Annotated in this window: 46 protein-coding genes, 3 tRNA genes and 1 pseudogene (2 of these 50 only partly in view); 11 read left to right on the plus strand and 39 right to left on the minus strand. The window is 58.8% G+C overall.

Annotated elements, in window-relative coordinates; all coding sequences use genetic code 11:
- Positions 1-378: the 5' end (the start) of a tetratricopeptide repeat protein gene (locus ACP7BN_RS06590; RefSeq protein ID WP_426202604.1), read on the minus strand. The gene continues 396 nt to the left of window position 1, outside the view; 378 of the gene's 774 nt are visible here — the first part of the coding sequence; its start codon is at positions 376-378; its stop codon lies off the left edge, out of view.
- Positions 375-1,055 carry a Fe2+-dependent dioxygenase gene (locus ACP7BN_RS06595; protein WP_426202605.1) on the minus strand — a complete coding sequence of 227 codons (681 nt, stop codon included), beginning with the start codon at positions 1,053-1,055 and terminating at the stop codon, positions 375-377. Before ACP7BN_RS06595 ends, ACP7BN_RS06590 begins: the two co-directional genes overlap by 4 nt.
- A gap of 207 nt (positions 1,056-1,262) precedes the next feature.
- On the opposite strand from ACP7BN_RS06595, the gene ACP7BN_RS06600 reads away from it, so the two are divergent.
- From ACP7BN_RS06600 to ACP7BN_RS06610, 3 genes are all read left to right on the plus strand, one after another.
- Entirely contained in the window at positions 1,263-3,584 is a 2,322-nt protein-coding gene (locus ACP7BN_RS06600) for a TonB-dependent receptor (RefSeq protein WP_426202606.1), read from the plus strand.
- A gap of 130 nt (positions 3,585-3,714) precedes the next feature.
- On the plus strand, positions 3,715-6,243 hold the full coding sequence (locus ACP7BN_RS06605) for a PepSY domain-containing protein (protein ID WP_426202607.1): 2,529 nt from the start codon (positions 3,715-3,717) through the stop codon (positions 6,241-6,243).
- A 262-nt stretch (positions 6,244-6,505) separates the two neighbouring features.
- Positions 6,506-6,871, plus strand: coding sequence for an endonuclease domain-containing protein (locus tag ACP7BN_RS06610; RefSeq protein WP_426202609.1), 366 nt, complete (start codon positions 6,506-6,508; stop codon positions 6,869-6,871).
- Between the two features lie 242 nt (positions 6,872-7,113).
- On the opposite strand, the gene ACP7BN_RS06615 is transcribed toward ACP7BN_RS06610, so the two are convergent.
- The 4 genes from ACP7BN_RS06615 to ptsP form a co-directional block, all read right to left on the minus strand.
- Positions 7,114-8,655 carry an alkaline phosphatase D family protein gene (locus ACP7BN_RS06615; protein ID WP_426202610.1) on the minus strand — a complete coding sequence of 514 codons (1,542 nt, stop codon included), beginning with the start codon at positions 8,653-8,655 and terminating at the stop codon, positions 7,114-7,116.
- Between the two features lie 599 nt (positions 8,656-9,254).
- The gene (locus ACP7BN_RS06620; protein ID WP_426202612.1) at positions 9,255-10,988 is read right to left on the minus strand and encodes a PTS fructose-like transporter subunit IIB; all 1,734 of its coding nucleotides are present in this window, start codon (positions 10,986-10,988) and stop codon (positions 9,255-9,257) included.
- Between the two features lie 11 nt (positions 10,989-10,999).
- Positions 11,000-11,941, minus strand: a complete 942-nt coding sequence (gene pfkB / locus ACP7BN_RS06625) for a 1-phosphofructokinase (RefSeq protein ID WP_426202614.1) — start codon at positions 11,939-11,941, stop codon at positions 11,000-11,002.
- A complete protein-coding gene (gene ptsP / locus ACP7BN_RS06630) occupies positions 11,941-14,802 on the minus strand; it encodes a phosphoenolpyruvate--protein phosphotransferase (RefSeq protein ID WP_426202616.1) in 2,862 nt (953 codons plus the stop codon). The genes pfkB and ptsP overlap by 1 nt, the downstream gene beginning before the upstream one ends.
- A 180-nt stretch (positions 14,803-14,982) precedes the next feature.
- Here ptsP and cra point away from each other — a divergent pair.
- A pseudogene (gene cra / locus ACP7BN_RS06635) lies at positions 14,983-16,097 on the plus strand (catabolite repressor/activator).
- A 3-nt stretch (positions 16,098-16,100) separates the two neighbouring features.
- On the plus strand, positions 16,101-16,877 hold the full coding sequence (locus tag ACP7BN_RS06640) for a TatD family hydrolase (protein WP_420647570.1): 777 nt from the start codon (positions 16,101-16,103) through the stop codon (positions 16,875-16,877).
- A gap of 8 nt (positions 16,878-16,885) precedes the next feature.
- On the opposite strand, the gene ACP7BN_RS06645 is transcribed toward ACP7BN_RS06640, so the two are convergent.
- From ACP7BN_RS06645 to ACP7BN_RS06660, 4 genes are all read right to left on the minus strand, one after another.
- On the minus strand, positions 16,886-18,916 hold the full coding sequence (locus ACP7BN_RS06645) for a methyl-accepting chemotaxis protein (RefSeq protein ID WP_426202618.1): 2,031 nt from the start codon (positions 18,914-18,916) through the stop codon (positions 16,886-16,888).
- A 156-nt stretch (positions 18,917-19,072) separates the two neighbouring features.
- Positions 19,073-19,906, minus strand: a complete 834-nt coding sequence (gene ampE, locus ACP7BN_RS06650; protein ID WP_420651498.1) for a regulatory signaling modulator protein AmpE — start codon at positions 19,904-19,906, stop codon at positions 19,073-19,075.
- Positions 19,903-20,463, minus strand: a complete 561-nt coding sequence (ampD, locus tag ACP7BN_RS06655; RefSeq protein WP_426202619.1) for a 1,6-anhydro-N-acetylmuramyl-L-alanine amidase AmpD — start codon at positions 20,461-20,463, stop codon at positions 19,903-19,905. The genes ampE and ampD overlap by 4 nt, the downstream gene beginning before the upstream one ends.
- 65 nt (positions 20,464-20,528) lie before the next feature.
- The gene (locus tag ACP7BN_RS06660) at positions 20,529-22,718 is read right to left on the minus strand and encodes a DUF1631 domain-containing protein (protein ID WP_426202620.1); all 2,190 of its coding nucleotides are present in this window, start codon (positions 22,716-22,718) and stop codon (positions 20,529-20,531) included.
- Between the two features lie 295 nt (positions 22,719-23,013).
- Here ACP7BN_RS06660 and nadC point away from each other — a divergent pair, with 295 nt between their 5' ends.
- Positions 23,014-23,862: a carboxylating nicotinate-nucleotide diphosphorylase gene (gene nadC, locus ACP7BN_RS06665; protein ID WP_420647565.1), complete on the plus strand. Its 849-nt coding sequence runs from the start codon at positions 23,014-23,016 to the stop codon at positions 23,860-23,862.
- A 51-nt stretch (positions 23,863-23,913) separates the two neighbouring features.
- Here the strand turns inward: nadC and ACP7BN_RS06670 are convergent, their stop codons facing one another.
- Positions 23,914-24,213 (minus strand): DUF6388 family protein, encoded by a 300-nt coding sequence (locus ACP7BN_RS06670; protein ID WP_426202623.1) that lies wholly within the window; start codon positions 24,211-24,213, stop codon positions 23,914-23,916.
- A 276-nt stretch (positions 24,214-24,489) separates the two neighbouring features.
- Here ACP7BN_RS06670 and ACP7BN_RS06675 point away from each other — a divergent pair, with 276 nt between their 5' ends.
- Positions 24,490-24,984, plus strand: a complete 495-nt coding sequence (locus ACP7BN_RS06675; RefSeq protein ID WP_426202624.1) for a hypothetical protein — start codon at positions 24,490-24,492, stop codon at positions 24,982-24,984.
- A 4-nt stretch (positions 24,985-24,988) separates the two neighbouring features.
- On the opposite strand, the gene ACP7BN_RS06680 is transcribed toward ACP7BN_RS06675, so the two are convergent.
- From ACP7BN_RS06680 to rlmE, 16 genes are all read right to left on the minus strand, one after another.
- Positions 24,989-25,061: transfer RNA gene (locus tag ACP7BN_RS06680), tRNA-Thr, on the minus strand.
- Between the two features lie 159 nt (positions 25,062-25,220).
- Positions 25,221-27,326, minus strand: coding sequence for a polyribonucleotide nucleotidyltransferase (gene pnp / locus ACP7BN_RS06685; RefSeq protein WP_420647562.1), 2,106 nt, complete (start codon positions 27,324-27,326; stop codon positions 25,221-25,223).
- A 193-nt stretch (positions 27,327-27,519) separates the two neighbouring features.
- Positions 27,520-27,789, minus strand: coding sequence for a 30S ribosomal protein S15 (gene rpsO / locus ACP7BN_RS06690; protein WP_003177875.1), 270 nt, complete (start codon positions 27,787-27,789; stop codon positions 27,520-27,522).
- Positions 27,790-27,932: 143 nt separating this feature from the next.
- Positions 27,933-28,850 (minus strand): tRNA pseudouridine(55) synthase TruB, encoded by a 918-nt coding sequence (truB, locus tag ACP7BN_RS06695; protein WP_420647561.1) that lies wholly within the window; start codon positions 28,848-28,850, stop codon positions 27,933-27,935.
- A gap of 4 nt (positions 28,851-28,854) precedes the next feature.
- A complete protein-coding gene (rbfA, locus tag ACP7BN_RS06700) occupies positions 28,855-29,256 on the minus strand; it encodes a 30S ribosome-binding factor RbfA (protein ID WP_008088344.1) in 402 nt (133 codons plus the stop codon).
- 160 nt (positions 29,257-29,416) lie between these two features.
- The gene (gene infB / locus ACP7BN_RS06705) at positions 29,417-31,942 is read right to left on the minus strand and encodes a translation initiation factor IF-2 (protein ID WP_426202627.1); all 2,526 of its coding nucleotides are present in this window, start codon (positions 31,940-31,942) and stop codon (positions 29,417-29,419) included.
- Between the two features lie 27 nt (positions 31,943-31,969).
- Positions 31,970-33,451 (minus strand): transcription termination factor NusA, encoded by a 1,482-nt coding sequence (gene nusA / locus ACP7BN_RS06710; RefSeq protein WP_426202628.1) that lies wholly within the window; start codon positions 33,449-33,451, stop codon positions 31,970-31,972.
- Positions 33,452-33,510: 59 nt separating this feature from the next.
- Complete coding sequence (rimP, locus tag ACP7BN_RS06715; RefSeq protein ID WP_426202630.1) at positions 33,511-33,969, minus strand: ribosome maturation factor RimP; 459 nt, start codon at positions 33,967-33,969, stop codon at positions 33,511-33,513.
- A gap of 139 nt (positions 33,970-34,108) precedes the next feature.
- A tRNA-Met gene (locus ACP7BN_RS06720) sits at positions 34,109-34,185 on the minus strand.
- 97 nt (positions 34,186-34,282) lie between these two features.
- Positions 34,283-34,368, minus strand: a tRNA-Leu gene (locus ACP7BN_RS06725).
- A 22-nt stretch (positions 34,369-34,390) separates the two neighbouring features.
- A complete protein-coding gene (secG, locus tag ACP7BN_RS06730) occupies positions 34,391-34,774 on the minus strand; it encodes a preprotein translocase subunit SecG (RefSeq protein WP_011332406.1) in 384 nt (127 codons plus the stop codon).
- Positions 34,775-34,778: 4 nt separating this feature from the next.
- Positions 34,779-35,534, minus strand: a complete 756-nt coding sequence (tpiA, locus tag ACP7BN_RS06735) for a triose-phosphate isomerase (protein WP_420647557.1) — start codon at positions 35,532-35,534, stop codon at positions 34,779-34,781.
- A 65-nt stretch (positions 35,535-35,599) separates the two neighbouring features.
- Complete coding sequence (gene glmM, locus ACP7BN_RS06740; protein WP_426202632.1) at positions 35,600-36,937, minus strand: phosphoglucosamine mutase; 1,338 nt, start codon at positions 36,935-36,937, stop codon at positions 35,600-35,602.
- Between the two features lie 16 nt (positions 36,938-36,953).
- The gene (gene folP / locus ACP7BN_RS06745; protein ID WP_426202634.1) at positions 36,954-37,805 is read right to left on the minus strand and encodes a dihydropteroate synthase; all 852 of its coding nucleotides are present in this window, start codon (positions 37,803-37,805) and stop codon (positions 36,954-36,956) included.
- A gap of 8 nt (positions 37,806-37,813) precedes the next feature.
- Positions 37,814-39,721 (minus strand): ATP-dependent zinc metalloprotease FtsH, encoded by a 1,908-nt coding sequence (gene ftsH, locus ACP7BN_RS06750; protein ID WP_420647812.1) that lies wholly within the window; start codon positions 39,719-39,721, stop codon positions 37,814-37,816.
- A 202-nt stretch (positions 39,722-39,923) separates the two neighbouring features.
- Positions 39,924-40,553: a 23S rRNA (uridine(2552)-2'-O)-methyltransferase RlmE gene (rlmE, locus tag ACP7BN_RS06755; RefSeq protein WP_201228023.1), complete on the minus strand. Its 630-nt coding sequence runs from the start codon at positions 40,551-40,553 to the stop codon at positions 39,924-39,926.
- Positions 40,554-40,654: 101 nt separating this feature from the next.
- On the opposite strand from rlmE, the gene ACP7BN_RS06760 reads away from it, so the two are divergent.
- Positions 40,655-40,963 carry a YhbY family RNA-binding protein gene (locus ACP7BN_RS06760; RefSeq protein ID WP_426202637.1) on the plus strand — a complete coding sequence of 103 codons (309 nt, stop codon included), beginning with the start codon at positions 40,655-40,657 and terminating at the stop codon, positions 40,961-40,963.
- Between the two features lie 205 nt (positions 40,964-41,168).
- On the opposite strand, the gene greA is transcribed toward ACP7BN_RS06760, so the two are convergent.
- The 7 genes from greA to grpE all read right to left on the minus strand — a co-directional run bounded on the left by greA (position 41,169) and on the right by grpE (position 51,202).
- On the minus strand, positions 41,169-41,645 hold the full coding sequence (greA, locus tag ACP7BN_RS06765) for a transcription elongation factor GreA (RefSeq protein WP_420647552.1): 477 nt from the start codon (positions 41,643-41,645) through the stop codon (positions 41,169-41,171).
- A complete protein-coding gene (carB, locus tag ACP7BN_RS06770) occupies positions 41,642-44,863 on the minus strand; it encodes a carbamoyl-phosphate synthase large subunit (RefSeq protein ID WP_426202640.1) in 3,222 nt (1,073 codons plus the stop codon). The genes greA and carB overlap by 4 nt, the downstream gene beginning before the upstream one ends.
- A 122-nt stretch (positions 44,864-44,985) precedes the next feature.
- On the minus strand, positions 44,986-46,122 hold the full coding sequence (gene carA, locus ACP7BN_RS06775; RefSeq protein WP_420647550.1) for a glutamine-hydrolyzing carbamoyl-phosphate synthase small subunit: 1,137 nt from the start codon (positions 46,120-46,122) through the stop codon (positions 44,986-44,988).
- 258 nt (positions 46,123-46,380) lie between these two features.
- On the minus strand, positions 46,381-47,187 hold the full coding sequence (dapB, locus tag ACP7BN_RS06780; RefSeq protein WP_426202642.1) for a 4-hydroxy-tetrahydrodipicolinate reductase: 807 nt from the start codon (positions 47,185-47,187) through the stop codon (positions 46,381-46,383).
- A gap of 9 nt (positions 47,188-47,196) precedes the next feature.
- Entirely contained in the window at positions 47,197-48,321 is a 1,125-nt protein-coding gene (gene dnaJ / locus ACP7BN_RS06785) for a molecular chaperone DnaJ (protein ID WP_426202644.1), read from the minus strand.
- A gap of 295 nt (positions 48,322-48,616) precedes the next feature.
- The gene (dnaK, locus tag ACP7BN_RS06790; RefSeq protein WP_426202646.1) at positions 48,617-50,533 is read right to left on the minus strand and encodes a molecular chaperone DnaK; all 1,917 of its coding nucleotides are present in this window, start codon (positions 50,531-50,533) and stop codon (positions 48,617-48,619) included.
- 102 nt (positions 50,534-50,635) lie between these two features.
- The gene (gene grpE / locus ACP7BN_RS06795; RefSeq protein WP_426202647.1) at positions 50,636-51,202 is read right to left on the minus strand and encodes a nucleotide exchange factor GrpE; all 567 of its coding nucleotides are present in this window, start codon (positions 51,200-51,202) and stop codon (positions 50,636-50,638) included.
- A 240-nt stretch (positions 51,203-51,442) separates the two neighbouring features.
- On the opposite strand from grpE, the gene recN reads away from it, so the two are divergent.
- Positions 51,443-53,116, plus strand: a complete 1,674-nt coding sequence (recN, locus tag ACP7BN_RS06800) for a DNA repair protein RecN (protein ID WP_426202650.1) — start codon at positions 51,443-51,445, stop codon at positions 53,114-53,116.
- A 75-nt stretch (positions 53,117-53,191) separates the two neighbouring features.
- On the opposite strand, the gene fur is transcribed toward recN, so the two are convergent.
- On the minus strand, positions 53,192-53,596 hold the full coding sequence (fur, locus tag ACP7BN_RS06805) for a ferric iron uptake transcriptional regulator (protein WP_016771770.1): 405 nt from the start codon (positions 53,594-53,596) through the stop codon (positions 53,192-53,194).
- Positions 53,597-53,693: 97 nt separating this feature from the next.
- On the opposite strand from fur, the gene ACP7BN_RS06810 reads away from it, so the two are divergent.
- On the plus strand, positions 53,694-54,221 hold the full coding sequence (locus ACP7BN_RS06810) for an outer membrane protein assembly factor BamE (protein ID WP_420647544.1): 528 nt from the start codon (positions 53,694-53,696) through the stop codon (positions 54,219-54,221).
- 60 nt (positions 54,222-54,281) lie between these two features.
- On the opposite strand, the gene ACP7BN_RS06815 is transcribed toward ACP7BN_RS06810, so the two are convergent.
- From ACP7BN_RS06815 to ACP7BN_RS06825, 3 genes are read right to left on the minus strand one after another with little or no spacing between them, the layout of a single operon-like run.
- Positions 54,282-54,596 (minus strand): RnfH family protein, encoded by a 315-nt coding sequence (locus tag ACP7BN_RS06815; RefSeq protein ID WP_426202652.1) that lies wholly within the window; start codon positions 54,594-54,596, stop codon positions 54,282-54,284.
- The gene (locus ACP7BN_RS06820) at positions 54,589-55,023 is read right to left on the minus strand and encodes a type II toxin-antitoxin system RatA family toxin (protein ID WP_420647542.1); all 435 of its coding nucleotides are present in this window, start codon (positions 55,021-55,023) and stop codon (positions 54,589-54,591) included. Before ACP7BN_RS06820 ends, ACP7BN_RS06815 begins: the two co-directional genes overlap by 8 nt.
- Positions 55,024-55,030: 7 nt before the next feature.
- Positions 55,031-56,434 (minus strand): sodium-dependent transporter, encoded by a 1,404-nt coding sequence (locus ACP7BN_RS06825; RefSeq protein WP_420647541.1) that lies wholly within the window; start codon positions 56,432-56,434, stop codon positions 55,031-55,033.
- Between the two features lie 119 nt (positions 56,435-56,553).
- On the opposite strand from ACP7BN_RS06825, the gene smpB reads away from it, so the two are divergent.
- Complete coding sequence (gene smpB / locus ACP7BN_RS06830) at positions 56,554-57,036, plus strand: SsrA-binding protein SmpB (RefSeq protein WP_008088297.1); 483 nt, start codon at positions 56,554-56,556, stop codon at positions 57,034-57,036.
- 150 nt (positions 57,037-57,186) lie between these two features.
- Here smpB and ACP7BN_RS06835 read toward each other — a convergent pair whose 3' ends face one another.
- Positions 57,187-57,671, minus strand: the 3' portion of a protein-coding gene (locus ACP7BN_RS06835) for an FCD domain-containing protein (RefSeq protein WP_420647540.1). 283 nt of this gene lie beyond the right edge of the window; 485 of the gene's 768 nt are visible here — the last part of the coding sequence; its start codon lies beyond the right edge, outside the window — the gene reads right to left on this strand; it ends in the stop codon at positions 57,187-57,189.

Consider the following 57,671-nt stretch of genomic DNA (forward strand, 5'->3'; position numbering starts at 1 on the left):
ACGACCAGTGGCCAAGAGATTGGCATAGTTATACATCGCCCAATCCAGTCCCGCTTCAGCAGCTTGACGATAATGCCTTGCAGCTATTGAAGCATCAGAGACGCAACCCCAGCCCTGCTCATGGCAACGAGCGAGCATGTTGCGCGCCATCAAGTGCCCACGCTTGGCGGCAATCTCGAACCAACGCACGGCCAGCGGTTGATCCTGCGCGATGCCTTGCCCGTCCAGCAGGATCTGCCCTAGCAGCGCCTGAGCATCCAGCACACCTTCTGTGGAGGCGATCAAAATCGCCTGAGCCGCACGTGCCGGGCTTTCTTCGAGCATGGCTTTGAGCTGTTCGCCGTCGAGGATTTCCTCGCGGCGCAGTTGAAAACTCATACCTCGACCCAGCGGCGCAACAGGTTGTGATAAGTCCCGGTGAGGCGGATCAGTGACGGATGATCTGGCATGTCCTGCGTCAGTTGCTGGATTGCCCCATCCATCTCGAACAGCAAGGCCCGCTGGCTGTCCTCGCGTACCAGACTTTGCGTCCAGAAGAACGAGGCAAACCGCGCGCCACGGGTGACGGCGTTGACCTTGTGCAGGCTGGTGCCGGGGTACAACACCATGTCACCGGCGGGCAGTTTCACCTGTTGAGTGCCGAAGGTGTCCTGAATCTCCAGCTCACCGCCGTCGTAATCCTCAGGCTCGCTGAAGAACAGCGTGGCTGACAGATCGGTGCGCACGCGCTCGGGGCTGCCCTTGGGCTGGCGCACCGCATTGTCGATGTGAAAATCGAAACTGCCCCCCGCCGTGTAGCAGTTGAGTAACGGCGGGAATACTTTGTGCGGCAGTGCGGCGGACATGAACAGCGGATTTTTCCACAGACGTTCAAGCATCGCCGCGCCGATTTCCTTGGCCAGCGGATGGCCTTCAGGCAGTTGCAGATTGTGCTTGGCCTTGGCCGATTGATAGCCGGCGGTGATCTTGCCGTCGGCCCAATCCGCTTGCTGCAAAGCCTCGCGAATACGCTGCACTTCGTCTTTTTCGAACAGACCGGGAATGTGCAGCAGCATGGCGATGACCCCTGATGGCAAAGAGGCGGCAATGGTATTGATTCTTATTGTCTGTGTAAAACCCGGCTGACGGATGAACTGGCAAAAACCGTAAGGTTAAATTGTAAAGAATGTAAATTTGTCGCGAATAGTAATATTTCGCAATTGATACGAATACTTGTTTGACCTATATTCCGCCGCCTCAAATCCTTGGGGAGGGGAATAAAAATGGCACGTCTACACGCACAATTACCGGTCAGTTCACCACGTCTGCTCGCCTCTGCAATCGGTGTGGCAATCACCGCCGGCTCCGCAGGCCAGATGGTGTTCGCCGCTGAAAAGACCGACAGCAAAACCTCCGGCAATGCCATCGCCCTGGACGCCACCGCCATCACCGGCGAAGCCCAGGACGCGACGTCCTACCAGGTCGAAAAAGCCTCCTCGCCCAAGTACACCGCGCCGTTGATCGACACGCCGCGCTCGGTCACCGTGATTCCGCAACAAGTTTTGAAAGACACCGGCGCCCTGAACATGCAGGACGCGCTGCGTACCGTGCCGGGCATTACCTTCGGCGCTGGTGAAGGCGGCAACCCACAGGGCGACCGTCCGTTCATTCGTGGTTTCGACGCTCAGGGCGACACCTACCTTGATGGCGTGCGTGACACCGGTTCGCAGAGCCGCGAAATCTTCGCCGTGGAAAACATCGAAGTCAGCAAAGGCCCGAACTCGGCCATCGGTGGTCGCGGCGCGGCTGGCGGCAGCATCAACCTTGTGAGCAAAAAAGCCCACCTGGGCAACTCGTTCGACGGTGGTTTCACCTGGGGTTCCGACCAGACCCAGCGTTACACCATGGACGGCAACTATCAGTTCAGCGACAGCGCTGCCGGCCGTCTGAACCTGATGAGCCACGAGAGCAACGTCGCCGGTCGTGACAAGGTCGATTACGACCGTTGGGGCATCGCGCCGTCCCTGGCGTTCGGCCTCGGTACCGACACCCGCGTCAACCTCGATTACTACCACCTCGAAAGCAACGACACCCCGGATTCGGGTATCCCGTACAGCATTCCAGCGGCAGGTTCGGCGGCGCGCACCAAGTCCAACCCGGACAAGCCGAATGCCGGTGGCGATCACGACAACTTCTATGGTCTGGGTCGCGACTTCCGCAAGGGTCGCACCGACACCGCGACCTTCGCCATCGAGCATGATCTGAGCGACTCGCTGACGATCAAGAACACCCTGCGCCACGGCACCAGCATGCAGGATTACATCCTCACGCAGCCGGACGACAGCAAAGGCAACGTCAACAACGGCAGCGTCTGGCGGCGGGCGAATACTCGGGTGAGCAACACCGAGACCACCACCAATCAGACTGACCTGTTCGGCAACTTCTACGTCGCCGGCTTCAAGAACAGCTTCTCCACCGGCGTCGAATACACCCGTGAGGAAAGTCAGAAGTCCTCGTACAACGTCAACACTGACACCACGCCCCGCACCAGCGCTGTGACCACCAATTGCAACCCGGGATTGATCGGCGCATCCAGCGGCTACAACTGCACCTCGCTGTCGAACCCGAACCCGAACGATCCGTGGAACGGCGCGATCTCGCGCAACTATGCCGGCACCGACACCCAGTCCGATACTTACGCGCTGTATGCGTTCAACACCCTGGAACTGTCCGAGCAATGGCTGGTGAACATGGGTCTGCGTTACGACCACTTCGAAACCGGCTACAAGACTTACAACGGCGCTGGCCGCACCACGTCCAAAGGCGCGGACACCAGCGAGTTCGTCACCGGTCAGTTCGGCGTGGTTTACAAGCCGGCAGAAAACGGCAGCATCTACGCCTCGTACGCCACCTCCGCCACTCCACCGGGCAACACTCTTGGCGAAGGTCAGGAAGGCAACCCGCTGGGCGGCACGCCGGATCGTAGTGGCAACCTGCTCAAGAGCGACATGGAGCCGGAAACCACCAAGAACTACGAAATCGGCACCAAGTGGGATCTACTCAATGATCGCCTGTCGCTGACCGCTGACATCTTCCGCACCGAGAAAGAAAACGCGCGCGTGCAAGTCGATACCACGTCCTACGAGAACGCCGGCAAGACCCGCGTGCAAGGTGTCGAACTGTCGGCCAGCGGCAAGATCACTGACAAGTGGCAGGTGTTCGCCGGTTACGCCTACATGGACAGCGAGCAAGTGGATGGTGGTGACCTGCCGGCCAACAAAGCCAACAACGGCAACCAACTGCCAAACACCCCGAAAAACAGCGCCAGCCTGTGGACCACTTACCAGGTCACGCCGAAGCTGACCATCGGTGGCGGTGCGTTCTATGTGGATGACGTGTTCGGCAGTGTGGCCAACACCACGATGGTTGATTCGTATGTTCGCTACGACGCGATGGCCGCGTACAAGCTGACCAAGAACGTCGATCTGCAACTCAACGTGCAGAACCTGACCAACGAAAACTATTACGACAAAGCCTTCTCGACCCACTTCGCCAACCAGGCGGCGGGCCGTACGGCACTGTTGAGCACCAACTTCCACTTCTGATAGAAGCCGGAAACACCAAGCCCCGTTCATTCAATTGAACGGGGCTTTTGTGCGTAATCAATAAGCTTCTCGCCAACCCACGGCATAATGCGCGCCGTGAAAACAACTTTCGACGAACAAGGCAAGCGACGTGTTTAAGAAAACCCTGTTCCAGTTGCACTGGTTTTTTGGCATCACTGCCGGACTGGTGCTGGCCCTGATGGGCATCACCGGCGCTGCGTATTCGTTTCAGGATGAAATTCTGCGCGCATTGAATCCCTCGGTGCTGCAGGTCGAGAAGCAGGTCGCCGGGGTGCTGCCACCGGTTGAACTGGTGGAGCATATCGAAGCCGCTTCGGGCAAAAAGGTTGCGATGCTCTGGGTCGACACCGACAGTGGCAACGCGGCGAAAGTGTTCTTCACCCCGCCCAAGGGTGAACGGCGCGGTGAGATGCGCTACTTCGATCCGTACACCGCCGAGTTCAAGGGTGACGCGGTTGGCCAGGATTTCTTCGGCCTGATGCTGCAGTTGCACCGCTTCCTGGCCATGGGCGATACCGGGCGCAACATAACCGGCGCCTGCACCCTGATTCTGCTGTTCTTCTGCCTGTCCGGTCTGTACCTGCGCTGGCCGCGTCAGTGGAACAGCTGGCGCGTGTGGCTGACCCTCGACTGGAAGAAAAAGGGCCGCAGCTTCAACTGGGATCTGCACTCGGTGGCCGGTACCTGGTGCCTGCTGGTGTATCTGCTGCTGGCGTTGACAGGGTTGTCCTGGTCGTACGAGTGGTACAACAAAGGCCTGACCAAACTGCTTTCCGACGCGCCGCAAAACGAGCGCGTGCGCGGTGGTCGTGGCCCGGCACCGGAAGGCCCGGCACCAACCGCCGACTATGCCGCGATGTGGAGCAGCATCTACAGCACTGCTGGCCCGGGCCTGTCTGCCTACAACATCCGCATGCCTGCCGTGGCCGGGCAACCGGCGACCGTGTTCTATCTGCTCGACAGCTCGCCGCATGATCGCGCACTGAATCAGATCACTCTCGACCCGGCCACCGGCGTGGTCAAACGCGTGGACCGCTACGCCGACAAAAGCTTCAAGGCGCAGCTGTTGACCAGCATTTATGCGCTGCACGTCGGCAGCTATTTCGGTCTGGTCGGCCGCATCATCATTACCCTCGCCGCCGTGTGCATGCCGCTGTTTTTCATCACTGGCTGGCTGCTGTATCTGGATCGTCGGCGCAAGAAAAAGCAGGTCAAAGACGCACGTAAAGGCTTCGATCAACCGGCCGACAATGCCTCGGCCTGGCTGATCGGTTTCGCCAGTCAGAGCGGTTTCGCCGAACAACTGGCGTGGCAGACTGCCGGCCAATTGCAGGCTGCCGGATTGCCGGTGAGGGTGCAGCCACTGGCGAATGTCAGCGAACAGGACCTGCGTGATTCGAGCAACGCGCTGTTTGTGGTCAGCACCTTCGGCGACGGCGATGCGCCGGACAGCGCTCGTGGTTTTGAGCGCAAAGTGCTGAGCAAGACCTCGACCTTCGACAGCCTGAATTACGCAGTACTTGGCCTCGGCGATCGTCAGTATGAAAACTTCTGCGGCTTCGCCCGACGCCTGCATCAATGGCTCGGCGAACACGGGGGCAAGACCTTATTCGCCCCGGTCGAGGTCGACAGCGGTGATCCGTATGCCCTGCGTCACTGGCAAACCCAACTCGGCCTGCTCACCGGGCAAGCACCGGTCGACACCTGGCAAGCACCGAGCTACGACAACTGGACGCTGGTGCGTCGCGACTTGATGAACCCTGACAGCAGCGGCTCGCCGGTTTACCTGCTGGGCCTGAGCGCACCGAATACCAGCAGTTGGCTGGCCGGTGATCTGGTGGAAGTGTTGCCACGCAATTGCCCGTGGATCGTCGAGCATTTCCTCGACGGCCTGGGCATTCGCGGCGAAACCCTCGTCAAGCTCAACGGCCTGGAAGAGCCGCTGGAAGTAGCCCTCGCCACCCGCCAGTTGCCCGAACACCGCGCGCACCTCGTCGGTCTCCACGCTGAGGCGCTGGTCGATGCGATGGTGCCGCTGACGATGCGCGAATACTCGATCGCCTCGATCGCCGCCGACGGCGTTCTCGAATTGATCGTGCGTCAGGAACAGCACTCCAACGGCAACCTCGGCATCTGTTCCGGCTGGCTGACCGAGCATGCGCCGGTGGGCGGCAGCATCAGCCTGCGCGTACGGCGCAACAGCGGATTCCATCTGCCGAACGAACCGGTGCCGATGATTTTGCTGGGCAACGGCACAGGTCTGGCGGGACTGCGCAGCTTGCTCAAGGCGCGGATTGCCGATGGTCAGCAGCGGCACTGGTTACTGTTCGGTGAGCGCAATCGCGAGCAGGATTTCCTCTGCCGTGCGGAGCTTGAAGAGTGGTTGATCAATGGCGATCTGGAGCGGCTGGATCTGGCGTTTTCGCGGGATCAGGTGGAGAAGATTTATGTGCAGGATCGCTTGCGCGAGTCGGCTGAGGAGTTGAAGAAGTGGTTGGCGGATGGCGCGGTGATTTATATCTGCGGGAGTCTGCAAGGGATGGCATCCGGCGTGGACCAAGTACTGAATGACATCCTCGGCGCTGCTGAAGTAGAACGCCTCATCGAACAAGGCCGCTATCGCCGCGACGTCTATTAGAAGACCCCCTCACCCTAACCCTCTCCCGGGGGGAGAGGGGACTGATTGGGGGATGCTGTGGAAATACGCCGACGTGAAAGAGCTTTAGTGAATCCAAAATGGATTTGGTGTTGCTTTGTCGATTCCATATTCACCTGGATTTTTCAGGTCGATATACAACTTGAGACACTTCGGTCGGCCCCCTCTCCCCCGGGAGAGGGCTGGGGTGAGGGGAACTGGTCTACCGTAAAATATCAAACCAACTTCACAAGGACCGTGAAGCATGCCAACCCGCCCCACCCTCGCCCAATTCGCCCGCCAACTGCGCGTCAACCAAACCGACTGCGAACACCTGCTCTGGCAAAAACTGCGCTCACGACAACTCGCCGACCTGAAATTCCGCCGGCAGTTTCCGTGTCATCCGTATGTGCTGGATTTTTACTGTGTTGAATTGAAGCTGGCTGTTGAGTTGGATGGCGGTCAGCACTTCGAGACAGCAGGGGTTATTCATGATCGACGGCGTACGTTTTTTCTTCAGGGGCTGGGAATTGAGGTGGTGCGGTTCAGCAATCTTGAGGTGATTGGGCAGATGGGGGATGTGTTGGAGCAGATTATGCGGATTGCGGCGGAGCGGAGATTGCGATCCTGATCCAAAGGCTGCCCTCACCCTAGCCCTCTCCCAGAGGTAGAGGGGACCGATTCGGGGATGCTGCAAATCTACGCCGACCTGAAAGGCTTTCACCGAATCCACAATCGACTCGATCCGGTTTTACCGCCTCCATAATCGACTGGCTCTTTCAGGTCGACGTATAACGCCAGACACCTCGGTCGGCCCCCTCTCCCTCCGGGAGAGGGCTGGGGTGAGGGTAGGCTTTTGATTTTCAAAAGCCATCAGACCGGCTGCAATTTCTGCTCAAACACAGCCACCCCATCCAGATCTCGCAACACCACACTCATCTCCCCGCTCACACCCTCAATGTTCACCTCGCCAAAAAACTGAAACCCGGCAAACGGCGACATGTTCTGCACCGACGGCGCCTTCTCGAACACCACCTCGGGCCCAAACGTCTTATCCAGCGGATTAGGCCCGAAGCTCCCGGCATTCAACGGCCCCGCCACAAACTCCCAGAACGGCTCGAAATCCTGAAACGCCGCCCGCTCCGGGTGATAGTGGTGCGCCGCGCAGTAATGCACGTCTGCCGTCAAAAATACGAAATTGCGCACCTGCTGCGCGCGCAGAAATCCCAGCAGTTCAGCGATTTCCAGCTCACGCCCCTGCGCCGGACCGGGGTCGCCGTTGGCCACCGCTTCCCAACGCGCGACACCCGGGCTGACTTCTCCATCCGGCACGCCGAGGCCGATCGGCATGTCCGCCGCGATGACTTTCCACTGCGCCTTGGAACCCTTGAGCCCCTGCTTCAACCAATTCAGTTGCTCACGCCCGAGGAACGGTTTCGTCGCGCCAAGGTTGTCATCATTCGCCTCGCGATAACTGCGCATATCCAGCACGAATACATCGAGCAGCGGCCCGTAACTGAGCTGGCGATAAATCCGTCCGCCGCCATCGGCAGCCTGCAAACGCATCGGTGCATATTCGAGCCAGGCCTGACGCGCACGCCCCACCAGTTTTTGGATATCTTTCTCGCGATATCGCTCATCGAGCTGCTTGCCTGGCGACCAATTGTTGACCACTTCATGATCGTCCCACTGCCAGATCTGCGGCACTTCGGCGTTGAAGCGGCGGATGTTTTCGTCCATCAGGTTGTAGCGATAATTACCGCGATAGTCGTCGAGGGTTTCCGCGACTTTGCTCTTAGCTTCGCTGGTGATGTTGCGCCACACACGACCACCTTCGGTGACCAACTGAGCCGGCACCGGGCCGTCGGCGTAGATGGTGTCGCCGCTGTGGATAAAGAAGTCCGGCAGGCGCAGACGCATGGCTTCGTAGATGCGCATGCCACCGATGTCCGGGTTGATGCCGAAGCCTTGGCCGACGGTGTCGCCGCTCCAGACGAAGCGGATGTCGCGCTTGATCGTCGGCACGCTGCGCAGGTGGCCGAACCACGGCTCGCTGGCGACGCTGGTTTGCGCATCTTCGAAATACACGCGATAGAAAATCGCCTGATCGGCGGGCAACCCGGTGAGTTCGACGCGGGCGGTGAAATCAGTGCGAGCATCGGCCAGCGGCGAGACAAAGCGCCGTGGGTTGCCGAACAGACTGCGGGTGTCCCATTCGACGACCATGCGTGCGGGACGGTCGCTGCGACTCCAGATCATCGCGCGGTCGCCGAGCAGGTCGCCGGACTGCACGCCGTCGGTGAGTTGCGGCCGATCCTTGACCGAAGCAATCACCGCCGGCGCCAGCCCCGGCATGAGCAGTCCGGCACCGACGGCTTGCATCACGCGTCGACGGCCGAGATTGAAATCGCTCATGGTGTTCTCCCTGACAAAAGGAGAACTAAAGCACGCGATCATGAATTGGGGATGACAACACTGGCGCCCACAGTGGGATTGGGTGCATTCAGCAACAGACTGGTCGGCTGTCAGGCCGCCATCGCTGGCAAGTCGAATCGTCGCACCGCAGCTCCCACAGAGTTTCCAGTGCATCCGCAAAAATTCATCCATGCGGCAAAGCCGCCCCACTCAACACAATGAGCGTTAGCTCGAGTGCAGCTTTTGATCTCAAGCGCCCGGCAGGCTGAGTGGAGGGATTCATCCGGGGGTGGGCGCGCAGCGCCGTTTGGCGCAGCCAAATACATCGAGAGGAGGTGCAGCGCAGCAAACCGGAGGCGATGCCCCCGGATCGATCCCGGAGCGAAGGAACCCGAGCCCCAGCGAGGGCCGAACGTCAGGGAAAAGCCTTTTGGGTTACCTTTTTGCTGGGCCGGCATCCCGGCGTTTGAAAAAGGTGACCCGCCGTAAGGGCGGAACCCTAGGAAGCCGTTACCGCAGCAACGGATATGGACTCAGTCAAAAACAGGTTTGGGGGCTTCCCCCCAAACATAGAATCTCCCACAGGTTGAAATGCATTGTCAGGCTTTCGCGGGTTCCAGCGCCAACTCGACAGCCTCGGGCCGTTTGACCAACGCATACACCACCGCCGTCAGCAAACTCCCCGCAACAATCGCCAGCAGATACAGCAACGCATGGTTGATCGCATTCGGAATCGCCAGCACAAACAACCCACCGTGCGGCGCCATCAGTTTGCAGCCGAAGTACATCGACAGCGCACCGGTCAGCGCGCCGCCGGCAATGCTCGCCGGGATCACCCGCAGCGGATCTTTCGCGGCAAACGGAATCGCCCCTTCGGAGATAAAACACAGCCCCAGCACAAACGCCGCTTTACCCGCCTCGCGCTCGCTCTGCGCAAACTTGCGCCGGGCGATGAACGTAGCGATACCGAGCCCAATCGGCGGCACCATGCCCGCGGCCATGGTCGCGGCCATCGGCGCGTAACTCTGCGAGGCCAGCAGCCCGACCGAGAACGCATACGCGGCCTTGTTGATCGGCCCGCCAAGGTCGACGCACATCATGCCGCCGAGCAGCACACCGAGCAGGATCGCGTTGGTGGTGCCCATGCTGTCGAGGAAATGCGTGAGCGCCGCGAGCATGCCGGCCACCGGTTTGCCGACCACGTAAATCATCACCAGCCCGGTAAACAGGCTGGCGAACAACGGGATGATCAGAATCGGTTTCAACGCTTCGAGACTTTGCGGCAACGACACATAACGACTGATCGCTTTCGCGGCATAACCGGCGATAAACCCGGCAACGATGCCACCGATAAATCCGGCGCCCAGCGTGCTCGCCAGCAAACCACCGATCATTCCCGGCGCGAGGCCCGGGCGATCCGCAATCGAGTAGGCGATGTAACCCGCCAACAGCGGCACCATCAACTTGAACGCGGTCTCGCCGCCAATCTGCATCAGCGCCGCCGCCAGCGTGCCCTCTTCCTTGAACGCGGTAATGCCGAATACGAACGACAACGCGATCATCAGACCGCCCGCCACTACCATCGGCAGCATGTAGGACACGCCGGTCAGCAGGTGTTTGTAGACGCCGGTTTTCTCTTGTTTGACCAGAGCCTTGCCGTCGCTCGCAGCGCTTTCCTGCACGCCTTCGGCCAAGGCTTTTTTCAGCGTGGCTTCGGACTGTTTGAGGGCGATGCCGGTGCCGCAGCGGTAGATTTTCTTGCCGGCGAAACGCTCGGTGGCGACGTCGATATCCGCCGCCAGCAACACCACGTCAGCCTCGGCAATGGCCGTCGCATTCAGCGGAGTGCGCGCACCGACCGAGCCCTGGGTTTCGACTTGCAACTCATAGCCCAGACGCTTGGCCGCTTGCTGCAACGCTTCGGCGGCCATGAAGGTGTGAGCGACGCCGGTCGGGCATGCGGTGACAGCGACCAGACGCGGAGCGTTCTGTGCAACCGCAACTGGCGCGGCTTCTGTAGCGACGTAAACCTGAGCTTCTTCAGCGCCGCGACGCAGCACCGCTTCGACATCTTGCAGCGCCTGCGCAGGGGCAATCTGGAACACGCGCTTGCCAACGAATCGAGTCATGTCCACTGCGCCAGTGGCGACCAGCAACACCCACTCGGCCGCGGCAATCGTGGCCGCCGACAATTCGCGTTCCGGATGCGCCGCGTCCACCACTTCGACACTGGTGCTCCAGCCCTGACGCTGGGCGGCAGCGTCCAGCAATCGGGCGCAAAGAACACTGGTGACCATGCCGTTCGGGCAGGCCGTGACAATGGCTAATTTCATGACCAACCCTCTTATTGTTCTGTCAGGGGGCGCACGCGCACGCCCTGTTCGAGCGGCGCCAGCAGCGCTGCATCGTGAATGCCGAAACCGATCTGCGTTACTGCCAGCGCCGCAATTGCGGTGGCGGTGCGCAGGGTTTGCTCGGGCGTATCGGCGCTGAGCAAACCGTGGAGCATGCCGGCCAGCAGCGAATCCCCGGCACCCACGGTGCTGGCGACCGCGACCTTTGGCGGCGACGCATGCAGCGCCGAGCCGACACTGAACCAGTTCACACCATCGGCACCGTGGGAAATCACCACGTGCTCGATGCCTTGCGCGTGCAGTCGATTGGCCGCTTCAGCCTGCGCCGTGTGAGAAATCACTTCGCAGCCGAGCGCGTCAGCCAGTTCTTCAGTATTAGGCTTGATCAGCCACGGGCCAGCCTTGAGTGCCTCGCGCAGTGCTTCGCCGCTGGTGTCCAGCGCAACGTTGAGACCCAGCGCTTTGAGCTTTTCGATCAACTCGCGCAGCCATTGCGCCGTGACACCGCGTGGCAAACTGCCGGCGACGACCACTGCATCGTGGCCCGGAGCGATTTGCAGCAGACGCTCAAGCAATGCCTGTTGCGCCGCTGCGTCGACTATCGGGCCGGGGCCGTTGATGTCGGTGATACGCCCGTCGTGTTCGGCAACTTTGATGTTGCTGCGCGTCTCGCCGGGCACGCGGATAAACGCGTCGACAAATCCGCGTTTGGCGAACAGGTTTTCGAACGCTTGCAGATTGTCTTCGCCGAGAAAACCACTGACCGTCAGTTGATGGCCGAGGTCGGCCAGCACTTGCGCGACGTTCACGCCTTTGCCGGCGGCGTGGCTGTGCATCTCGTCGCTGCGATTGACCTGACCGGGTTCAAGCCGCGCCAGCTCGACCGTGAGGTCCAGCGCCGGGTTGAGGGTCAGGGTGAGAATCTTGGCCATTACAGGGCCTCCACTAATGCGCGCACTTCGCTGGCGCTGCCCACGGCCAGGGCCTGTTGAGCGAGGGTTTGAGACTGGGTCAGGCTGAGTTCGCGGATGCGCGCCTTGACCTCGGCGATGCTGCGGCCGGACACGCTCAACTCATCGACGCCGAGGCCGACCAGCACCGGCACTGCCAGCGGATCTGCCGCGAGTTCGCCGCATACGCCGACCCATTTGCCATGGGCATGCGCTGCTCGTACGGTGATGTCGATCAGTTGCAGCACCGCCGGGTGCAAGCCATCGGCCTGAGCCGAGAGCGTTGGATGTCCACGGTCGATGGCCAGTGTGTATTGAGTCAAATCGTTGGTGCCGACGCTGAAAAAGTCGACTTCCTTGGCCAGCACCGGCGCCAGCAGCGCGGCGGACGGCACTTCGATCATGATCCCCAGTTGCAGATCGGCGACCGGGATTTCCAGACGCAGACGCTCGGTCATGTCGCGGGCCTGACGCCATTCTTCGACGCTGCCGACCATCGGGAACATGATGCGCAGCGGGCGATTGTCGGCGGCACGTAGCAGGGCGCGCAGTTGCGCTTCCATGATTTGCGGACGTTGCAAGGTCAGACGAATGCCGCGTACACCGAGGAACGGGTTCTCTTCCTTGGCAATCGGCCAATACGGCAACGGTTTGTCGCCGCCGACGTCAAGCGTGCGCACCACCAGCGGCCGTCCGGCCAGACCATCAAGCACTCGGCGGTATTCTGCTTCCTGCGTCGCCTCGTCCGGCGCTTGGGGGTGAGCCATGAAAATCAGTTCGGTGCGCAGCAGGCCAATGCCTTCGGCGCCCTGTTCGACCGCGCTGATCACCCCGGCGCTTTCGCCGATGTTGGCGAACACTTCCACCGCGTGACCGTCGGTGGTGTGCGCCGGTTGATGGCGTTGTTCGGCGGCAGCTTTCAGGCGCTGCTCGCGCGTGTCGCGTTCGACGATGGCGCGTTGCAACGTCGGCGCATCGGCGTCTACATGCAGCCGCCCGCGCTGGCCGTCGAGCAGCAACGGCGTGCCCGGCGCCAGCAGCAACACCGCTGCGCCAGCGCCGACCAGTGCCGGAATCCCCAAGGCGCGGGCGACAATCGCGCTGTGCGCAGTCGCGCCGCCGCGTGCGGTGAGAATCCCCGCCACGCGCGCCGGATCGAGTCGCGCCACATCCGACGGGCCGACTTCGTCCATCACCAGAATGTACGGTTGCTCCGGCTCGTTCGGCGTCTGCACGCCGCACAGCTGCGCCAGCACCCGACGACCGATGTCGCGCAAGTCGGCGGCGCGTTCTGCGAGCAAGGCGTCCTGCAACGATTCCTGTTGCTTGGCGGCGGCTTCGATCACCGCCATCCATGCCGCTTCAGCGCTCTCGCCTTGCTTGAGGCGGGTGTCGACTTCGTCGGTGAGTTCCGGGTCGTCGAGCATTTCCTGGTGGGTGATGAAGATCTCGCGAATAGCCTTGGCCTTGCTACGTTCGATCAGGCCCTGAATGTCACTGCGCACGGCGGCTAGCGCTTGCTTGAGGCGCTCGCGTTCGATGGCGGCGGACTCGCCGCGCAACGGGTATTCGATGTGTTGCTGAACTTGAATATGCGCCGGGCCAATGGCGATGCCCGGCGCGGCGGGAATCGCTTGCAGCAGGCTGCCGGACGCCGGCGCGATCATGACTTCGGCGATGTCGGCGAGCACTTCGCGCTGTTCGCTCACGGCCGGCAGCGGTTCGACTTCTTCACCGAGGCCTTCTTCGATGGCTGCCAGCAGGGCCGGCAAGGCGTCGGCGGCGATGGTCGGTTCGGCGATGAGTTCCAGCACCTGACCGCGACGAGCACCGAGGCTGAGCAGCTTGCTCAGGCTTTTCACCGATACGGCGCTGTCCTGACCGTCGACGATGCGCACACGGATTTCACCGTCAAAACTCTTCGCCAGTTGCGCGAGGATTTTCGCCGGGCGTGCATGCAAGCCGTGGGCGTTGGCCAGTGCAATCCGCGCGCTCGGCCAGTCGGCAGGCAATTCGCCGCCGAGCACTTCAAGCACCTTGCGGCTGCTGGTGGCGCGGCCCAATTCGTGGCCGCGGCCTTCGATCAGCAAGGCGCACAGGCGTTCGAGCAGCGCCTGATGCGCTTCGCCCAGACTGGCGAGGCAGAACAGCCCGCTGAGCGGTTGGCCGAGGTAGCGAATCGGTTTGTCTGGCGTGACGAAAGCCAGGCCCGGACGCTTCACGGTTTGCTCGCTGTGCAGCCACCACAGGCCATCGCCCAGCGGCAACGCTTCGACCTGCTGCAACACGGCAGCGAAACCGTTGCTCACACAATCGGCCTGACGCAGCAGTCGTGCGCCGCGCCAAACCAGTTCTTCGAAATCATCGGCAGAAACACTGAGGCCAATCATTTGCGCATCCAGCGCCAGCTCCTGTGGCGCGCCTTGCAGCAGTTTCAACAGCGCTTCTGGCGAACTCGCACGGCGCAGGGCCTGACCGAGATCGGTCTCGCCGAGGGCGCGGGTCAGCAGCTGGAGCAGACGCAAATGTTCGTCGGACTTGGCCGCAATGCCGATCGCCAGATAGACGATCTGGCCATCGCCCCAATCCACGCCTTCGGGGAACTGCATCAGGCGCACGCCGGTGGCAAACACCTGATCGCGGGTGTCCGGGGTGCCGTGGGGGATGGCAATACCTTGGCCGAGAAAGGTCGAGCCCTGGGCTTCGCGTGCCTGCAAACCGGCGAGATAACCATCGGCGACCAGACCATCGGCGACCAGATGGTTGGCCAGCAGTTGCAGCGCAGCGGGTTTATCCACAGCCGATTGGCCCATGGATATCTGCTCTATAGTGAGCTCGAGCATGCGTTCTCCTTTTTGGCGTCATGTGGCGCCAGGTATTGTTTTGAATGGTTGCAGCTTAGGCGCTGCCTCCGGTTAAGGGGCAGTTTTGGCGGTTTCGCGGCAGAACCGGCCAAAGGCGTCTAAAACGTAGAAAATACGCCTGCTGAAACGTTTAATCTAGATTGATCGGCACGTTACTCGATAATGTCTCATCCTTGAAGTCCAACTTGTCGGATGCCTGCGACAATGGTCGCCTGCCTGAATCGGGTAGGATTGGCGAAAATGTTGCGGCAAGCTCTAAAACACAAGGAAATCCCGGGTTGAAACTCAGTGATATCGCGCGATTGGCCGGCGTGTCCGTGACCACCGCCAGCTACGTCATCAACGGCAAGGCCGAACAGCAACGCATCAGCACCGCGACTGTCGAGCGGGTGCGGGCCGTGGTCGAACAACATGGCTTCACGCCCAATCCACAAGCGGCCGGGCTGCGCAGTCGGCACACACGCACGCTGGGTTTTATCCTGCCGGATCTGGAGAACCCCAGTTACGCACGGATTGCCAAGCTGCTGGAACAAGGTGCGCGAGCGCGCGGCTATCAATTGCTGATTGCCAGCTCCGACGATGCACCGGACAGCGAGCGGCAATTGCTGCAACTGTTCCGCGCGCGCCGCTGCGATGCGTTGATCGTCGCCAGTTGCCTGCCGGCCGCTGACGACAGTTACCGCCAGTTGCAAGCCAAAGGTTTACCGGTGATCGCCATCGACCGGGTGATGGACGCCGAGCACTTCTGCTCGGTGGTCAGCGACGACCGCGAAGCCAGTCTGCACCTGACCGAAAGTCTGCTCGACCCGCAGCTCAAGCAAATCGTTTTGCTCGGTGCCCGAGCGGAGTTGAGCATCAGCCAGGAACGTGCCGCCGGGTTCAGACAAGCGCTGGTCGATTTCAAAGGCGAAGTGCTGATCGAGCATGCCGAGTCCTTCAGCCGTGAATGCGGCAAGCAAATGATGGAAGAACTCCTGCAACGTCTCGGGCATTTGCCGGATGCTTTGGTCACCACTTCCTACGTGCTGTTGCAGGGTGTGTTCGATGCGCTGCACGACTTCCCGCTCAAATCCCGCCCGCTGCGCCTCGGCACGTTTGGCGACACGCAGTTGCTGGACTTCCTGCCACTGCCGGTCAATGCCATGGCTCAGCAACATCAGTTAATTGCCGACAAAGCGCTGCAACTGGCGCTGGCGGCGATCGAGCAGTCGGACTATCAGCCTGGCGTGCAGGCCATTGCGCGAACCTTCAAGCAGCGTATTCACCGGGACTGAGCCGTGGAGCTGATCGACAGCCACACCCACCTGGATTTCCCCGACTTCGACGCCGATCGCTTGGCGTTGCTGGCGCAGAGCCGCGCCCTCGGCGTGCGGCGGATGGTGGTGCTGGGCGTGTATGAAGGTAACTGGCAACGCGTGTGGGATCTGGTGCAAAGCGATGCCGATCTGTATGCGGCTTTTGGCTTGCATCCGGTTTATCTCGATCAGCATCGGCCGGAAGACTTGCATGCTTTGGGCGATTGGCTGACGCGATTGCGTGGTCATCGGCAGTTGTGTGCAGTGGGCGAGATTGGTCTGGATTACTTCATCGAAAGCCTCGACCGCGAACGTCAGCAGGCCTTGTTCGAAGCGCAGCTGCAATGGGCGGCGGACTTCGACTTGCCGGCGTTGATCCATGTGCGACGCAGTCATGCGGCGGTGATTGCCACGCTCAAGCGCTTCAAACTCAAACGGGCCGGGATCATCCACGCCTTCGCCGGCAGCCGCGAAGAAGCGCGCGAATACATCAAGCTCGGTTTCAAACTCGGTCTCGGCGGCGCCCCGACCTGGCCGCAGGCATTGCGCATGCATCGGGTGCTGGTGGATTTGCCGCTGGAGTCAGTGGTGCTGGAAACCGACTCGCCGGACATGGCACCGGCGATGTTTCCCGGCGTACGCAACACGCCTGCGCATTTGCCAGCGATTTGTACGGCACTGGCCGAGTTGATGAATATCAGCCCTGAGCAACTGGCGGCCGTCAGCACCGCCAACAGTTGCGCAGTATTCGGCTGGTAATCAGATGATCAGACGCGGAACGCGCTGATCAACTGTTTCAATTCCACCACCTGCGCCGACAACGCACGGCTGGCATTTTCAGTCTGATGCGCGCCTTCAGCCGTGCGCTCACCGGCGCGGTTGATCTCGACGATGTTCTGATCAATGTCATGCGCCACTGCCGTCTGCTGCTCCACGGCTGCGGCGATTTGCTGGTTCTGGTCGACGATCATGCCTACCGCGCCGAGGATGTTTTCCAAAGCCTGTTGTACTTTTTCCGACTGCCCCACCGTGCCGTTGGCCATCTGATGGCTGATGCCCATGGCTTTCACCGCCGCGCCAACGCCGCCATGGAGTTTGGCGATCATCTGTTCGATTTCTTCAGTCGATTGCTGAGTGCGTTTGGCCAGCGTGCGAACTTCGTCCGCCACTACAGCAAACCCACGCCCCTGCTCACCGGCCCGTGCCGCTTCAATCGCTGCGTTGAGCGCCAGCAGATTGGTCTGCTCGGCGATGCTCTTGATCACCTCCAGCACACGGCTGATCGACTGGCTGTCGCTGGCCAACTGGTTGATCACCAGCACCGACTGATCGATCTCGCTGGCCAGTGCCGCGATGCTGCCTTGCTGCGACTCAACCAACCCGCGACCGCTGATGGTTTCGTCGTTGACGCTATGGGCGCTGCTGACTGCCGCTGCCGCGCTGCGTGCGACTTCCTGCGAGGTCGCCGACATCTGGTTCATCGCAGTCGCCACTTGCTCGATCTGGCTACGTTGCCCGGCAACCGCCTGATTGCTTCGCGCCGAGACGTTTTCCACCTGCCCGGCCTGCCGCTCGACCTCGCCGACGGTATGGCCGACGCGTTCGATCAGGTCATGGATTTTCTTCACCGTGCTATTGAACACTTCGCCCAATTCGCCAAGCTCATCGCGACTTGTGGCGCGAAAATTCACTGTCATGTCACCGGCCGCCACTTTGTCCATCATCGCGCCGAGGTTTTTCAGGGTGGCGCGGGTCGAGGCGTAGAAGCCGCCGTACAGGTAGAAAATCAGCACGAACACCACTGACAGCGCCGACGCCTGCAAGATCATGTGTGTGCGGTTTTGCGCCAGGCGTTGCTGGAGCTGGGTGTCGAGGAATTTCAGGGTCGCGTCGTTCAGTTGATAGGTCTGGGCCATCAGCCCGGTGAGCTGATCGTAAAACCCCTGCCACGGCGCATCGAGCGTTTCAGCCATGACCACTTGCTCTTCGATCAGCGTGCCAGCCTGTTTCAGCGACGCCTTGCTGCTTTCGGCCGCAGTGCTGAGAGACTCGCGCGCAGCTGTGCTCGAACCGAGGGCGTCCTGTAATTTCAGGGCGTATTCAGCCTGGAGCTTTTCGATCTGCACCAGCAACTCGTCGAAACGCGTGCTGGACGAGCTGTTGAGAAATCCCAGACCCAACGAATACGAACCCATTGCCCGGCCTTCGCCGAGGGCTTGGGTGATGGCCGGGGTGACGGCGGTCACCAGTTCGCTGAGTTGGCGGATGTCGCTCTGGTTGTCGCGACTCAGACCGGCCTGGCTGGCGATGATCTGGCTGAAGATCTGCGCATTGCTCAACAGTTTGCCGATCAGCGCGCTTTTGCTTTGCAGCGAATTTTCCGCTTGCTGGGTCTTGAACGCCGCGACCATCTCATCGCGCTTGCCGTCGAAAACTTTGATCTGCTCGGCATCATCAGTCATCGCCGTCAGCCCTTGCAGACGCGCCAGCACGTTCTGCTCAAGGCTGCTGATCTCGGCTTCGATGTTGCCGGCCTTGCCGGACTGGCCGAGGGTGACGTTGATCTGCACCAGATTGTTCAGGGTTTCCAGATCACGGCGCAGGGACAGGCTGCTGCCGAGCAGATCGAGGCTTTGCAATTCGACGCGGGTGCCCTGGAACTCGCGATAGGAGTCGCGCACCAGATAGAAATTGGTCACCAGCATCGGTATCAGGAACAGCACGCTGATCAGGCTGAACTTCATGCCGAAGCTCAAGCGGTTCATCAGCGAGACGGCGGGATAGAGCAAGCTCTTCACTGGAAGTCTCCCTTGGTTTTTCTTGTTTTTATTGGCAGGCGCAGGGCGACAGCAGATAGCCACTATCGGGCGCTATCTCTGTATAGCTCAAATCGGGGGGAGGTTTTGTAACTTAAGGTTAACGAGGGAGATTGCCTCCCTCGCGGTGCCAATGGACTACGGCAGAACCGTCCACAGCGCAAAACCGGCATACCACAGCACCGCCGCACGCAGCAGCAGTTCCCACAGGCTATCAAGGGTGGTGATGCCTTCGGGACCAACCGCCGCTGGCGGAATTTCTCCGGCCACCAGCCCGACCTTGTTGATCAACTGCGCCGCGCTGATGTTCCAGTTCAACAGCTCATGCAACATCACCCGGCTGACCGCAACGAAGTTGCCCACCAGCGCCAGACTCGCCGCCAGCAATCGCACCGGAATCCAGTCGAAGGCGTGGCGCAATTGCGCTGCACGTTCGGCCACCGCCGGGTTTTGCGCATGCTCTTCGGCCAGCGCCAACAGGCGATAACTCAGCGCAGCCACCGGGCCGAGCAGGAAATACCAGAAGATCACCGCGAAAAAGCTCTGATAGGCCTGCCACAACAAATGCCGTTGCACCTGCTCCAGCAGTTGCTCGCCACTCTCGGCGCATATGTTCAAATCACGCTTGGCCACGTGCGCAGCCGCTTGCAGATCCTCACGGCGCCAGGCATCGCGGAAGGGTCCGAGACCGCCGAGCAGATCACCGCGCCCCAGACTGTAAATCACCACCAGCAAATGCACCGGCAACGCCAGCAGGCCGTAGGCCACCGGCTCCAGCACCAACAGCAGCAAGCCGAGCAGCGCCACCGGCAGCAATACCAAAATCGTCAGCACCAGCCACGGTTGCTTCGCCAAGCCGCCGCTTTCAAGTTTGTGCAGCTCGCGGATCCATCCGCCATCGCGTTGAACCCGATGGCGCAGGGCCGAGAATTTCTCGATCCACAGCGCCAGCAGTAACACCAGAAAACTCATTGTCCTTCCTCTTGTGCCAGGGCCGCACGGTAGCGTGCCCAGTCGAATGCCGGTCCCGGATCAGTCTTGCGCCCGGGCGCGATGTCGCTGTGGCCGCAGATGCGTTCGGCAGTGATCGCCGGAAACGCCGTTTGCAGCTGACGGGTCAGCACGGTCAACGCCTGATATTGCGCATCGGTGAACGGCAGATCATCGGTACCTTCAAGCTCGATGCCCACGGAAAAATCGTTACAGGTTTCGCGCCCGTCGAAAATCGACACGCCGGCATGCCAGGCCCGCTCCAGACAGGAGACAAACTGAGTGACCTTGCCGTCACGTTCAATCAGAAAATGCGCTGAGACGCGCAAGTCGGCGATCCCTGCAAAATAGGGATGTTCGGTGACATCCAGACGATTCTGGAAAAATTCCTGCACCTTGCCGGTGGCGAATTGCGCAGGCGGCAGGCTGATGTTGTGGATCACCAACAGGGAAACTTCGCCCGCCGGGCGCTCATTGAAGTTGGGCGACGGGCAAGCCTGCACGCCGTGACACCACCCGCTTGCGGGATCCAACTGCATACCGATTCCTTCAACGCCGACTGTGTTGGCGCCCAGTATGCCGTGATCGGCCCCCGGCGCGCGAATCAGTTGGCGTGATTGAGCCGTCGCAGATTGACCAGCACCGATTCCATCGCGCGGTCGAATAGCGAGGTGTCGTCCAGCGTACGTACTGCGCCACGGCGGAATTCCAGGGCGAGGCTGGTGCGGTTGCGTTCGAGCACTTTCATTCCGGTGCGATCGACAAATACGTATTTGCCGGTGGACTCGATGATCGCCGCCAGTTTGCAGCGCAGCGTGTGCTCTTCGTCTTCCTGAAACACCACCCAACTGCCGAGGCGCAACTGATCGACCTGGCGCAAGCCGGCGTCGTCATGGGCCAGAAGTGCTGAGGACTGGGGCTGCGTATTCTCTTCGGCGAGGTGCAATACAATTTTTTGCGTGACTTTGACCAGCGGTGCTTCAGACGTGTGGATTGTGGCGGGATCTTGAAGTGCACGTACGTGCAGCGCTTCCAGCTCACTGAAAAATTCGCTGGTGGCGAACGGATCGAACGCTGAACTGCTCAGCCCGTCACGCAGTGACTTGAGCAAACCCGGCACCAATGCCAGCAGACGCAGGCTGGAATCGGCGTCATCCTGCGGCTGTACGCTCCAGATCAATTGCTGCATGGTCTGCACGTCAGCGTGCCATTCGGCAGACTGGTCACCGTGTTTGAGACGTGTCAGCAGCAAGACCTTGCTCCAGGCGTTCTCGACGAAGTTCACGACCGAGACCGGCAAGCGTTTGCCCAACAGTGCGTGATTCAGCGCCTGTTCGACGCGCTGACGGGCCAACTCGGTTTTCGCCCGGCCCTCCTCGGCGTCCCGCAAACGTTGCTCAAGCAATTCGCTACGGCGACGCTCATCGCTGGTGAACGCGAGGAAGTCGGCAAGCAGCTCGGAGAATATCGCCGGGTCGTCGACAAAATCTGTCAACAGACGCTGCACCACCTGCTCGATGCGCAGATACAGACTGTCGCGTTTGCTACCGTGGCAATCGGCCCAACCCATGGCCGCATCGGCGATTTCGTTGAGCAGGCGTCGCGCCGGGTGGCTGCTGCGGCTGAAGAAGCTTTTGTCGATGACCGCGACTTTGAGCATCGGGATCTGCAATCGCGCGATTAACGCTTTGAGTGAGTCCGGCAGGTTGTGATCGTCGAGAATGCACTCGAACACCATCGCTACCAGGTTGATCACGTCTTCATCGGCGCCCCCGACGATACGCGACTTGCCGCTTTTGACGCTGACTCGCGTGAGCAACTGTTCAAGCTGATTGCGCAGATCAAAGTCATCCTGCGCCGCAGTCAGGGCCGGTACGTATTGCTGCAAATGCGAGAGCAGGCGCAGCAAATCGCGGGAGGAAATCGGTTGCGCGGGGGCACTGGGTTCAAGCGTTGGCGCAACACTGCCGCGTACGTGCAGCAGCAGTTTCTGCAACGCGGCGAAGACTTCCTGCACGCCGGCATCAGACTGCGGCTGATCGGCGCCGTCCGACTCGGTTTGCACACTGGCGGCGGCACGGTCAGTGGCACGCCGGGCGGGTGCCGGTTTCAATTCCGGCAGTACGCCCGTGGCGACCAGCAATTGATTGGCTTCGGCATAAAGTTGATCGGTATGAGTCAGCACATAGCGCTCAAACAACTTGAGCAGGATCAGTTTGACCTTGATCTCCACCCCCAGATCACGCCCGGCCTTGAGGAAATATTCGCAGAGCATCGCCGGGCCCAGCGGGTTGTGCTGGCCGTCGAGAGTCTTGCCGAGCAACGCATTCAGGCGCGCTGTCAGTTGGTCGAGAGCGAAGCCGTCACGGTTGAGCACACGGCCGAGCATAGTCTCGATCGCAACGGCGCGCTCCATGTCGTCGGTGCGCGCCGGGTTCTGCTCGGGCATCAGGGCCGCGGGCAACGCGTGCTGCGTGAAATCGTATTGAGTGAGGCCGACGAAGGCCTCGAAGAATTGCTCGAGAAAGCCACGCTCGATGTTTTTGCGCTTGAGGCGCAGGTCGCGCATGGCTTCGAAGAAGATGTTCTGTTCGACATCGTTGCGCGCGCGGTCGGCCATTTCGAACAGGGTGTCGTCGGCGTTATCGAACAGTTCCTGCAAGCCCTGGCGCAGTTGCTGGGCAGCCTTGTCGCGCACCTGAAGCAGAATCACAGGCAGGCGGGCGAGCGGCGAGTGATTCGCCTGATCGGTAGTGGCCTTGTGCAAAGGCACTACTTTCCCGTCGTTGTGCATCCAAGCCTCCTGGAACGGTAATTCTTCTTGGGTCAGAAACGTCCGGTGCGCGGGCCGCAGCCACTTTTCACGTCAAAGCCATGACGTCAAATGCAAGGCGGATTATCGTGCAAAACATGTCGCGAGTGCCAGTAGCCTCAGGGTTTCCCCTAGTAACGGATCTATGCAACTGACCGCGCCGCAACGGCGTTTGCTCAAAAGGATTCGACCGGATGCACGCCGCATACAGGTTCCGGCCTTGGGTTGGCTCGCACCATGCCCCTATAATCGGATCACTTAGTTTGTGGAGTCCGTTATGCCGAATCTACGTCTCGCCGATCTGACCGCCGAAATCGAAGCCAACGTGCGCCGTGCGTTGCTCGAAGACGTCGGCAGCGGCGACATCACCGCGCAACTGATCCCGGCCGAACGTCTGGCCAAAGCCACCATCATTACTCGCGACGCCGCCGTGATCAGTGGCACGGCGTGGGTCGATGCGGTATTCCGCCAGCTCGATCCACGGGTGGCCGTACATTGGCAGGTGCGCGATGGCGAGCGGGTGCAGCCCAATCAGCCGTTGTTTCATCTGGAAGGCCCGGCACGCTCGCTGCTGACGGGTGAGCGCAGTGCGCTGAACTTCCTGCAACTGCTCTCCGGCGTGGCGACGCGCGCGCAGTACCTGGCGGATTTCGTCGGCGAGACTCAAGTCAAACTGCTCGACACGCGCAAAACCCTGCCGGGCCTGCGTTTGGCGCAGAAATATGCGGTGACTTGCGGCGGTTGCCACAACCACCGCATCGGCCTGTACGACGCGTTCCTGATCAAGGAAAACCACATCGCTGCCAGTGGCGGCATCGCGCAAGCCATTGCTGCCGCGCACAAGATCGCGCCGGGCAAACCGGTTGAAGTCGAAGTCGAAAGTCTTGCAGAGCTTAAAGAAGCGCTGGAGGCAGGCGCCGACATCATCATGCTCGACGAACTGAGCCTGGATGACATGCGCGAAGCGGTGCGCCTGAACGGCGGTAAAGCGAAACTGGAGGCCAGCGGCGGGATAAACGAAAGCACGCTGCTGCCGATCGCCCAGACTGGTGTGGATTACATCTCGATCGGCGCGATGACCAAGGATGTGAAGGCGGTCGATCTGTCGATGCGCCTGAGTCTCTGAGGCACTCGTGCAATAAAAAACGCCAGCCCCGATGAGGCTGGCGTTTCTGTTTCAGACCACCAGATTATTCATCTCGCAGTACTCTTCCCATTCGACGCCAAGCACCTCGGCCGCCTCTTTGTGCAGAACCAGGCGCGCAGCCTCGAACTCCTCCGGCGTGCTCGTGTACTTGAGCGTCAGCTCCCACGGCTGCAAGCCCTGGGCTTCGGCTTCGTCTTCGAAGGCCCACTGGATCTGGTCTTTCTGATCATCAGGACTCAGGTCCTTGATCTCTTCTTTCAGGTCCGGCACGGCCAGAATGTACTTTTCCAGCGCTAATTCGTGACGTTGCTCTTGAGTTAATTCGGTCATGGCGTTCTCGTTGATCGTAAGAATGGAGGATGGATCTGGATCATCAAGGATCTCTCTGACGCGGATTGTCCGGCCTTCGGAACCATTCGGGATCATCTGAAAACTGCTAAGCGATGCTCATGCAGGCACCGAATATAGGATGTTTGCATGACGAATTACACGCCTCTTTACATCTCTTTCGCAAAAAGTTGACCTGGGGAACATAAATGCGCATTTCCAGTCATAGCGTTGTGCCATATCGGCACTCACATTCGCTGTTCACAAGGAATTCCAGTGATGCGCAGTTTTTTCAAGACCTCTTCCATTAAGTCCGCTACCGCTCTGCTTGCACTTCTGGCTGTATCGAGCAGTGCAATGGCTGTTGAATTGAGCACCAGCAGCCCGTCTTTCGGTGACAAGGTTTCCCTGATTCACGACGATTACGGCAAGCAGGTCGTGATCAAGAGCGAGATCAGCATCGATGATCTGAAGAAAATGCGCGACACCATCAGTGAGCAGTCACGGCAGATCGAAGAACTCAAACGCAGCAGCGGCTCCAGTTCGAGTTCCAGCGGCAAGGAAATCGACGACCTGAAGAACAAGGTCAAGGAGCAGGAGCGCGATTTGAGCAACCTCAGCCGGCAAGTAGAAGAGCTCAAGCGCAGCAGCGGTTCCAGCTCAAGTTCGAGCTCCAGTGAACTGTCGAACCTCAAGCAGAAAGTCAGCGATCAGGATCGGGCGGTCGACCAGCTCAAACGCACTGTTGAGGAGCTGAGCCGCAAGGTGAAATAATTTTTGCCCGAGACAGGAATCGAACCTGCGACCTTCGCGTTACGAGTGCGCTGCTCTACCGGCTGAGCTACACGGGCGGTGGGCTAAACCTAGCACCGGTCCTGAAGTCCGGCAACTTTGTAGCCCGCTCTTGTGGCTAGGGAGCTTGCTCCCTCGCCACAGTTGTTTCACAGGCAAAAAAATGCCCCACCGTTTTCACGGTGGGGCATTTTTATTGCGCTAAAGCGGTGGGGTAATTAAACGCCCGACGCCTTGGCAGCTGCCACGTCTTTGATCGACAGCTTGATACGGCCGCGGTTGTCCACGTCCAGTACCAGTACTTCAACTTCCTGACCTTCTTTCAGAATGTCGGTGACTTTCTCTACGCGAGCGTCGCTCAGCATCGAGATGTGCACCAGACCGTCTTTGCCCGGCAGGATGTTGACGAATGCGCCGAAGTCGACGATGCGCTCAACCTTGCCGACGTAGATCTTGCCGATTTCCGCTTCTGCGGTGATGCCCAGAACGCGCTGACGTGCAGCTTCAGCAGCTTCCTTGGTTTCGCCGAAGATCTTGATCGAGCCGTCGTCTTCGATGTCGATCGAAGCCTTGGTCTCTTCACAGATCGCACGGATGGTCGCGCCACCTTTACCGATAACGTCACGGATCTTGTCGGTGTCGATCTTCATCGCGATCATGGTCGGAGCATTTTCCGACAGCTCGGTACGCGACTGGCCAATGATCTGGTTCATCTGGCCGAGAATGTTCAGGCGCGCTTCCAGGGCTTGGCCCAGAGCGATTTCCATGATTTCTTCGGTGATGCCCTTGATCTTGATGTCCATCTGCAGCGCGGTAACACCTTTGGCGGTACCGGCTACTTTGAAGTCCATGTCGCCGAGGTGGTCTTCGTCACCCAGGATGTCGGTCAGAACAGCGAACTTGCCGCCTTCTTTAACCAGACCCATGGCGATACCGGCAACCGGCGCCTTCATCGGCACACCAGCGTCCATCAGGGCCAGGGAAGCGCCGCAAACGGAAGCCATCGAGCTCGAACCGTTGGATTCGGTGATTTCCGAAACCACGCGGATGGTGTACGGGAACACGTCGGCGGCGGGCAGCATGGCTGCGATCGAGCGACGAGCCAGGCGGCCGTGACCGATTTCGCGACGACCAGCGCCACCCATGCGACCACACTCACCTACCGAGAACGGAGGGAAGTTGTAGTGCAGCATGAACGGGTCTTTTTTCTCGCCTTCCAGAGTGTCCAGCAGTTGTGCATCACGGGCGGTGCCCAGCGTTGCAACGACCAGAGCCTGGGTTTCGCCACGGGTGAACAGAGCCGAACCGTGGGTCTTCGGCAGAACACCGACTTCGATGTTCAAAGGACGTACGGTTTTGGTGTCGCGACCGTCGATACGTGGCTTGCCGTTCACGATGTTTTCGCGAACGGTGCGGTATTCGATTTCGCCGAAAGCCGCTTTGACTTCGCTGGCAGAAGGTTGACCTTCTTCACCGGACAGCTTGGCAACAACCTGATCCTTCAACTCACCCAGGCGAGCGTAACGGTCGGCCTTGATGGTGATGGTGTAAGCCTGGGAGATCGCTTCGCCGAACTCGGCACGGATAGCGCCCAGCAGTGCAGTGGCTTCAGGCTGTGGAGCCCAGGTCCAGGTTGGCTTGGCAGCTTCGGCAGCCAGTTCTTTAACGGCGTTGATCACAACCTGGAACTCGTCGTGAGCAAACAGTACCGCGCCCAGCATCTGGTCTTCGGTCAGCTCTTTGGCTTCCGATTCAACCATCAGAACGGCTTCCGAAGTACCGGCAACGACCATGTCCAGGCTCGAAGCTTTCTGTTGTTCGTAAGTCGGGTTCAGCAGGTAGCCGGTGCTTTCGTGGAAAGCAACGCGGGCGGCGCCGATCGGGCCGTCGAACGGAATGCCCGAGATAGCCAGGGCAGCCGAGGTACCGATCATCGCAGCGATGTCCGGATCAGTCTTTTTGCTGGTGGAAACGACGGTGCAGACAACCTGCACTTCGTTCATGAAACCTTCTGGGAACAGCGGACGGATCGGACGGTCGATCAGTCGGGAAGTCAGGGTTTCTTTCTCGGAAGGACGGCCTTCACGCTTGAAGAAACCGCCAGGGATCTTACCGGCAGCGTAAGTTTTTTCCTGGTAGTGAACGGAAAGCGGGAAGAAGCCTTTGCTCGGGTCAGCGGTCTTGGCGCCAACAACGGTCACCAGAACGGTAACGTCGTCGTCAACGGTAACCAGCACTGCGCCGGAGGCTTGACGGGCGATACGGCCTGTCTCGAGGGTAACGGTCGACTGACCGAACTGGAATTTTTTGATAACCGGGTTCACGGTGTCCTACCTTCTTTGTGGCTCTTGGGGAAACTGGTTTCTTGCGAATTCTTGGGCAATGTCGGGAATCGGCCCAACGCCTGTCCAGGGTAAAACGTGTATCCAGATAAAACTTGAGGCTGGGAGCCTGCCAGGCGCCAGCGGGAATCCCACTGACGCGCGACAGACAACCAACCTCTAGCGCAATCGCTTATTAGCGACGCAGACCCAGGCGACCGATCAGAGTCTGATAACGACCCAGATCCTTGCCTTTCAGGTAGTCCAGCAGCTTGCGACGCTGGTTTACCATGCGGATCAGACCACGACGGGAGTGGTGATCTTTACCGTTGGCCTTGAAGTGACCTTGCAGCTTGTTGATGTTGTGGGTCAGCAGTGCAACTTGCACTTCTGGCGAACCAGTGTCACCAACAGCTTGCTGGTAGTCAGCAACGATTTGAGCTTTTTCTTGAACGTCGAGAGCCATGAGGCAATCCTTTTATCAGGAAACTGTTTCAGAAAAACAGTTTCAACAGGCCAGGGACAAATCCCTGTATCTATAAATGAGTAGTGACCGTGCCTGTTGACAGCCACCCTCGCCAGCCTGCTGTTACACAGACCGGTTTTCGGTCATTCCGACCGAATCAGTCGACGCGGCGCAATGCGCCCGTCTTCGCTCACCTCACCAATACCGATGAAACGACCGTTGTGATCCTGTACCCGCACCATGCCGAACTTCGGAGCATCCGGAGCACGCACTGGCTGGCCGTTGAGCCAGTAAAACGCGCTGTGTTCCGAGAAGTGCAGCAGCGGCCAATCCTGCAGGCCACTGTCCGATGGCATCAGGAAGCGATCAACCGCTTCGTTGCCGCCTTCGGCATGTACCGCTTCAAGCTCTTCGAGGGTCACGGTCTGCGCCAGGGTGAAAGGCCCGGCCTGGGTACGGCGCAATTCAGCGACGTACGCACCACAACCGAGTTGCTCACCAATATCCTCCACCAGGGTGCGAATATAGGTGCCCTTGCTGCAATCCACCGCGAGGCGCGCAGTATCACCCTCGAAGGCCAACAATTCCAAGCGCGCAATAGTAACAGAACGCGGTTCGCGCTCCACTACTTCGCCTGCACGTGCCAGCTTGTACAGGGGCTGGCCATCACGCTTGAGCGCCGAGTACATCGGCGGTATCTGACTGATAAGCCCGCGAAATTTCGGCAATGCAGCTTCGACATCGGCGCGACCAACGGTCACCGGGCGCTCCTGCAAAACTTCGCCCTCGGCATCCGCCGTGGTCGTGGTCTTGCCCAGTTGCGCCAGGGTTTCATAAGCCTTGTCGGAATCTAGCAAGTATTGCGAAAACTTGGTGGCCTCACCGAAGCACAGCGGCAACACGCCGGTGGCCAGCGGATCAAGACTGCCGGTGTGCCCGGCTTTCTCGGCGTTGAGCAACCAGCGCACCTTCTGCAGGGCAGCGTTGGAGGTGAACCCCAATGGCTTGTCGAGCAGGATGATGCCGCTGACGTTACGACGGATACGTTTGACCTGAGCCACCGAGTTACTCCTTGGTGTCTTCGGGTTCAGCCGCAACCGGGTGCTGATTGTCTTCAGCCACGGCGCGCTCGATCAGGGCCGAGAGGTGCGCACCACGCACGACGCTTTCGTCGTAGTGGAAGTGCAGCTGAGGCACGCTGCGCAACTTCATTTCACGGGCCAACTGCATGCGCAGGAAACCGGCGGCAGAGTTAAGCACCTTGATGCTTTGCGCGATGTCTTCAGCGTTGTCCTGACCCATCACGGTAATGAAAATCTTCGCGTGACCGACGTCACGGCTGACTTCCACAGCGGTAATGGTGACCAGGCCGACGCGCGGGTCTTTGACTTCACGACGGATCAGCTGTGCCAGCTCACGCTGCATCTGATCGCCGATACGTTGGGTACGGCTGTATTCTTTTGCCATGTCTTGTTACCTGTTACTGCCTCACGGTGAAACCCGTGGGGTCTGAAAGCGGCAAACGCCCGGCCTGGCTAAATGCCAGACCGGGCGTTGCGTTTAGAGTCCTGCCGCCGTGCCGCGCATTTGCATGCTACGGCCCGACGTGGCCCTTGAAGTGCGCGAGTCAGAGGCTGCGAGCAACCTGAACCTTCTCGTAGACTTCGATCTTGTCGCCAGGTTTGACGTCGTTGTAGCTCTTCACGCCGATACCGCATTCCATGCCGGCACGTACTTCGGAAGCGTCATCCTTGAAGCGGCGCAGGGATTCCAGCTCGCCTTCGAAGATAACGATGTCTTCACGCAGTACACGGATTGGACGGTTACGGTGAACAACACCTTCGATAACCATGCAACCGGCGATCGCGCCAAACTTCGGCGAACGGAACACGTCACGCACTTCAGCGATACCCAGAATGTTCTCGCGAACATCGCTGCCGAGCATACCGGTGAGGGCTTTCTTGACGTCCTCGATGATGTCGTAGATCACGTTGTAGTAACGCATGTCCAGACCTTCCTGCTCGACGATCTTCCGTGCGCCAGCATCGGCACGCACGTTGAAGCCGAACAGTACAGCGTTGGAGGCCAGTGCCAGGTTGGCGTCGGACTCGGTGATACCACCGACACCGCCACCGACAACACGCACTTGCACTTCGTCGTTACCCAGGCCGTTCAAGGCACCGTTCAACGCTTCCAGCGAGCCACGGACGTCAGATTTGAGGACGATGTTGAGCGTCTTCTTCTCTGCCTGCCCCATGTTTTCGAAGATGTTTTCCAGCTTGCCGGCGTGAGCGCGAGCCAGTTTGACTTCGCGGAACTTGCCTTGACGGAACAGAGCCACTTCACGGGCTTTCTTCTCGTCGGCAACAACACTCATCTCGTCGCCAGCGTCCGGGGTACCGTCCAGGCCGAGGATCTCGACAGGGATGGAAGGACCGGCTTCCTTGATCGGCTTGCCGTTCTCGTCGAGCATGGCACGTACACGGCCATAGTTCGAACCGACCAGAACCATGTCGCCTTGGCGCAGGGTACCGTCTTGAACCAGAACGGTTGCAACCGGGCCACGACCTTTGTCGAGACGCGATTCAACTACAACGCCACGACCAGGAGCCGATGGAGTCGCTTTCAGTTCGAGAACTTCGGCTTGCAGCAGGACGGCTTCGAGCAGTTCGTCAACACCAGTACCGACTTTCGCCGAAACCGATACGAACGGCGTTTCACCGCCCCACTCTTCCGACGTCACGCCGTGAACCGACAGTTCGCTACGGATGCGATCGAGATCGGCGCCCGGCTTGTCGATCTTGTTCACAGCAACAACCAGTGGAACGCCAGCCGCTACTGCGTGCTGAACAGCTTCAATGGTCTGCGGCATCACGCCGTCGTCCGCTGCAACTACCAGAATCACGATGTCGGTCGCCTTGGCACCACGGGCACGCATTGCGGTAAACGCGGCGTGACCAGGGGTGTCGAGGAAGGTGACCATGCCGCGTTCGGTTTCAACGTGGTATGCACCGATGTGCTGGGTGATACCACCGGCTTCGCCAGCAGCTACCTTGGCACGACGGATGTAGTCGAGCAGCGAGGTCTTACCGTGGTCAACGTGGCCCATTACGGTCACGACTGGTGCACGGGAGAACGACTCGCCTTCAAACTTCAGGGACTCGGCCAGGGAATCTTCCAGAGCGGTGTCGCTGACCAGGGTCACTTTGTGGCCCAGTTCTTCGGCTACCAGTTGAGCAGTTTCCTGATCAAGCACTTGGTTGATGGTCGCTGGGGTACCCAGTTTGAACATGAACTTGATGATTTCAGCAGCCTTGACCGACATCTGATTGGCGAGATCGCCAACACTGATGGTCTCGCCGATCTGCACATCACGCACGACAGGGCCGGTTGGGCTCTGGAAACCGTGGGCATTGCGCTTCTTCAGCTTGGCCTTGCCGCGACCACCGCGACGGAAGCTATCGCTCTCTTCGTCGGTAGTGCGTGGCGCCACACGTGGAGCTGGTGCTTTTTCCTTGACCGATGCGCGATGTGGAGCGTTTTTACGCTCGCCATCACCACCGCCACTGCGACGATTGTTGTCGTCGGCACGTGGTTTGTCAGGACGGCGCTGTTCGTTCTGCTTGTTGCGAACGTCAGCAGACGGTGCTGGAGCAGCTGCAACCGGGGCGCTTTCGCGTACTGGCTGGGCAGCAGCGGCCGGTGCCGAAACGGCGTCGGTAGCTGTTTGTGCGGTAGCAGGCTGGCGACGCGCTTCTTCTTCGGCGCGCGGCTTGGACTCTTCTTCAGCCTTCTGACGGGCAGCATTTTCTACTGCGCGACGTTCGTCCAGTTCACGCTTGCGCTCGGCTTCGATTTCTTCCGGGCTGCGCTGTACGAAAACTTTCTTCTTGCGAACTTCAACACTGATGCTTTTGCTACCAGCCACACGCAGGGTGCTGGTGGTTTTACGCTGCAGCGTGATCTTGCGTGGTTCTTCCACTTTCGCCTTGTGGCTGCTCTTCAAGTGAGTCAGCAGGGATTGCTTCTCACTGTCAGTCACATTTTCTTCGGCGGCGGTGTGCGGCAGACCTGCCTCACGCATCTGCTGCAACAGGCGCTCTACCGGTGTTTTGACCTCATCGGCCAGTTGTTTCACCGTGACTTGCGTCATGCATTTCTCTCCTCAGGCCGCGCCTAATTACTCGAACCAGTGGGCTCGGGCGGCCATGATCAACTTGCCGGCACGATCATCGTCGATGCCGTCGATGTCGAGCAGATCGTCAATAGACTGCTCGGCCAGGTCTTCGCGGGTAATTACGCCGCGCACCGCCAGTTCCATCGCCAAATCCTTGTCCATACCCTCAAGCGAGAGCAGGTCTTCGGCCGGATGGGCGTCTGCCAGCTTTTCCTCAGTAGCGATGGCTTTGGTCAACAAACGATCCTTGGCGCGAGCGCGAAGCTCGTTGACGGTATCTTCGTCAAAGCCGTCGATGTTGAGCATTTCTTCCAACGGTACGTAGGCAATCTCTTCCAGGCTGGTGAAGCCTTCATCTACCAGCACCTGTGCAAGGTCTTCGTCGACTTCCAGCTCGTCGATGAAGTTGCGCAGGATGTCGCCGGTTTCTGCTTGCTGCTTAGCCTGGATGTCCGATTCGGTCATCACGTTCAGGGTCCAGCCAGTCAACTGGCTTGCCAGACGCACGTTCTGACCACCTCGACCGATGGCCTGAGCCAGATTGTCTGCGCCAACGGCGATGTCCATTGCATGGGCATCTTCGTCAACGATAATCGCCGCCACTTCTGCCGGCGACATGGCATTGATCACGAACTGTGCCGGGTTATCGTCCCACAGGACGATATCGACCCGCTCGCCACCCAACTCGCCCGACACTGCCTGGACGCGCGAACCGCGCATACCAATGCACGCGCCTTGCGGGTCGATGCGTTTGTCCTTGGAGCGGACAGCGATCTTGGCGCGCGAACCCGGATCACGGGACGCTGCCATTACTTCGATCAAGCCTTCAGCGATTTCCGGCACTTCGATACGGAACAGCTCGATCAGCATTTCCGGCGCGGTACGCGACAGGATCAACTGAGGGCCGCGGTTCTCGGTGCGGATTTCCTTGAGCAGCGCACGCAGACGCACGCCGACACGGAAGGTTTCGCGAGAAATGATGTCTTCACGGGCCAGCAACGCTTCAGCGTTGTTGCCCAGATCGACGATCACGTTGTCGCGGGTAACTTTTTTCACGGTGCCGGAGATGATTTCCCCCAGGCGCTCGCGGTAAGCGTCGACGACCTGAGCACGCTCGGCTTCGCGGACTTTCTGCACGATCACCTGTTTGGCGGTTTGTGCAGCAATGCGGCCGAATTCGATGGACTCGATTTTTTCTTCGACAACGTCACCGACATTGGCGCCAGGATGCGTTTCCGCAACCTTGGTTGGCCAGGTCTCGATCGCCGGGTCATCAAGCTTGTCTTCTTCGACCACCGTCCAGCGACGGAAGGTTTCGTATGCACCGGTGTGGCGGTTGATTTCCACACGCAGATCAACTTCGTCTTCAAAACGCTTTTTGGTAGCAGTGGCCAGGGCCAGCTCCAGCGCTTCAAAAATCACGCTAGCCGGTACGCCCTTTTCATTGGATACCGACTCAACAACCAGCAGTACTTCTTTGCTCATCGTACGCCTCGCCTTTCGCAAGCCATTGGATCCGCGGTACCCGCAGTATCCGGCACGTCTCAGTCAAAACTGGGAATAATGTTGGCCTTGTCGATCATATCGATCGGCAACAGGAACTCATGGTCATCTACCTGCACCACGACGTCCTGCTCTTCTACACCGCGCAGAAGGCCCTGAAAGTTGCGTCGACCTTCAAAAGGCGAGCGCAGCTTGATCTTCACTTGGTCACCGGCAAATTTTGCAAACTGCTCAATAGTGAACAGTGGGCGCTCCATGCCAGGCGAGGAAACTTCAAGGGTGTATTCAACGGTGATCGGATCTTCAACGTCCAGCACACCGCTGATCTGGCGACTGACGATGGCACAATCGTCCACCAGCACGCCGCCTTCTTTATCAATATAAACGCGCAACATTGAGTGGCGACCTTGAGCCGAAAACTCAATACCCCAGCATTCATAGCCTAGGGCCACGACCACCGGGGCCAGCAAGGCCTGCAACTCTTCTAGCTTGCTCGACACCTGAAACCCCCTCGTGCATGTATGTGCATGCTGTGCAAAATAAAAAAATGGGCGAAACGCCCATCCTTGAAACGCCGTCGAACAGCGGCGTTGAAAGTGTCCAGCTAACAAAAAGCCCCTTAAAAGGGGCTCCTGAAACTGGTTGCGGGGGCCGGATTTGAACCGACGACCTTCGGGTTATGAGCCCGACGAGCTACCAGACTGCTCCACCCCGCGACAAAGCTGGGGCGGAAGTATACGACCGATCCTTGACAGGGTCAATGTAACCTTCCACCTGCAAGAAAGCCCGCAACAGCGGGCTTTCTTGACTAATTGGTACCGAGAAGGGGACTCGAACCCCTACACCCTATGGGCACAACCACCTCAAGGTTGCGTGTCTACCAATTCCACCACCTCGGCAATACTACGTTTGAAACCCTTCTTACTTTTGCTCTTGAGCTGGAGGCACGTCAGTCGCTGGAGTAGCCGACTTTTGCTCTTGAAGCACCGGGACATCATCAGAAGCCGGTTGTTGCTTAGGTACTTCCAACACTGCCGGGTTTGGCAAACCTGCTTGAGTCAGCTGATGAGCTTTCTCTTTAGCAAAGTAACCTAACCCCAAGCTGGTTATGAAGAAACCGGCGGCAAGTATAGCAGTAAACTTACTAAGAAAGGTAGAGGAACCTTGGCTTCCGAACACAGTATTTGAAGCACCTGCTCCGAAAGACGCACCGGCGTCCGCACCCTTACCCTGCTGCAGCAAAACCAGAGCAACTACGCCCAATGCACCCAGCAGATGAAAAACGACTACGACTGTTTCCAGCATTTTTTCAGTTTCCCGCGGCGCGACAGATCGCACCGAACTCATCTGCATTCAGGGAAGCTCCACCAATGAGCCCCCCATCGATATCCGGCATGCCGAACAGTTCGACCGCATTGGCCGCCTTCACGCTGCCGCCGTATAGAAGCCGCACACCTCGTGCGACTTCAGAATTCTCTGCCGCCAACTGCTCACGGATTGCTTTATGCACATCCTGAGCCTGCTGCGGCGTTGCAGTCAGCCCGGTACCAATAGCCCAGACCGGCTCGTAAGCGATAACTGCATTGGCAAAAGCACCAACACCCAGCTCCTCGATGATGCTGCCCAGCTGACGCCCGACAACCTCAAGAGTTTTCCCGGCTTCGCGCTGTTCCAGGGTTTCCCCTATACACAACACCGGAATCAAGCCACATGCCTGTGCCGCTGCGAACTTGCGATTCAGCATTCCGTCTCGCTCGCCCATAATCTGACGGCGTTCGGAATGCCCCACAAGCACAAGGGAACAACCTGCATCCACCAACTGACTCGGTGCAATTTCACCGGTCAATGCACCTTGCATGGATTCCACCGCAGAGTTCTGCGCGCCGACCGAAATCGACTTGCCCTTCAGACCATCAATCACTTGATTGATATGCAAGCAAGGCGGGAAAACCGCGACATCAACACCGCTTGGCAAGGCCAGATGACGAAGGCCGTTGATCAGCTCAGCGACGCTGGCGCGGGTACCGTGCATCTTCCAGTTACCAGCTACCATAGGGCGACGCATGCTGTACCTCGTCGGTCAAAGTGGGCGCAGATGTTACCCAACACATTCATGGCTTGCAAGCCGTATCAGGCAGAAACTTCAGTTACCAGTTTTGCCAGTTCTTCGGCATAGCCACGAACCTGAGTTTCATCCTCACCTTCGACCATGACACGCACCAGTGGCTCGGTGCCGGACTTGCGCAAAAGCACGCGACCGCGCCCCGCCATTGCCTGGGTTACACGGGCACTGGCTTCCTTGACTGCCGGATGCTCAAGCGGGCTTTCGCCACCACCAAAACGCACATTTATCAGCACTTGCGGACACTTGCGCAGCGCTTGACGCGTTTGCGCCAACCCCTCATTACGAGTTTTCAGCGCCATAAGCACCTGCAACGCGGCAATGATCGCATCGCCAGTCGTAGTGTGGTTAAAGCACACAACGTGTCCCGAGTTTTCACCGCCGACCACCCAGTTACGCTCCAACAGCTCGGCAATCACATATCGGTCGCCAACATTGGCACGCACGAAAGGAATTCCCAGATCCGCCAGAGCCAGCTCCAGACCAAGGTTACTCATCAAAGTACCGACCACGCCGCCCTGCAACTTGCCACGCTCATGCAAATCGCGCGCAATAATGAAGATCAGCTCATCGCCATCAACGATCGCACCAGTGTGATCAACCATCAGCACCCGATCGCCATCGCCATCGAAGGCAATACCCAGATCCGCATGCTCAGCCAGAACTGCTGCCTGCAATTGACCCATATGGGTGGAACCGCAGTTTTCGTTGATGTTCAAACCGTTCGGCTGAGCTGACAGAACCACTACGTCAGCACCCAATTCGCGGAACACACTCGGCGCAACTTTATAGGTAGCACCGTGCGCGCAATCAATCACGATTTTCAAACCGGCAAAACTGGTGCCGGTAGGTACGCTGCTTTTGCAAAATTCGATGTAGCGACCGGAAGCATCATTGATTCGCGATACTTTGCCGATCTTGCTCGACTCGACCACAGTCATCGGCGTGTCGAGCAACTCTTCGATCATCAACTCCAGCTCATCCGGCAATTTGGTTCCTTTGCCGGAAAAAAACTTGATGCCGTTATCGTCGTGCGGATTGTGCGATGCGCTGATCACGATCCCGGCCTCGGCCTGGAACGTACGGGACAGATAGGCGATAGCCGGTGTCGGCATCGGCCCGAGCAGCATCACATCCGCACCCGCTGAGGTAAGACCTGCCTCAAGCGCGGATTCGAACATGTAGCCGGATATCCGCGTGTCCTTGCCGACCAATACCTTGCAGGCACCCATCTTGCGGAACGCCATACCGGCGGCCCAGCCAAGCTTGAGCATGAAGTCAGGAGTAATCGGGTATTCGCCGACGCGACCACGAATGCCGTCGGTACCAAAATATTTTTTGCTCATAAATACTCCTTCATCCTTATTCGGCTGATTCCACGGCCGCGATCATCCGCACTACATCTACCGTTTCCGCGACATCGTGAACGCGCAAGATTCTCGCACCTTTGACCGACGCCAGCGCAGCGAGTGCCAGACCACCGTGCAGTCGCTCGCCTACAGGGCGATTCAACGCCTGCCCGATCATGCTCTTTCGCGAAACACCGACCAACAGCGGACGCCCCAGCGCATGCAGGGCCTCCATATGTTTGAACAAGCTTAGATTGTGCTGCAAGGTTTTGGCGAAACCAAAGCCAGGATCGAGAATGATCCGCTCCGCGGGAATGCCGGCCGCAGCGCACTGCGCCATACGCTCGCCGAGAAACTCGGCCACCTCGCGAGTGACATCATGATAGTGCGGATTGTCCTGCATATCGCCAGGCTCGCCCAGCATGTGCATCAGACACACCGGCAAACCGGTAGCCGCAGCAGCATCCAAGGCACCATCGCGACGCAACGAGCGAACATCGTTGATCAGGCCAGCACCGAGCCGCGCAGTTTCGCGCATCACGGCGGGAGTCGAAGTATCGACCGAGATCACCACATCCAGCTCGCGATTGATCAACTCGACGATTGGCGCCACGCGCTCCAGCTCCTCCAACGGAGAAACCGCACGAGCGCCGGGCCGGGTGGACTCGCCGCCAACATCAATCAGCGTCGCGCCGGCCGTGACCATTGCTTCAGCGTGGCGCAGGGCCGCATCGAGCTGGCTGTATCGGCCGCCATCAGAAAAGGAATCAGGGGTCACATTGAGAATGCCCATGACATGCGTCCGGGCCAAATCAAGAACCCGGTTGCCGCAAGGCAACCGGGTCAGGGACTGTACAAAAGTCATTTCAAGCCTTAAACGTCAGCAGCCGGACCGCCAATCGGTGTTTCCGGACGCGGATCCTGAGCCACTGGAGGCGGAGGCGTACCGGTGCCGCCCGACCAGTCGCGCGGTTCGCGAGGCGTACGACCCGCCATGATGTCGTCGATCTGTTCGGCGTCGATCGTCTCGTACTTCATCAAGGCATCAGCCATGGCGTCGAGCTTGTCACGGTTGTCCGTGAGGATCTGCTTGGCCGTGCCGTAGCACTGGTCAATGATGCTGCGCACTTCGGAATCGATCAGTTTGGCAGTTTCACCGGAGAAACTTGCACCCTGACCGCCACCACCGCGACCGAGGAATACTTCACCCTCTTCTTCGGCATACATCAGCGGACCGAGCTTTTCCGACAGACCCCACTTGGTCACCATGTTCCGCGCGATCTGACTCGCACGCATGATGTCGTTGGAGGCACCGGTGGTTACACCGTCGAAACCCAAGGTCATTTCTTCAGCAATACGGCCGCCATACAGCGAGCAGATCTGACTGATCAGCGCGCGCTTGGACAGACTGTAACGATCTTCTTCCGGCAGGAACATGGTCACACCCAGTGCACGACCGCGCGGGATGATCGACACCTTGTAAACCGGGTCATGCTCAGGCACGACGCGGCCAACGATGGCATGGCCTGCTTCGTGATACGCAGTGTTGCGCTTCTCTTTTTCGGACATGACCATGGATTTGCGCTCGGCGCCCATCATGATCTTGTCTTTGGCCAGTTCGAACTCTTTCATCTCGACGATGCGTTTGCCGGCGCGGGCAGCGAACAGCGACGCTTCGTTGACCAGGTTGGCCAGATCGGCACCGGAGAAGCCCGGAGTACCACGAGCGATAACAGCCGGAGCGACATCGTCACCCATCGGCACTTTGCGCATGTGAACCTTGAGGATCTGCTCCCGGCCACGGATGTCCGGCAGACCAACCACAACCTGACGGTCGAAACGACCCGGACGCAGCAGAGCCGGGTCAAGTACGTCTGGACGGTTGGTCGCGGCGATGACGATGATGCCGTCATTCATTTCGAAACCATCCATCTCGACCAGCAACTGGTTGAGAGTCTGTTCACGTTCGTCATGACCGCCGCCCATACCTGCGCCACGGTGGCGACCGACGGCGTCAATTTCATCGATGAAGATGATGCATGGAGCGTGTTTCTTGGCCTGCTCGAACATGTCACGAACACGGCTGGCACCGACACCGACGAACATTTCGACGAAGTCCGAACCGGAGATGGTGAAGAACGGCACCTTGGCTTCGCCGGCAATCGCCTTGGCCAGCAAGGTTTTACCGGTACCCGGAGGACCGACCATCAGCACGCCGCGAGGAATGCGACCGCCCAGGCGCTGGAACTTGCCCGGATCGCGCAGAAATTCAACCAGCTCGCCAACTTCTTCCTTGGCTTCGTCGCAACCGGCAACGTCACCCAAGGTGGTTTTAACCTGATCTTCAGACAGCAGACGTGCCTTGCTCTTGCCAAAGCTCATCGGCCCGCCCTTGCCGCCAGCACCGCCCTGCATCTGGCGCATGAAGAACATGAACACCGCGATGATCACCAGGATCGGGAAGCTGGCCACCAGAAGCTGGGTCCAGATGCTTTGCTGCTCAGGCTGCTTGCCTTCAACCACAACGTGATTGTCGACCAGATCACCGATCAGGCCGTTGTCCTGAATTGCCGGACGAATGGTCTTGAAGCTGTCGCCATCGTTGCGTTTGCCGGTAATCACATAGCCGTCTACCGCTACGCGCTCGACCTTGCCATCCTTGACCTGCTGGATGAAGTCGGAATAGTTGAGGGTCTGCGGCTCGTTAGGGCTGGAGAAGTTGTTCATCACCGTCACCAGGACAGCCGCGATGATCAACCACAGGATCAGATTCTTTGCCATATCGTTCAATTAACTACCCTCTGAAGCAAGCTCCGCTACTGGCGCGCGCTTCGCATGATATTCACCGGCCTAACTTACTACATTACCTACAACTCTGGCAGGCGCCGTCTGTAACCCTTTGTGAAACACTTTCCACACAATATTCGCTAAAGCGTGCGAGGCGAAATACTAAAAACCTATCACCCCGCGAAAAAACCTTGTTTTACTCACTACGACCGCGATAGCCCCATGCCAGCATATATTGCTCACGGGAGGTCCCACGGGAAGAATCCGGCTTGATCATCTGGATCTTGTCGAATTTCTTACGAGCGTCCTTCAGATAAACATCGAATCCTTCACCCTGAAAGATCTTGATCACGAAATTACCACCCGGCTTGAGAATCCGCTCTGCCAGATCAAGCGCCAGCTCGCAAAGAAACATGGCTTTGGGCATATCCACTTCAGGCGTACCACTCATATTGGGGGCCATATCGGAAATCACAAGGTCTACCTGCGAATTACCCACGGCCTCAAGTATCTGAGCGAGGACTGCATCCTCGGTGAAGTCGCCCTGGATGAAGGTCACGTCCGGAATGCTGTCCATTTCCAGGATGTCCGAGGCGATCAGACGCCCCTGACCACCAATCAGCCGGCTAGTGACCTGCGACCAACCACCCGGCGCAGCACCGAGGTCGACAACGCTCATGCCTGGACGGATCAGCTTGTATTTCTCCTGGACCTCCAGAAGCTTGTAACTCGCACGCGAGCGGTAGCCATCTTTCTGCGCCTGCTTCACGTAGGGGTCATTGACATGTCTTTTCAGCCAACCAAGGCTTGTCTTGGAACGCGCCATTGGGCACCTCGATGATTAGGGTCGTGATTAGTTGGGCGGATCCACGAACCCTCGGGTAAAATGGCCGCCATTTTACAGAATCCAGACGAAAGGGTCAGATTATGCCGCTCACTCCAGAGCAGAAGAAACAGTACAAATCCATTGGCCACCACCTGAAACCAGTTTTGACTGTGGCTGACAACGGTTTGACTGAAGGTGTGTTAGCCGAGTTTGAACGCGCTTTGGCGGATCACGAGCTGATCAAGATCAAGCTCAACATCCTTGATCGCGAGTCGCGCCTGGCGTCCATTGCAGAACTGTGCAAGGCCGGCAAGGCGGACCTGGTTCAGGTCATCGGCAAGATGGCACTGCTTTACCGCAAGAACTTCAGCGTCAACAAGCAGCTGTCGAACGTCCATCGCTTCAAGTGATGGCAAGGGTCAAGGGTGTGCTTCGCGCACCCTGCCACTCCGCTCCACCTCTCGCACCATAGACTGACAAGGCCCTCGGCCTGTACCAGCACCAAAACCCTAATTATTCAGTGACGCTGTGGCGCAAACCATCAGCGCGTTCGGCGTGCCTGTCATTCCAAAGCCACGAAAGCAGGGCGCCCGCATTTTAGCGGGCGCCCCTTTTTCAGATGTGACGAACTTCGACGATCTCGTACTCGATCACGCCGCTTGGCGTTTTCACGGCAACCACATCGCCTTCTTCCTTGCCGATCAAGGCTCGGGCCAGCGGCGAACCAACGGAAATCTTGCCGAGTTTGAAGTCAGCCTCATCCTCACCGACGATGTGGTAAGTGACCGACTCGTCAGTCTCGACGTTGGCGATTTCAACGGTAGTGCCGAAAATCACTTTGCCGGTGTGCGGAATCGACGTGACATCAATGATGACCTGATTCTGAATCCGGCCTTCGATGTCACGGATCCGCGCTTCGACCATGCCTTGCTGTTCACGGGCGGCATGGTATTCGGCGTTTTCCTTGAGGTCACCCAGCTCGCGAGCCGTACCGATGTCCTGGCTGAGCTTCGGACGGACGACCTTGGTCAGGTGAGTGTGTTCTTCTTCCAGGGCTTTCGCGCCCTGGACGGTCATTGGGTACTTGATCATGCCTTCAATCCTGCGTGTAGATCCTGCAAGCGGCGCACGGTCTTCTCGGGACCGAATTTCAACGCTTCACAGATAGCTTCGCCAGCAGCGATGGTGGTGGTGCAGTAGATCTTGTGCTGCAGAGCGTTGCGGCGAATGGAATAGGAGTCGGCGATCGACTGACGACCTTCGGTGGTGTTGATGATCAGGGTGACTTCGTCATTCTTGATCATGTCGACCACGTGCGGACGCCCCTCGGTCACCTTGTTCACGCGACGCACTTTCAGACCTGCGGCTTCAATCAGCTTGGCAGTGCCGGCAGTGGCGACTACTTCGAAGCCCAAGTTGATCAGATCACGCGCCACGCCTGCAACCAATGGCTTGTCATCGTCACGCACGCTGATGAACGCGGTACCGCCGGTCGGCAGCACTTCGCTGGCACCCATCTGGGCTTTGGCAAAGGCTTCACCAAAAGTATCGCCCACGCCCATCACTTCACCGGTCGACTTCATCTCTGGGCCGAGGATCGGGTCAACGCCAGGGAATTTGGCGAATGGGAACACCGCCTCTTTCACGCTGTAGAAATTCGGAATGATTTCTTTGGTGAAACCGATTTCCTTCAAGGTTTTACCGGCCATCACGCGGGCAGCAATCATGGCCAGGGAAACACCGATGCACTTCGATACGAACGGTACGGTTCGCGAGGCGCGCGGGTTGACTTCGATGACGTAGATGTCTTCGCCTTGCAGCGCCAACTGCACGTTCATCAGGCCGACAACGCCCAGTTCCAGGGCCATTTTCTTGACCTGTTCACGCATCTCGTCCTGGATGTGCGCTGGCAGCGAGTACGGCGGCAGCGAACACGCGGAGTCACCGGAGTGAACGCCAGCCTGTTCGATGTGCTGCATGATCGCGCCGATCACCACGTCGGTGCCGTCGCAGACTGCATCCACGTCCATTTCGATAGCGCAGTTGAGGAAGTGGTCAAGCAGCACAGGGCTGTCATTGGACACTTTCACCGCATCACGCAGATAGCGCTTGAGCTCTTCTTCTTCGTAAACGATTTCCATCGCACGACCGCCCAATACATAGGACGGGCGAACCACCAGCGGGTAACCGATCTTGCTCGCGGCACGAATCGCTTCGTCTTCGCTGCGCACGGTGGCGTTTGGCGGCTGACGCAGGTTCAGGCGCTCGACCATTTGCTGGAAGCGCTCACGGTCTTCTGCACGGTCGATGGCGTCAGGGCTGGTGCCGATGATCGGCACGCCGGCCGCTTCGAGGGCCCGAGCCAGTTTCAACGGGGTTTGGCCGCCGTACTGAACGATCACGCCTTTCGGCTTCTCGACGCGGCAGATTTCCAGCACGTCTTCCAGGGTTACCGGCTCGAAGTACAGACGGTCGGAAGTGTCGTAGTCGGTGGAAACGGTTTCCGGGTTGCAGTTGACCATGATGGTCTCGTAGCCGTCTTCGCGCAGAGCGAGGGCGGCGTGGACGCAGCAGTAGTCGAACTCGATGCCCTGGCCGATACGGTTAGGACCGCCGCCCAGAATAATGATCTTGTCGCGACCGGACGGCGCAGCTTCGCACTCTTCCTCGTAAGTCGAGTACATGTAAGCGGTGTCGGTGGCGAATTCAGCGGCGCAAGTATCAACGCGCTTGTACACCGGGTAGATGTCGAGCTTGTGGCGGTGAGTCCGCAGGTTTTTCTCGGTGACGCCCAGCAGCTTGGCCAGACGCATGTCGGAGAAGCCTTTGCGCTTGAGGCGGAACATCATGTCGCGGTCGATGCTGGCCAGACCGAGGGTCTTGACCTTCTCTTCTTCTTTGATCAGATCTTCGATCTGCACCAGGAACCACGGGTCGATCATATTCATGCCGAAGATGTCTTCGACGCTCAGGCCAGCGCGGAAAGCGTCTGCCACGTACCAGATACGCTCAGCGCCCGGCACGGTCAGTTCGCGCTTGAGAATGCTCATGCTTTCCGGATTGCTCAGGTCGAGCTTCTCGTCCAGACCGCACACGCCGACTTCCAGTCCACGCAGGGCTTTCTGCAGGGATTCCTGGAAAGTCCGGCCGATGGCCATGACTTCACCTACCGACTTCATCTGAGTGGTCAGACGCGCGTCAGCCTTAGGGAATTTCTCGAAGGCAAAACGTGGCAGCTTGGTGACGACGTAGTCGATCGACGGCTCGAAGGACGCCGGCGTAGCGCCGCCGGTGATTTCGTTCTGCAGTTCGTCCAGGGTGTAGCCGATCGCCAGCTTGGCAGCGATACGCGCAATCGGGAAACCAGTGGCTTTCGAAGCCAGGGCCGAGGAACGGGATACCCGCGGGTTCATCTCGATGACGACCATGCGACCAGTGTCCGGGCAAATGCCGAACTGGACGTTGGAGCCGCCGGTTTCCACGCCGATCTCGCGCAGTACCGCCAGCGAGGCGTTACGCATGATCTGGTATTCCTTGTCCGTCAGGGTCTGTGCCGGCGCAACAGTGATCGAGTCACCAGTGTGCACGCCCATCGGGTCAAAGTTTTCGATGGAGCAGACGATGATGCAGTTGTCCTTCTTATCGCGGACAACCTCCATCTCGTATTCTTTCCAGCCGATCAGCGATTCGTCGATCAGCAGCTCTTTGGTCGGCGACAGGTCCAGGCCACGGGCGCAGATTTCTTCGAACTCTTCACGGTTGTAAGCGATACCGCCACCGGTGCCGCCCATGGTGAAAGACGGACGAATGATGCACGGGAAACCGAGTTTCTCGAGCACTGCATTGGCTTCTTCCATGCTGTGGGCGATGCCCGAGCGCGGGCAGTCGAGGCCGATGGATTTCATCGCCTTGTCGAAACGCGAACGGTCTTCTGCCTTGTCGATGGTGTCAGCATTGGCGCCGATCATTTCTACGCCGAACTTCTCCAGAACGCCTTCGCGCTCCAGGTCGAGGGCACAGTTCAGAGCAGTCTGGCCGCCCATGGTCGGCAGCAGCGCGTCCGGACGCTCTTTCTCGATGATCTTGGCAACGGTCTGCCACTTGATCGGCTCGATGTAGGTGGCGTCGGCCATGTCCGGGTCGGTCATGATGGTGGCCGGGTTGGAGTTCACCAGGATGACGCGGTAACCCTCTTCGCGCAGGGCTTTGCAAGCCTGGGCGCCGGAGTAGTCGAATTCGCAGGCCTGGCCGATAACGATCGGGCCAGCGCCGAGAATCAGGATGCTTTTAATGTCTGTACGTTTTGGCATGGTTGTCACTCAAATCCGCAGGTCAGTCGGCAAGCCGTCTTGATCGATTTCTGAAGTCCCGAGGGGGCCGCCGGGTTCGGGGCCGCCCTCAGGGCTTCTCTCTACAGTCTCAAGGCGAACGCTTAGCGTCGCTTGGCCATCTCGTTGATGAAGCGGTCGAACAGTGGCGCCACATCGTTCGGGCCCGGGCTGGCTTCAGGGTGACCCTGGAAGCTGAACGCGCTCTTGTCGGTGCGCTCGATGCCTTGCAGGGTGCCGTCGAACAGCGATTTGTGGATCGCGCGAACGTTGGCCGGCAGGGTCGCTTCATCTACCGCAAAACCGTGGTTCTGGCTGGTGATCATCACGACGCCAGTGTCCAGATCCTGCACCGGGTGGTTGGCACCGTGGTGGCCATGGCCCATTTTCAGGGTCTTGGCGCCGGAGGCCAGAGCCAGCAGTTGGTGACCGAGGCAGATACCGAATACCGGAATCTCGGTTTCCAGCACTTCCTTGATCGCCTGGATGGCGTAGTCGCACGGCTCCGGATCACCAGGGCCGTTGGACAGGAACACGCCATCCGGCTTCAGTGCCAGTACATCGGCAGCTGGGGTTTGCGCCGGCACAACTGTCACGCGGCAGCCGCGCTCAACCAGCATGCGCAGGATGTTGACCTTGACGCCGTAGTCGAAAGCGACCACGTGATATGGCAGCTCGGAAGCTTCGATGGTCGCGTGGCTGTCGGTCTTCAGGTCCCAGACAGTCGAGCGCCACTCGTATTGCTTCTTGGTGCTGACGACTTTCGCCAGATCCATGCCTTTCAGACCCGGGAAGCCTTGCGCAGCGGCAATCGCGGCTTCTTCGGAGATGTTGTCGCCGGCCATGATGCAGCCATTCTGGGCGCCTTTTTCACGCAGGATGCGCGTCAGGCGACGGGTGTCGATACCAGCGATTGCCACAACATTGTTGGCTTTCAGGTAATCGTCCAGGGACATCGTGTTGCGCCAGTTACTCGCCACCAGCGGCAGGTCACGAATGACCAGGCCCGCTGCCCAGACGCGATCCGACTCGGCGTCTTCCGGCGTGGTGCCGGTGTTGCCAATGTGCGGGTAGGTCAGGGTAACGATCTGTTGGGCGTAGGAAGGATCGGTAAGGATTTCCTGATAGCCGGTCATTGCGGTGTTGAACACCACCTCTCCAACGGTCTGGCCGTCGGCTCCAATGGCCTCACCGCGAAAAATGCTGCCATCAGCAAGGGCAAGTATGGCTGGCTTAGTCAAGAAGACCTCCCGTAAATAACGCATGAAAGGGCAATCGCAGGTTGTAAAAAAGCGGAATGACGTATGGACACGTCACCCCGCTTGTTCACTGAATTATTCTGCGCGCTTTTAGTGGACACACTAAAGCTGTAGCTTACAGAAAAAGGCTTTTTTGGTCTACCGCCAATGAGCCCGAAAGGGCAGAGAATGCGACAGGACGTCGCTTGGCGGAACAAACCGGGCTCAAACGTATAGTTTGAACCCGGTTTTTGTAGCGTCTTAATGCAGGTCGAGCACGTCTTGCATGTCGTAAAGACCCGGCGCGCGGCCATCCAGCCACAGCGCGGCACGCACCGCGCCCTTGGCGAAAGTCATGCGACTGGAAGCCTTGTGCGTGATCTCGAGGCGCTCGCCCTCACAGGCGAACAGCACCGTGTGATCACCGACCACATCACCACCACGCACGGTGGCAAAACCAATGGTTTCACGCTCACGCACTCCGGTGTGACCTTCTCGACCGTAGACCGCAACTTTCTGCAGATCACGATCCAGCGCGCCGGCTATCACTTCACCCATGCGCAGAGCCGTACCTGACGGCGCATCGATCTTGTGCCGATGATGCGCTTCGATGATTTCGATATCCGCATCATCACCCAGCACGCGTGCCGCCATATCCAGCAACTTCAGCGACAGGTTGACCCCGACACTGAAGTTGGCAGCGAACACGATGGGAATGTCCTTGCCCGCGTCGGCCAGCAATTGCTTCTGCGCGGCGTCCAGCCCGGTCGTACCGATGACCATGGCCTTACCAGCCTTGCGGCAGAACGCCAGATTTTTCAGCATGACTTCCGGCAACGTGAAGTCGATCAACACGTCGAACTCTTCAGCCACCGCCTCCACATGACCGGACAACGGCACGCCGATCCGCCCCAGTGACGCCAGCTCACCGGCATCCACGCCGATCAGCGTGCTGCCAGGACGAACGATGGCGGCAGTCAGCCCGGTCAGCGGCGCGCGCTGCTGCACGGCCTCAACCAGAATCTTACCCATACGCCCGGCGGCGCCCATCACTGCAATACGTCGCATGCCGACTCCTTACAAATCGCCGAAGAAGCGCTTCACGCCGTCGAACCAGCCAGTGGTTTTCGGCGAGTGGCTGTTGTCATCCGCCAGTGAGCTGCGGAATTCTTCGAGCAATTCGCGCTGACGACGGTTCAGATTGACCGGAGTCTCGACCGCCACGCGGCACATCAGGTCGCCCGCACCGCCGCCACGCACCGGAGCCACGCCTTTGCCGCGCACGCGGAACTGCTTGCCGGTCTGGGTGCCTTCAGGGATTTTCAGTTTGACGCGGCCATCAAGGGTCGGAATTTCCAGCTCGCCGCCCAATGCTGCGTCAACAAAGCTGATCGGCACTTCGCAGAACAGATGCTTGCCGTCGCGCTGGAAGATCGAGTGCTCGCGCACGTTGATAACCACGTACAGGTCGCCGGTCGGACCACCTTGAGTACCCGCCTCGCCTTCGCCGGACAGACGAATGCGGTCGCCAGTGTCAACGCCAGCAGGGACTTTCACGGACAGGGTTTTGTATTCTTCGATACGACCATCACCGTGGCACGAATCGCACGGGTCGGAAATGATCTTGCCTTGGCCATGGCAGCGCGGGCAGGTCTGCTGCACCGAGAAGAAGCCTTGCTGCATGCGCACCTGACCGATGCCGCCGCACGTCGGGCAGGTCGATGGCGAGGAGCCTTTCTTCGCGCCCGAACCGTCGCACGGCTTGCAGTTGACCAGCGTCGGCACGCGGATATTTACGGTCGTGCCGCGCACCGCTTCTTCCAGATTCAGCTCCAGGGTGTAGCGCAAATCACTGCCACGCTGAGCGCCGCCACGGCCACCGCCGCGACCACCACCGAAGAAATCACTGAACACATCGCCGAAGATGTCGGAGAAGTTCTGCCCACCGAAACCGGCACCGCCGCCACCCATGCTCGGATCGACGCCGGCATGACCGTACTGGTCGTACGCCGCGCGCTTGCTCGAGTCGGACAGCACTTCGTAGGCCTCGTTGGCCTCTTTGAACAGTTCTTCCGATGCTTTGTCATCGGGGTTACGGTCCGGGTGATGCTTCATTGCCAAGCGGCGGTAGGCCTTCTTCAGGTCTGCTTCGCTTGAGCCACGCTCAACACCCAATACTTCGTAATAGTCACGCTTAGCCATAAGTCTTTGCACTCTTAAGGACGTTCGGCAAAACCCTCCTGAGCTTCGCCAAACTCGTTGAGCCCCAATACAGGCCCGGACCCAACTCACGTCAATTCAACGATCCTGGTCTTTGATTCATGCGGTATTTGCGGCGGAAAAGCAGGAGCATCTTCGGCCATACCACCAGCACCCGAGCGTTGTCGCATGCTGTAAAAATTCGCGTATTCCAGATACGCCAACGCGGGAGCAAGCTCCCGCGCGGCGACATCCTACCAGTCACCGCCGTGAGGCAGTCAACCGGACGACCACTGACTTACTTGTGGTCTTTGACTTCTTCGAACTCGGCATCGACAACGTCGTCAGCCTTTTCAGCCTTGTCGTCCTGCGGTGCCGCGCCTTCAGCAGGCTGAGCCTGTTCGGCATACATCTTCTGAGCAACCGGCGCGGAGACTTTCGACAGCTCCTCAACCTTGGCGTCGATAGCAGTCTTGTCGTCGCCTTTTACGGCGGCTTCCAGGGCAACCAGAGCGGCTTCGATTGCGGTCTTCTCTTCCGCGGTCACTTTGTCGCCAGCATCAGCGATCATCTTGCGAGTCGAGTGAACCAGCGCGTCACCCTGGTTACGGGCAGCAGCCAATTCTTCGAACTTCTTGTCCGCTTCAGCATTGGTTTCAGCATCACGGATCATCTGTTGAATTTCTTCATCAGACAGGCCCGAGTTGGCCTTGATGGTGATCTTTTGCTCTTTGCCAGTAGCCTTGTCTTTCGCACCAACGTGCAGGATGCCGTTGGCGTCGATGTCGAAGGTCACTTCGATTTGTGGCACGCCACGTGGTGCTGGTGGAATCTCAGCCAGGTCGAACTTGCCCAAGGACTTGTTCTGTGCGGCTTGCTTACGCTCACCTTGCAGCACGTGAATGGTCACAGCACCCTGATTGTCATCGGCAGTCGAGAACACTTGGGATTTCTTGGTAGGAATCGTGGTGTTTTTCTCGATCAGCGCGGTCATCACGCCGCCCATGGTTTCGATACCCAGGGTCAGCGGGCTGACGTCCAGCAGCAGAACGTCTTTTACGTCACCGGCCAATACTGCGCCCTGGATAGCAGCACCCATGGCAACGGCTTCGTCGGGGTTCACGTCTTTACGTGCTTCTTTACCGAAGAACTCGGTCACCAGCTTCTGAACCAGTGGCATACGGGTCTGACCGCCGACCAGGATCACGTCGTTGATCGCGCCAACATCGATACCGGAATCTTTCAGCGCAATACGGCAAGGCTCGATGGTACGTTGAACCAGGTCTTCAACCAGCGCTTCCAGCTTGGAACGCGAGATCTTCACGTTCAAGTGCTTAGGACCGGTAGCGTCTGCAGTGATATACGGCAGGTTCACGTCAGTCGACATGCTCGAGGACAGTTCGATCTTGGCTTTCTCAGCGGCTTCTTTCAGGCGCTGCATGGCCAGCGGGTCACCTTTGAGGTTCATGCCGCTTTCTTTCTTGAATTCGTCAACCAGGTAGTCGATCAGACGAATGTCGAAGTCTTCACCGCCGAGGAAGGTGTCACCGTTGGTGGCCAACACTTCGAACTGGTGCTCGCCGTCAACTTCAGCGATTTCGATCACGGACACGTCGAACGTACCGCCACCCAGGTCGTAAACGATCACGGTGTGATCGCCTTTGGCCTTGTCCATACCGTAAGCCAGAGCGGCTGCGGTTGGTTCGTTGATGATACGTTTTACGTCCAGACCAGCGATGCGGCCGGCGTCTTTGGTGGCTTGACGCTGGCTATCGTTGAAGTAGGCCGGAACGGTGATGACCGCTTCGGTTACGGTTTCGCCCAAGTAGTCTTCGGCAGTCTTCTTCATCTTTTTCAAGATTTCAGCCGAGATTTGCGGCGGCGACATTTTCTGGCCGTTTACTTCTACCCAGGCGTCGCCGTTGTCAGCCTTGGCGATTTTGTACGGGACCATCTTGATGTCTTTCTGTACGACTTCTTCGTCGAACTTACGACCGATCAAACGCTTCACCGCATACAGGGTGTTGTGCGGATTGGTCACAGCCTGACGCTTGGCCGACTGACCAACAAGGATCTCGCCATCGTTGGCATAAGCGATGATCGACGGCGTGGTACGCGCGCCTTCAGCGTTTTCAATAACTTTGGCTACACCGTTTTCAAGAACGGAGACGCAGGAGTTGGTAGTCCCCAGGTCGATACCGATAATTTTGCCCATGTTAACTCTCCCGAAACTTTGGATTTGGTTGCCGCAGCAGTGGTGGCTAACTGCGGTAGCACTTAAACGCTTGACTTCTAAATGGGGGCGCCGCGGCTAATTTCAAGCCTTCTCATCAATAGAAGGCGAAACTGGCGATGGCGCCTTGCTGACAACAACCATCGCTGGACGCAGCAGACGACCGTTGAGCTGGTAGCCCTTCTGGAAAACCTTCAACACGCTGTTTGGCTCAACGTTGGCGCTTTCCTGCATGGCCATTGCCTGATGCTCTACAGCGTTAAAAGGCTCACCTTCCTGCGGAGCAACAGCTACAAGGTTGTAGCGCGCCAGGGTGTCGTGGAACATTTTCAGGGTCAGCTCGATGCCTTCACGCATCGGACGAATGCTTTCATCATCCGCGTTCGACAGCTCGAGGCCGCGCTCCAGACTGTCAACAATCGGCAGCAGGTCGCCGGCAAATTTTTCCAGCGCAAACTTGTGCGCCTTTTCCACGTCCTGCTCGGCACGGCGGCGGACGTTTTGCAGATCGGCGGCTACACGCAGAGATTGATCCTGCGCAGCGGCCAGTTGCTCTTCGAGCAATTGCACACGAGTAGCGTCATCACCTGACGCGGCGGTCGCCTGATTGGCGTCCGTGTTTTGCGGATCTAGCGTCTGTTCGTCAGCCATGGAGTTCTCCTTTCAATAACGTCCGCGAGCTCGACTCGCGCTTCTGTCCCGGTATATGGGGCCGCAAAATCAGGCTTCAAGGGCGACGATTCATTAACCCTACAAAAAAGTGCTGCATTTTCATTTCCTCGCGCGATGTGCGTTTGGTCGGATCAAGCAAATGGACCTGAGCGAGGGCATTGTCAGCCAGAAACAAAACACTGTATAAATAACCAGACCTAAAGCCTGGGAGCGGCCGTCATGCTGGTGCACCTGTCCGTACATAACTACGCCATCGTTGAACATCTCGATCTCGAACTCGATCGCGGGATGAGCGTGATCACTGGGGAAACCGGCGCCGGCAAGTCGATCATGCTCGATGCCTTGGGTCTGACCCTCGGCGACCGTGCCGACAGCGGCGTGGTCCGCCCGGGCGCTGACAAGGCCGATATCCTCGCTACCTTCGATCTGGTCGACATTCCAGAAGCCAGCGCCTGGCTGGCCGAGCGCGACCTGAACAACGAAGGCCCGTGCATCCTGCGCCGGGTCATCACGTCGGAAGGACGCTCGCGTGGCTACATCAACGGCACGCCCTGCCCGCTCGGCGACCTCAAGGCTTTGGGCGAACTGCTGATTGATATCCATAGCCAGCATGAGCATCAATCCCTGCTCAAGACCGACACGCATCGCCGCTTGCTCGACGAATACGCCGGCGCCAACGATCTGGCCCGCCAGGTGCAACTGGCCGCCCAGCGCTGGCGCCAGACCCGCCAGGAGCTGGAGCGTCTTTCCAACTCTGGCGATGAACAACGCGCACGCCATCAACTGCTCAGCTATCAGCTTGAAGAGTTGGAAAACCTCGGCCTCGGTGAAAACGAGCTGGAACAGCTGGAGCAGGAACACAAAAACCTGACCAACGCCGAAACCCTGCTCGGCATTTGCCGGCAAGTGGTCGAGCAGTGCAGCGAAAGCGATTCCGGCAATGTGCTGAATGCGCTGACCGCCAGCCTCAATCGCCTGTCGAGCGTGAACAATTCCGTCGGCGCACTGGGCGAAGCCAGCAGCCTCCTGACCAGTGCACAGATTCAGGTCGAAGAAGCCGTCGGTGAACTTAACCGCTTCCTCGACAACTTCGATGCTGACCCGGCACGCCTGCAATATCTGGAAGAGCGCCTCGACGCTATCTACACCCTGGCGCGCAAGCACCGGATCCAGCCGACCGAGGTCGCCGACATGCAGCAAAAATTGCTGGACGAGATCGAAACCCTTAACGCCAATGACGAATCCATTGAGCAGTTGGGCGAAGAACTCGCCTCGTTTGCCCGCCACTATAAAGAGAAGGCCCGTGAGCTGAGCGATTTGCGCCATCAAGCGGCAGGCAAACTGGCCAGTGCTGTGGAGCAAGAGATTCAGCGTCTGGGTATGCCCGGTGGTCGCTTTACCATCGAGTTGCGCGCCAACTCCAGTGACGAACTGCTGCCCAACGGCCTGGAGCAGGTTGAATTGCTGGTCAGCGCCAACCCCGGCCAACCATTGAAGGCATTGGCCAAAGTGGCATCCGGCGGTGAGCTGTCACGGATCAGCCTGGCGATTCAAGTCATCACCGCGCAGACCTCCCGCGTACCGACATTGGTATTCGACGAAGTGGACGTGGGGATCGGCGGTCCAACGGCGGAAATTGTCGGCCAGTTGTTGCGGCGCCTCGGGGATCGCGGGCAGGTACTGACCGTGACGCACTTGCCGCAAGTGGCTGCGCAAGGTCATCAGCATTTGTTCGTGCACAAGGTGCGCGGCGAGCAGGCGACCCACACTGCGGTATCGAAGCTGAGCAAAAATGAGCGCATAGAAGAAGTCGCGCGGATGCTCGGCGGCATCGATCTGACCAAGGAATCCTTGGCTCACGCGAAAAAAATGGTTGTTACGGCAAAAGTTTAAGCACAGCAGAAAGCACGAAGGCGACCCTTGGGTCGCCTTCGCTCGTTTCGCGAACCTGAAATTCGCGCGACATGCTTACTTTTTCTTGCGTACGTACAGCACGAGATTGTGATCAACCATCTCAAAACCGTGCTTCTCGACGATGGATTTCTGAAGTTTTTCGATTTCTTCGTCGAAGAATTCGATGACTTCACCCGACTCCACGTTGACCATATGGTCGTGGTGGCCACCGTCGGCCAATTCAAACACTGCGTGGCCGCCGTCGAAGTTGTGACGGACCACGAGGCCAGCGGCTTCGAACTGGGTCAGAACACGGTAAACCGTGGCCAGACCGACGTCCTCGCCCGCTTCCATCAACGCCTTGTAGACGTCCTCGGCACTCATGTGACGCTGCTCTGTAGAGTCGAGCATTTGCAGGATCTTGACCCGTGGCAGGGTCACTTTGAGGCCGGCTTTGCGTAGTTCGCTATTTTCAACCATGGTCAGCTTTCTCGCGATGCTGCTTCGCAGCTTCTCTTAATGCGGGTATGATCGGCGTTTACGTTGTCCCAGCCAAGATAGTGGAAGTCGCCCACCGATGCAAAACACCAAGCTCTTGCTAACCAGTTTCACCTTTGTGGGACTGCTCGCACTCGCCGGTTGTTCATTCCCCGGGGTTTACAAAATCGACATCCAGCAGGGCAATGTCGTCACGCAGGACATGATAGACCAGTTACGCCCGGGAATGACCCGCCAGCAAGTACGGTTTATCATGGGTAACCCTCTGCTTGCCGACACGTTCCATGCCGATCGCTGGGATTATCTGTATAGCCTGCAACCTGGTGGCGGTGAACGTCAGCAGGAGCGCATGAGTGTTATCTTCAACCCGAACGACCAGCTCGTCAGCCTGTCCGGTGACTTCATGCCGGGCGTGAGCCGTGACGAAGCCATTCTCGGCAAGGGCAGCGACACTAACGTGACCGCGCCTGCTGAAAACGCCGAGAAGCCAGCACCGGAAAAACCGGTCAAGCCAGGTTCTTTGCTGGATCAGATCCAGAAAGACGTGGATGGTGTGGAGACCGTTCCGGTCCCGACACCAGAACCGCTGGACACCTCGCCGCAGTAATTGGCGGGGCAATAAAAAACCCGGATATCCGGGTTTTTTATTGCCTGCCATTTGGCCAGCTTACAGATTTCGGGCTTTGGCCTCGGCAGCCTTGGCAGCACGCAAGCGCCGCACTTCTTTCGGATCGGCCAGCAATGGTCGGTAGATCTCGATCCGATCCCCCTCTTGAATCAAGCGAACGTCAGGATCAGCAATCACCTTGCCGAAGATCCCCACAGGACAGCTCGCCAGATCCAGCTCGGGAAACTCAACACCAATACCAGACGCCATCAGCGCCGCACGCACCGTCAAGCCATCGACCACTCTGAAGGTGCGCAGCACCTGACGATCAACAGCGGCGTACACCACCTCGATTTCAATCACGGCTTCAACCATGCATCTGCTTGGCGCGCTGGCAGAACGCATCCACCAGCGTGTTCGCCGCCTGATTGAACAACGGCCCGAGCGTGGCGCGCACAATCGGCCCGGCGTAGTCGAAGGACAGATCCAGGCTGATCTTGCAGGCCTTGTCGCTCAGCGCCTTGAACACCCAGACGCCATGCAACTGGTTGAACGGGCCTTCTTCAAGGTTCATCTCGATCGACTGCCCTGGCACCAGCGTATTACGTGTGACGAAATGCTGACTAAGCCCGCCCTTGGCCACGCCGACACTGGCGCGCATGTGCTCCGGGGAGCTTTCCAGCACTTCGGCCGCCGAACACCAAGGCAGAAATTCTGGATAGCGCGCCACGTCGTTGACCAGGTCATAGAGAAATTGCGCCGGGTACGGCAGCAATGCCGATCGTTGAATATGTGTCGTCATGTAAGCGTCACTTCCAGAGCTGAGCGGCAAACACTACAAGAATGCCGATGGGCGCCACATAGCGCATCAAGAACAGGGACAGGGCGAACAGCGCCGGATTACGGATCGACAATTCGTCGCGCACCGCCTCACGGCCCATCACCCACCCGGCAAACAATACGAAACACAAACCACCGAGTGGCAACATGATCCGCGAGGTGAAGAAGTCGATCACGCCGAAGAAGTCCAGACCGCTCGCCGCACCCCACTGGTAGAGATGGAACATCCCGCCTTCGTTCACGAAAAATTTGGCTTCCTTCCAGATATTGAAGGAAAACACCGTGCCCAAACCGACGAACCAGCAGGTGAATGCCAGCCAGAAAGTCACCCAGGCGCGGCTGATTTTTGTGCGTTCAACGAGGTACGCGACCATTGGCTCCAGCAACGAAATCGCCGAACTCCAGGCAGCAACAGCCACCAATACGAAGAACACTACCCCCATCAACTGGCCGAACGCTACGTTACCAAAGGCAAATGGCAGACTGACGAACATCAGACCCGGGCCTTCGCTCGGGTTCAGGCCAGCGGCGAACACGATCGGGAACAGCGCCAGACCGGCCACCAGGGATACGAACGTATCGAGCAGCGCCACGCCCACGACCGTGCCGGACAGCGACGAGTTCTTCGGCATATAAGCGCCGTAAATCATGATCGAACCTACGCCCACGCTCAGAGAGAAAAACGCGTGGCCCATGGCTGGCAGCAGACCGTCGAGGACTTTTTCCGGGTGGAAGTCGAACATGAAATGCACGCCTTCCATGAAATGCCCGGTAGTCATGCTGTAACCGAGCAGCACCAGAATCATCACGAACAGCAACGGCATCATGATGCGCAAGCTGCGTTCCAGCCCGGCGACCACGCCTTTGGCGATTACCAGGGCCGAGAGCAGCATGAAAATCGTGTGCCAAAGTGTCAGGCGCCACGGATCGGCGATGACATTGCCGAAGTAAGCACCGACCTGAGCGGCCGATGCGCCCTGGAAGTCGCCACGCCCCATGTCAATGATGTAATCCAGCGACCAACCGCCAACCACACTATAGAAAGACAGGATCAGCAACGCCGTGATCATCCCGGCGAAGGCGCCCCATGACCATTTGCCCGAGTGCCCGGCTTCGACCGCCAGCACCTTGAGGGCGTTGGCCGGACTCTGCCGCGCACGCCGGCCGATCAGGGTTTCAGCGAGCATCACCGGGATGCCGATCAGCGCGATACACGCCAGAAACATCAGCACAAAGGCGCCGCCGCCGTAGACCCCGACCATGTAGGGAAACTTCCAGATACTACCCAGTCCCACGGCCGAACCGGTCGCGGCGAGTATGAAGACCCAGCGGCTAGCCCAACTGCCGTGGACAGAAACCTTGTCTGTCGACATCGTTTATCACGCCCAAGCGTTAGAAAAAGAGGCCGCATTGTCCGGGATTCACTCAACCTGCTCAAGCACGCAGCATCACCGTAGCGGACAGCCGTTTATCTCCATATAATGCCGCCCCTATGGCTAAACAGAAGAAACACCCAACAGGGACCATCGCGCAGAACAAAAAGGCGCGACACGATTACTTCATCGAACACAAGTTCGAGGCTGGTCTGGTCCTGGCCGGCTGGGAAGTAAAAAGTCTGCGGGCAAGCAAGCTGCAACTGGTCGACAGTTACGTGCTGCTTAAAGACGGCGAGGCCTGGCTGCTCGGCAGTCACATCACGCCGCTGATGACCGCCAGCACTCACGTCATCGCTGACCCGGTGCGCACGCGGAAATTGCTGCTCAACCGCCGCGAGCTGGAAAAGCTTGCCGCGATGGTGCAGCAAAAGGGCTACGCCTGCGTCTGCCTGTCCTGGTACTGGAGCAAGCACATGGTCAAGTGCGAGATTGCTCTGGGCAAGGGCAAGAAGGAATACGACAAGCGTGATACCGAGCGCGAACGCGATGCCGGTCGCGAATTGCAGCGCGCGGTGCGCAACAAGGGCAAGGAAGATTAATTTCCGGCCTTGATGCTGCACTGTGGCGAGGGAGCTTGCTCCCGCTCGACTGCGCAGCAGGCGTCATCGGCTTTCGCGACAATCAATAAAGCGAGGGCCGCTGCGCACCCCAGCGGGAGCAAGCTCCCTCGCCACAATTGAATTACCGTCCTACATCCCTTTGCGCCGCTCGGCCCGAGCCATGCGCTGTACTTCCTGACGCACCTCTTCCAGCACTTCCTGCACATACAAAATATGTCGGCTGGAGACTTCGCGCGCCTGCTCGGCATGCCCTTCGATAATCGCTTGAAACAATTCCCGGTGCTGAGTGATCAGCATGTCGCGAGTTTCCGTGCGCTGTTTGTACATGCCGCCAATGTTGGTCACCACGTTGCGCTTGAGCAGATCGAACAATCCGCGAATGGTGTGCAGCAACACGGCGTTGTGACTGGCCTCGGCGATCGCCAGGTGAAACTTCGCATCCGCCGCGCCCTCTTCCGCCCGGCTCACTTCATCGTGCCGCGAGTAGCAGTCCTGCAACTCTTCAAACGCAGCCGTCAGACGTTCGCGATCCACATCGGTGGCGCGCAACGCAGCGTAATACGCGCACGATGCCTCCAGAGTGTGGCGGAACTCCAGCAGATCGCGCTGGGCCT

The sequence above is a fragment of the Pseudomonas sp. TWP3-1 genome (genome assembly GCF_049896625.1).
Lineage (GTDB): Bacteria > Pseudomonadota > Gammaproteobacteria > Pseudomonadales > Pseudomonadaceae > Aquipseudomonas.

Excerpts from the sequence above, each read along its gene's own strand:
- ACP7BN_RS06620 (WP_426202612.1), bottom strand. The coding sequence starts at position 10,988 with ATGAAATTAGCCATTGTCACGGCCTGCCCGAACGGCATGGTCACCAGT.
- smpB (WP_008088297.1), top strand. The coding sequence starts at position 56,554 with ATGGCTAAACAGAAGAAACACCCAACAGGGACCATCGCGCAGAACAAA.
- ptsP (WP_426202616.1), bottom strand. The coding sequence starts at position 14,802 with ATGCTCGAGCTCACTATAGAGCAGATATCCATGGGCCAATCGGCTGTG.
- ACP7BN_RS06820 (WP_420647542.1), bottom strand. The coding sequence starts at position 55,023 with ATGACGACACATATTCAACGATCGGCATTGCTGCCGTACCCGGCGCAA.
- ACP7BN_RS06760 (WP_426202637.1), top strand. The coding sequence starts at position 40,655 with ATGCCGCTCACTCCAGAGCAGAAGAAACAGTACAAATCCATTGGCCAC.
- ACP7BN_RS06595 (WP_426202605.1), bottom strand. The coding sequence starts at position 1,055 with ATGCTGCTGCACATTCCCGGTCTGTTCGAAAAAGACGAAGTGCAGCGT.
- ACP7BN_RS06615 (WP_426202610.1), bottom strand. The coding sequence starts at position 8,655 with ATGAGCGATTTCAATCTCGGCCGTCGACGCGTGATGCAAGCCGTCGGT.
- ACP7BN_RS06610 (WP_426202609.1), top strand. The coding sequence starts at position 6,506 with ATGCCAACCCGCCCCACCCTCGCCCAATTCGCCCGCCAACTGCGCGTC.
- rbfA (WP_008088344.1), bottom strand. The coding sequence starts at position 29,256 with ATGGCAAAAGAATACAGCCGTACCCAACGTATCGGCGATCAGATGCAG.
- ampD (WP_426202619.1), bottom strand. The coding sequence starts at position 20,463 with ATGCAGTTGGATCCCGCAAGCGGGTGGTGTCACGGCGTGCAGGCTTGC.
- ACP7BN_RS06660 (WP_426202620.1), bottom strand. The coding sequence starts at position 22,718 with ATGCACAACGACGGGAAAGTAGTGCCTTTGCACAAGGCCACTACCGAT.
- fur (WP_016771770.1), bottom strand. The coding sequence starts at position 53,596 with ATGGTTGAAAATAGCGAACTACGCAAAGCCGGCCTCAAAGTGACCCTG.
- ACP7BN_RS06815 (WP_426202652.1), bottom strand. The coding sequence starts at position 54,596 with ATGGTTGAAGCCGTGATTGAAATCGAGGTGGTGTACGCCGCTGTTGAT.
- ACP7BN_RS06810 (WP_420647544.1), top strand. The coding sequence starts at position 53,694 with ATGCAAAACACCAAGCTCTTGCTAACCAGTTTCACCTTTGTGGGACTG.
- secG (WP_011332406.1), bottom strand. The coding sequence starts at position 34,774 with ATGCTGGAAACAGTCGTAGTCGTTTTTCATCTGCTGGGTGCATTGGGC.
- dnaJ (WP_426202644.1), bottom strand. The coding sequence starts at position 48,321 with ATGGCTAAGCGTGACTATTACGAAGTATTGGGTGTTGAGCGTGGCTCA.
- dnaK (WP_426202646.1), bottom strand. The coding sequence starts at position 50,533 with ATGGGCAAAATTATCGGTATCGACCTGGGGACTACCAACTCCTGCGTC.
- glmM (WP_426202632.1), bottom strand. The coding sequence starts at position 36,937 with ATGAGCAAAAAATATTTTGGTACCGACGGCATTCGTGGTCGCGTCGGC.
- ftsH (WP_420647812.1), bottom strand. The coding sequence starts at position 39,721 with ATGGCAAAGAATCTGATCCTGTGGTTGATCATCGCGGCTGTCCTGGTG.
- ACP7BN_RS06825 (WP_420647541.1), bottom strand. The coding sequence starts at position 56,434 with ATGTCGACAGACAAGGTTTCTGTCCACGGCAGTTGGGCTAGCCGCTGG.
- nusA (WP_426202628.1), bottom strand. The coding sequence starts at position 33,451 with ATGAGCAAAGAAGTACTGCTGGTTGTTGAGTCGGTATCCAATGAAAAG.
- greA (WP_420647552.1), bottom strand. The coding sequence starts at position 41,645 with ATGATCAAGTACCCAATGACCGTCCAGGGCGCGAAAGCCCTGGAAGAA.
- ACP7BN_RS06600 (WP_426202606.1), top strand. The coding sequence starts at position 1,263 with ATGGCACGTCTACACGCACAATTACCGGTCAGTTCACCACGTCTGCTC.
- grpE (WP_426202647.1), bottom strand. The coding sequence starts at position 51,202 with ATGGCTGACGAACAGACGCTAGATCCGCAAAACACGGACGCCAATCAG.
- pfkB (WP_426202614.1), bottom strand. The coding sequence starts at position 11,941 with ATGGCCAAGATTCTCACCCTGACCCTCAACCCGGCGCTGGACCTCACG.
- folP (WP_426202634.1), bottom strand. The coding sequence starts at position 37,805 with ATGACTTTTGTACAGTCCCTGACCCGGTTGCCTTGCGGCAACCGGGTT.
- nadC (WP_420647565.1), top strand. The coding sequence starts at position 23,014 with ATGCCGAATCTACGTCTCGCCGATCTGACCGCCGAAATCGAAGCCAAC.
- recN (WP_426202650.1), top strand. The coding sequence starts at position 51,443 with ATGCTGGTGCACCTGTCCGTACATAACTACGCCATCGTTGAACATCTC.
- ACP7BN_RS06675 (WP_426202624.1), top strand. The coding sequence starts at position 24,490 with ATGCGCAGTTTTTTCAAGACCTCTTCCATTAAGTCCGCTACCGCTCTG.
- dapB (WP_426202642.1), bottom strand. The coding sequence starts at position 47,187 with ATGCGACGTATTGCAGTGATGGGCGCCGCCGGGCGTATGGGTAAGATT.
- tpiA (WP_420647557.1), bottom strand. The coding sequence starts at position 35,534 with ATGCGTCGCCCTATGGTAGCTGGTAACTGGAAGATGCACGGTACCCGC.
- carB (WP_426202640.1), bottom strand. The coding sequence starts at position 44,863 with ATGCCAAAACGTACAGACATTAAAAGCATCCTGATTCTCGGCGCTGGC.
- ampE (WP_420651498.1), bottom strand. The coding sequence starts at position 19,906 with ATGAGTTTTCTGGTGTTACTGCTGGCGCTGTGGATCGAGAAATTCTCG.
- infB (WP_426202627.1), bottom strand. The coding sequence starts at position 31,942 with ATGACGCAAGTCACGGTGAAACAACTGGCCGATGAGGTCAAAACACCG.
- ACP7BN_RS06670 (WP_426202623.1), bottom strand. The coding sequence starts at position 24,213 with ATGACCGAATTAACTCAAGAGCAACGTCACGAATTAGCGCTGGAAAAG.
- rpsO (WP_003177875.1), bottom strand. The coding sequence starts at position 27,789 with ATGGCTCTCGACGTTCAAGAAAAAGCTCAAATCGTTGCTGACTACCAG.
- rlmE (WP_201228023.1), bottom strand. The coding sequence starts at position 40,553 with ATGGCGCGTTCCAAGACAAGCCTTGGTTGGCTGAAAAGACATGTCAAT.